Raw genomic sequence first — 57,671 nt, 5'->3', positions numbered from 1 at the left:
GTATGACGGCCAGGGCAACCCGATGCCGCTGATGGCACGAAGCTTCTCGTCGCCGGGCGTCGCCAGACAGCTTGCCTGGAAAATGTCGATGCTGGCACGGGAGGGAACCGTCCGTATGCCGACCGTGTACGGCGTGATGACCCACGAGGAACATCCCGGCCCGGACGTACTGCTGATTGAGCGTTTACGCGGTGTGCCGGTTGAAGCGCCCGCGCGTACGCCGGAACGCTGGGAACAGCTGAAAGACCAGATTGTTGAGGCGCTGCTGGCCTGGCACCGACAGGATAGCCGCGGGCTTGTTGGTCCGGTTGACAGCACCCAGGAAAACCTGTGGCCGCTGTGGTATCGCCAGCGGGTGGAAGTGCTGTGGGGGACGCTTAACCAGTTCAACAATACCGGTTTGACCATGCAGGACAAACGTATTCTGTTTCGCACCCGCGAGTGCTTACCGGCGCTGTTCGACGGCTTTAACGACAACTGCGTGCTGATCCACGGCAATTTTACTCTGCGCAGTATGCTCAAAGACTCCCGCAGCGATCAGCTCCTGGCGATGCTAGGGCCGGGGATCATGCTCTGGGCACCGCGGGAATATGAGCTGTTCAGGCTCAGCGACAGCGGGGCGGCGGAAGGTTTACTGTGGCACTACCTTCAACGCGCGCCCGTTGCAGAGGCGTTTCTCTGGCGCCGCTGGCTTTATCTGCTCTGGGATGAAGTGGCGCAGCTGGTCAACACCGGACGTTTCAATCGCGTCAACTTCGATCTGGCGGCTAAATCACTCTTGCCCTGGCTCGCCTGACGAGCCTTTCAGCCACTGCCAGAGACGTCCGAGTGTCTCGTAGCCGACACGATCGCTATGCATCAACCACATCGGTGAGGGGATCACCCGTTCCCATGGGTTGAGCGGCGCGCTGATGGCCATCTGGTTTGCCGGTGCGGGAAGCGGGTGCAAACCTTGCTTCTCGAAGAAAATCATCGCTCTTGGCAGGTGCGAGGCGGAGGTCACCAGTAAGAACGGAACATCCCCAATCGCCTGCTTCACCGCGGCAGCCTCTTCCTCGGTATCCTTTGGGCTGTCCAGCGTGATGATAGAGGAACGCGGTACGCCGAGCGATTCCGCGATTCTGGCCCCCGCTTCAGCCGTACTCACCGGGTTGGTTTTGGCCGCTGCGCCGGTGAAGATCATTTTTGATCCCGGATTCGCCAGCCACAGGCGAATACCTTCGTTTAGCCGTGGCAGGCTGTTGTTGATCAGGTTCGAACTGGGGGCCCAGTCAGGGTCCCAGGTATACCCGCCGCCCAGCACAACGATGTAATCAACTTTCTGGTTTCCCTGCCACGTAGGGTACCTGTTTTCGATGGGGCGCAGCAGTCCATCCGCCACTGGCTGCAGGCTCAGCAGCAGCAGGACCAGCCAGCCGAACGTAATAAGCGTTTTGCCACTCTTCTGAAAGCGACTAAACCACACCAGCGCCAGCCCCAGCGCGATGATGATAAGCAGCAGCGGAAGGGGAAGCATCATCCCTCCAACATATTTCTTAAGGGTAAAAAGCATCCTTTTTGGTTCCTTTTTTGACCATACAGCAGATGATTACCGGTGATATTACACCAGAGAGGTTCATTCTCCGCGCGGGTGTGACAAAATAGCGGTTTTGCAGTTAGCGAGTGGAACTCTCCCAATGCGGGATCGCAATTTTGATGACATCGCGGAAAAGTTTTCGCGCAACATTTATGGCACCACGAAAGGGCAGCTCCGTCAGACGATCCTCTGGCAGGATCTGGATACCATTCTGGCGGGCTTTGGCGGCCAAACGTTGCGCGTGCTGGACGCCGGAGGTGGTGAAGGGCAGACGGCCATAAAAATGGCTGAACGTGGTCATCACGTCACGCTTTGCGATCTTTCTGCTGAAATGGTCGCCCGCGCGACGCGTGCCGCAGAAGAGAAAGGTGTGAGCGACAACATGCATTTTATACAATGCGCCGCTCAGGACATCGCGCAGCATTTGGAAACCCAGGTTGATCTGATATTGTTTCATGCGGTGCTGGAGTGGGTTGCCGATCCGCAAAGCGTGTTACAAACCCTGTGGTCAATGTTACGTCCGGGCGGTACGCTGTCGCTGATGTTCTACAATGCTAACGGCTTCCTGATGCACAACATGGTGGCAGGGAACTTCGACTATGTTCAGGTCGGGATGCCGAAAAAGAAAAAACGCACGCTTTCCCCGGACTATCCGCGCGATCCGCAGCAGGTTTACGGCTGGCTGGAAGAGATTGGCTGGCAGATCGTCGGGAAGACGGGCGTCAGGGTGTTTCATGATTATCTGCGTGAAAAACACAAACAGCGTGACTGTTTTGACACCTTAACAGAATTAGAAACGCGGTATTGCCGCCAGGAGCCGTTCGTCAGCCTTGGCCGCTATATTCACGTCACCGCGCACAAGCCGCAGATGCAAGGATAACCTATGAGTGAATTTTCCCAGACAGTCCCCGAACTGGTTGCCTGGGCCAGGAAAAACGATTTCTCCATCTCGCTGCCGGTAGACAGACTCTCTTTCCTGCTGGCGGTTGCCACGCTGAACGGCGAACGGTTGGATGGTGAAATGAGCGAGGGTGAACTGGTGGATGCGTTCCGCCACGTCAGTGATGCGTTTGAGCAAACCAGCGAAACCATTAGCGTGCGTGCCAATAACGCAATCAACGATATGGTGCGTCAACGTCTGCTGAACCGCTTTACCAGCGAGCAGGTGGAAGGAAACGCCATCTATCGCCTGACGCCGCTGGGCATCGGCATCACCGATTACTACATTCGCCAGCGCGAATTTTCCACGCTGCGTCTCTCCATGCAGCTGTCGATCGTGGCGGGTGAGCTTAAACGTGCCGCCGACGCAGCCGATGAAAACGGTGACGAATTCCACTGGCATCGCAACGTTTACGCGCCGCTGAAATACTCGGTGGCCGAGATTTTCGACAGTATCGATCTCACTCAGCGTCTGATGGACGAGCAGCAGCAGCAGGTGAAAGACGATATCGCGCAGCTGCTGAACAAGGACTGGCGTGCGGCCATTTCCAGCTGTGAACTTTTGTTGTCAGAAACCTCCGGTACGCTGCGTGAGCTGCAGGATACGCTGGAGGCCGCAGGGGACAAGCTGCAGGCCAACCTGCTGCGCATCCAGGACGCGACCCTGGCGCACGACGATCTGCATTTTATCGACCGTCTGGTGTTTGATCTGCAGAGCAAACTTGACCGCATTATCAGCTGGGGCCAGCAGTCGATCGATCTGTGGATCGGCTATGACCGCCACGTGCATAAATTTATCCGTACCGCGATTGATATGGATAAAAACCGCGTCTTTGCTCAGCGTCTTCGTCAGTCGGTACAGACCTACTTTGATGCACCGTGGGCGCTGACCTATGCCAATGCCGATCGTCTGTTGGATATGCGCGACGAAGAGATGGCGCTGCGCGATGAAGAGGTCACCGGTGAACTGCCGCCGGATCTGGAGTACGAAGAATTCAACGAAATTCGTGAGCAACTTGCGGCGATGATCGAAGAACAGCTCGCCGTCTACAAAACCAGACAAGCGCCGCTGGATCTTGGGCTCGTGGTGCGCGACTATCTGGCGCAATATCCGCGCGCGCGCCACTTCGACGTTGCCCGCATTGTGGTAGACCAGGCGGTGCGCCTGGGTATCGCGCAAGCAGACTTTACCGGACTGCCGCCGAAGTGGCAGCCAATTAACGATTACGGAGCCAAGGTACAGGCGCATGTCATTGACAAATATTGAACAAGTGATGCCAGTTAAGCTGGCACAGGCGCTGGCGAATCCGTTATTTCCGGCGCTGGACAGCCAGCTGCGTGCCGGTCGTCACATTGGCCTGGACGAGCTGGATAATCACGCCTTTTTGATGGACTTCCAGGAGTACCTGGAAGAGTTTTACGCCCGCTATAACGTGGAGCTTATCCGCGCGCCAGAAGGCTTTTTCTATCTGCGCCCGCGTTCCACGACCCTGATCCCGCGCTCCGTGCTCTCCGAGCTGGACATGATGGTTGGCAAAATTCTTTGCTATCTCTACCTCAGCCCGGAACGCCTGGCAAATGAAGGCATCTTCACCCAGCAGGAGCTGTACGATGAACTGCTGACGCTGGCGGATGAGAGCAAGCTGCTTAAGCTGGTGAATAACCGTTCGACGGGGTCGGATCTTGACCGTCAGAAATTACAGGAAAAGGTTCGCTCTTCCCTGAACCGTCTGCGCCGTCTGGGGATGGTCTGGTTTATGGGCCACGACAGCAGCAAATTCCGCATCACGGAATCGGTCTTCCGCTTCGGCGCCGACGTTCGTGCGGGCGATGATGCGCGTGAAGCGCAGCTTCGCATGATCCGCGACGGTGAAGCGATGCCGGTGGAAAACCATTTGCAGCTCAATGATGAGCATGAAGAGAATCTGCCGGATAGCGGGGAGGAAGAGTAATGATTGAACGCGGTAAATTTCGCTCACTGACGCTGATTAACTGGAACGGCTTCTTTGCCCGAACCTTCGATCTGGATGAGCTGGTCACGACTCTCTCCGGTGGTAACGGGGCAGGTAAATCCACCACCATGGCGGCGTTTGTAACGGCGCTGATCCCCGACCTGACGCTGCTTCACTTCCGTAACACCACCGAAGCGGGCGCGACAAGCGGCTCCCGCGATAAAGGCCTGCACGGTAAGCTGAAAGCGGGCGTCTGTTATTCCGTGCTGGACGTCATCAACTCTCGTCACCAGCGCGTGGTGGTGGGCGTACGTCTGCAACAGGTTGCCGGCCGCGACCGTAAAGTGGATATCAAACCGTTCGCCATTCAGGGGCTGCCAACCTCCGTACAGCCGACCGCGCTGCTGACGGAAACGCTGAATGAACGCCAGGCGCGCGTCCTGACGCTGCAGGAGCTGAAGGACAAGCTTGAAGCCATCGAAGGGGTGCAGTTTAAGCAGTTCAACTCCATTACCGACTACCACTCCCTGATGTTCGATCTGGGCGTGGTAGCGCGCCGTCTGCGCACCGCTTCAGACCGTAGTAAATACTACCGTCTGATCGAAGCGTCCCTGTACGGCGGTATCTCCAGCGCCATTACCCGTTCCCTGCGTGACTATCTGCTGCCGGAAAACAGCGGCGTGCGTAAGGCCTTCCAGGACATGGAGGCGGCACTGCGTGAAAACCGCATGACGCTGGAAGCGATTCGCGTTACCCAGTCTGACCGCGACCTGTTTAAACACCTGATCAGTGAAGCGACCAACTACGTGGCGGCGGACTACATGCGCCACGCCAACGAGCGCCGCGTCCATCTCGCTCAGGCATTAGAATATCGCCGCGAGCTGTTTACCTCCCGTAAACAGCTGGTGGCCGAGCAGTACAAGCACGTCGAAATGGCGCGCGAGCTGGGTGAGCACAACGGTGCCGAAGGCGATCTGGAAGCCGACTACCAGGCCGCCAGCGATCACCTGAACCTGGTGCAGACCGCGCTGCGTCAGCAGGAAAAGATCGAACGCTACGAAGCGGACCTCGATGAGTTGCAAATTCGTCTCGAAGAGCAGAATGAAGTGGTGGCCGAAGCCGCCGAGATGCAGGAAGAGAACGAAGCCCGCGCCGAAGCCGCCGAGCTGGAAGTGGACGAGCTGAAAAGCCAGCTTGCGGACTACCAGCAGGCGCTGGACGTGCAGCAGACGCGTGCGATTCAGTACAACCAGGCGCTGCAGGCGCTACAGCGTGCGAAAGAGCTGTGTCATCTGCCGGATCTGACGCCGGACAGTGCCGACGAGTGGCTGGACACCTTCCAGGCCAAAGAGCAGGAAGCCACCGAGAAACTGCTCTCGCTTGAACAGAAAATGAGCGTCGCGCAAACGGCGCACAGCCAGTTTGAACAGGCTTATCAGCTGGTAGTTGCGATTAACGGCCCGCTGGCGCGTAGCGAAGCCTGGGACGTTGCCCGTGAATTGCTGCGCGACGGCGTCAACCAGCGCCATCTGGCCGAGCAGGTGCAGCCGCTGCGTATGCGCCTGAACGAGCTGGAACAGCGTCTGCGCGAGCAGCAGGAAGCCGAGCGTCTGCTGGCCGAGTTCTGCAAGCGTCAGGGTAAACATTACGATTTCGACGAGCTTGAGGCCCTGCATCAGGAGCTGGAAGCGCGTATTGCGGCCCTGTCCGATACCGTATCAAATGCCAGCGAACAGCGTATGACGCTGCGTCAGGAGCTGGAGCAGCTTCAGTCCCGTTCGAAGGCGCTCCTGCAGCGTGCGCCGGTCTGGCTGGCAGCGCAAAGCAGCCTGAACCAGCTCAGCGAACAGTGCGGCGAGCAGTTCGAATCCAGCCAGCAGGTGACCGAATACCTGCAACAGCTGCTGGAGCGCGAGCGCGAAGCCATTGTTGAACGTGACGAAGTGGGTGCCCGCAAGCGTGACGTCGATGAAGAAATCGAGCGCTTAAGCCAGCCGGGCGGGTCAGAAGATCCGCGTCTGAACACGTTAGCCGAGCGTTTTGGCGGCGTACTGCTGTCTGAGATTTACGATGACGTTGGCCTGGACGATGCGCCGTACTTCTCCGCGCTGTACGGTCCGTCCCGCAACGCAATTGTGGTGCCGGATCTGTCGTTGATTTCTGAGCAGCTCGCAGGGCTGGAAGATTGCCCGGAAGATCTCTACCTGATCGAAGGGGATCCGCAGTCGTTCGATGACAGCGTTTTCAGCGTTGACGAGCTGGAAAAAGCGGTGGTGGTGAAAATCGCCGATCGCCAGTGGCGTTACTCCCGCTTCCCGGAGCTGCCGCTGTTTGGCCGCGCCGCGCGCGAAAGCCGCATCGAAAGCCTGCACGCCGAGCGTGAAACGCTGTCTGAACGCTTTGCCACTCTGTCGTTTGACGTACAGAAAACCCAGCGTCTGCACCAGGCGTTCAGCCGCTTTATCGGCAGCCATCTGGGCGTGGCGTTTGAAGCCGACCCGGAAGCGGAAATCCGCAAGCTCAACACCCGCCGTGGCGAGCTGGAGCGCGCGATTGCCAGTCATGAAAGTGACAACCAGCAGAGCCGCGTCCAGTTCGAACAGGCGAAAGAGGGCGTCGCTGCCCTTAACCGCATTCTGCCGCGCCTGAACCTGCTGGCTGATGACACGCTGGCCGACCGCGTGGATGAGATCCAGGAACGTCTGGATGAAGCCCAGGAAGCCGCGCGCTTCGTGCAGCAGCACGGCAACCAGCTGGCGAAGCTGGAGCCCGTCGTGTCTGTACTGCAGAGCGACCCGGAACAGTTCGAGCAGTTAAAAGAAGATTATGCCTGGTCGCAGCAGGTGCAGCGCGAAGCGCGTCAGCAGGCGTTTGCCCTGACGGAAGTGGTGCAGCGTCGTGCGCACTTCGGCTACTCCGATTCGGCTGAAATGCTGAGCGGTAACAGCGACCTGAATGAAAAACTGCGCCAGCGCCTTGAGCAGGCGGAAGCGGAACGTACCCGCGCTCGCGAAGCGATGCGCAGCCACTCCGCTCAGCTGAACCAGTACAACCAGGTGCTGGCCTCGCTGAAAAGCTCCTTCGACACCAAGAAAGAGCTGTTAAACGACCTGCAGAAAGAGCTGCAGGACATTGGCGTTCGTGCCGACAGCGGGGCGGAAGAGCGCGCGCGCATTCGTCGTGATGAGCTGCATAGCCAGCTCAGCAATAACCGCGCGCGTCGTAATCAGCTGGAAAAAGCGCTCACCTTCTGCGAAGCGGAAATGGATAACCTGACCCGCCGCCTGCGCAAGCTGGAGCGCGACTATCATGAAATGCGCGAGCAGGTCGTGACGGCGAAAGCGGGCTGGTGCGCTGTGATGCGGATGGTGAAAGACAACAACGTTGAACGTCGCCTGCACCGTCGCGAGCTGGCATACCTTTCTGCCGATGAGCTGCGTTCGATGTCGGATAAGGCGCTGGGTGCGCTGCGTCTGGCGGTGGCGGATAACGAACACCTGCGCGATGTGCTGCGCATGTCAGAGGATCCGAAACGTCCTGAACGTAAAATTCAGTTCTTCGTTGCGGTTTATCAGCACCTGCGCGAGCGTATTCGTCAGGACATTATCCGTACCGACGATCCGGTCGAAGCCATCGAACAGATGGAAATTGAGCTGGGCCGCCTGACGGAAGAGCTGACCTCCCGCGAGCAGAAGCTGGCGATCAGCTCCCGCAGCGTGGCGAATATCATTCGCAAAACCATTCAGCGCGAGCAGAACCGTATCCGCCAGCTGAACCAGGGGCTGCAGAGCGTCTCGTTTGGTCAGGTCAACAGCGTGCGTCTTAACGTCAACGTGCGTGAAGCCCACGCGACGCTGCTGGACGTGCTCTCTGAGCAGCACGAGCAGCATCAGGATCTGTTCAACAGCAACCGTCTGACCTTCTCCGAAGCGCTGGCGAAGCTGTATCAGCGCCTGAATCCGCAGATTGATATGGGCCAGCGTACGCCGCAAACCATCGGTGAAGAGCTGCTGGACTATCGTAACTACCTGGAAATGGAAGTTGAGGTAAACCGTGGTTCAGACGGCTGGCTGCGTGCGGAATCCGGAGCGCTGTCGACCGGTGAAGCGATTGGTACCGGGATGTCGATTCTGGTGATGGTGGTGCAGAGCTGGGAAGATGAAGCGCGCCGCCTGCGCGGGAAAGACATCTCCCCATGCCGACTGCTGTTCCTCGATGAAGCGGCGCGTCTTGATGCCCGCTCGATTGCCACGCTGTTTGAGCTTTGCGAACGTCTCGATATGCAGCTCATCATTGCGGCACCGGAAAACATCAGCCCTGAAAAAGGCACCACCTATAAGCTGGTGCGTAAAGTGTTCCAGAACAGCGAACACGTGCACGTTGTCGGGCTGCGTGGCTTTGCGCCGCAGCCGCCGGAATCATTGCCGGAAACCACGGCGGACGCTTCCTGAGGCGTTTTGTTACAAAGAGCGGCGCAGAAGCGCCGCTTTTTTTATTCTCTTAACTTGTGTTCAGGGGTGCGTTATCTTTAAACTTCTTTACATAAGGTAAGGCAACAGAGTTGTCGTCTACCTATAATAAAAGAAAGCCCCACCGTGATGGGCATGTCGTGAAAACAGGGGGCAAGGGATGTTGCTAAAGAAAGAATGTGGTCGTCAGCTGTCAGCGCTGAGTTTATGTCTGGCAGTGATGTTTGCTCCACTGTTAACCGCCCAGGCCGACGAGCCTGAAATTGTGCCGACTGACAGCACCGCAACGACAGGCGCGCAGCCGACGTCATTGTCTCAGCCGCTGGAACAGTCTACGGCTACGGCCATCATGGCCGGGATTAAGCCGCTGCCGGAAGGCATCGACGTTGAATCGCTCAGCCAGCAGCTCCAGACAGGCCTGCCTGCAGGCTACACGCCTGCCTATATCAATCAGCTCACGCTGCTTTATGCTGCCCGCGATATGAAACCCATGTGGGAAAATCGTGATGCCGTGCGCGCCTTCCAGCAACAGCTGGCGGAAGTGGCGATTGCGGGATTCCAGCCGCAGTTTACGAAGTGGGTTGAGCTGTTAACCGATCCTGCCGTCACCGGTCAGGCGCGGGACGTGGTCCTTTCCGATGCCATGATGGGTTACCTGCAGTTTGTGGCGGGTATTCCGGTCAATGGCAACCGCTGGCTGTACAGCGATAGGCCTTATAAGCTGGCGACGCCAGCCCTGTCGGTGATTAACCAGTGGCAATTAGCGCTTGATAACGGCGACCTGCCTCGCTTCATTGCCAGCCTCGCGCCGGCGCATCCACAGTATGCCACGATGCACCAGTCGCTCCTCGCGCTGGTGGGGGACTCGCGTCCATGGCCGCAAATGCGGGGGACCGCAACGCTGCGTCCGGGTCAGTGGAGCAGCGATGTGCCAGCCCTGCGCGAGATCCTTAAACGCTCCGGTATTCTTGATGGCGGGCCGAACATTGCCCTGCCGGGCGACGATCCGCAAAGCGCGGTGGTCAGCCCGTCAGCGCCCGTAAAAGAGAACAAGGCCACTACCCTGAGCAATAAGCCCGAGGCTTACGATCGCGAGCTGGTTGCCGCGGTTAAACAGTTCCAGGCCGCTCAGGGGCTGGGAGCCGATGGCGTCATTGGACCCTCAACGCGTGACTGGCTTAACGTATCGCCTGCGCAGCGGGCCGGGGTGCTGGCGCTTAATATTCAGCGTTTGCGTTTGCTGCCGGGCACGCTGTCTACCGGCATTATGGTCAATATCCCGGCCTATTCACTGGTTTATTATCAGGATGGTAGCGAGAAGCTGGCCTCGCGCGTGATTGTCGGGCGTCCGGATCGCAAAACGCCGATGATGAGCAGCGCGTTAAATAACGTGGTGGTTAACCCGCCGTGGAACGTGCCGCCGACGCTGGCGCGTAAGGACATTCTGCCTAAGGTCTGGAACGATCCGGGTTATCTGGAACGTCACGGCTATACGGTCATGCGTGGCTGGAACAGTAAAGAGGCGATCGATCCTTACATGGTCGACTGGTCGACGATCACGGCCTCCAACCTACCGTTCCGCTTCCAGCAGGCTCCCGGAGCGCATAACTCGCTGGGGCGCTACAAATTCAACATGCCAAGTTCAGATGCTATCTATCTGCACGATACGCCGAACCACAATCTGTTCCAGAAAGATACCCGGGCACTGAGTTCAGGCTGCGTGCGCGTAAATAAAGCCTCGGAGTTGGCCAACATGCTGCTGCAGGATGCGGGCTGGAACGATACGCGTATTTCTGACGCCCTGAAGCAGGGTGATACGCGCTACGTGAATATTCGCTACAACATTCCGGTTAATCTTTATTATCTGACAGCGTTTGTGGGTGAAGACGGTCGCACTCAGTACCGTACAGATATTTACAATTATGATCTCACCGCGCGATCCGGCGCACAAATTTTGCCAAAAGCGGAACAATTAATCAGGTAAATGAAGTAGTTCGGGAAAAATGATTGTCGTAAGTTATGGTGAATCGGGGCCAATATCGCTGTAAGCCGCGTATTCACTGGGGTTGGGCGCCTTGACGTACCCTGTTTTGCCAGTTAAGGTGCCCTTCGTGCGCTAAGCATATTACGATTTCCTTGACCTGTAGACCTGATTATCATGGACAAATTTGACGCTAATCGCCGCAAGCTGCTGGCGTTAGGTGGTGTTGCGCTTGGCGCAGCGGCCATCTTACCGACGCCAGCATTTGCCACCCTCTCGACACCTCGTCCGCGCGTTTTAACGCTCAGCAATCTTCACACCGGTGAGTCGCTAAAAGCGGAGTTTTTCGATGGCAGAGGCTATATTCAGGATGAATTAGCAAGACTCAACCATTTTTTCCGTGATTTCCGCGCGAATAAAGTAAAAGCCATCGACCCAGGACTGTTTGATCAGCTTTTCCGCCTTCAGGGCCTGCTGGGCACCAGCAAGCCGGTGCAGCTTATTTCTGGTTATCGCTCAATTGATACCAACAATGAACTGCGCGCCCATAGCCGTGGGGTAGCGAAAAAAAGCTACCACACGAAGGGACAGGCAATGGATTTCCACATTGAAGGCGTTTCGTTAGCCAATATTCGCAAAGCCGCGTTATCTATGCGCGCGGGTGGTGTAGGATATTACCCCAGCAGCAACTTTGTGCATATTGATACCGGGCCGGTTCGGCACTGGTAATAACGAAACACAGGAGCAGTATGAACTATCGTATTATTCCGGTTACCGCGTTCTCCCAGAACTGTTCATTAATCTGGTGCGAGCAAACCAAACTGGCCGCGCTTGTCGATCCCGGCGGTGACGCTGAGAAAATCAAGCAGGACGTTGCCGACAGCGGCGTGACGCTGATGCAGATTTTACTGACGCATGGTCACCTCGACCACGTAGGCGCAGCGGCTGAACTGGCTAAACACTACGGTGTGCCGATTATTGGCCCGGAAAAAGAAGATGAGTTCTGGCTGCAGGGGTTACCCGCCCAAAGCCGCATGTTTGGCCTTGATGAGTGTCTGCCATTGACGCCCGATCGCTGGCTGAATGAAGGAGAGCGCGTTAACGTAGGGAATGTGACTTTACAGGTGTTGCATTGTCCTGGGCATACGCCAGGCCATATCGTCTTCTTTGACGACCAGTCCCGTCTGCTGATTTCCGGCGATGTGATTTTCAAAGGGGGCGTAGGACGCAGCGATTTTCCGCGCGGCGATCACGGGCAGCTGATTCAGTCGATCAAACAGAAGTTATTGCCGCTGGGTGATGACGTAACGTTTATCCCTGGACACGGTCCGATATCGACGCTGGGCTATGAACGGCTCCATAACCCGTTCCTTCAGGATGAAATGCCTGTCTGGTAACCAGCATAAAAAAAGCCTGCTTAACGCAGGCTTTTTTGTGGGCGCAAATTACAGGACGGCGACAATCGCTTCGCACAGTGGCGCCATGTTGTCAGGGGTCATGCCTGCAACGTTTACGCGGCCAGAGGCTACGGCGTATACGCCAAACTCTTCGCGCAGACGCAGAACCTGCTCTTTGGTCAGGCCGCTGAACGAGAACATACCGTTCTGTTTGATGATGAAGCTGAAGTCGCGGTCAGCGCCTTTCTCAGCCAGGGTGTTCACAAACAGCAGGCGCATGCGCTGGATACGCTGACGCATATCGTTCAGCTCTTGTTCCCAAATCGCGCGCAGCGCATCGTTGCTCAGAATGGTCGCAACAACAGACGCACCGTGTGCCGGCGGGTTAGAGTAGTTAGCGCGGATAACGGACTTCATCTGGCTAAACGCGCGATCGACGGTCTCATCGTTAGCCGCAACCAGCGTACAGGCGCCTACGCGCTCATTGTACAGACCAAAGTTTTTGGAGTAGGAACTGGCAACGATCAGCTCCTGATGCACGGCGGCGAACGCGCGCAGGCCTTCGGCATCTTCTTCCAGGCCGCGGGCGAAGCCCTGGTAAGCAAAGTCAAACAGCGGCAGCCAGCCTTTTTCTACGGACAGCTTCGCCAGGTGTTCCCACTGCTCAAGCGTTGGATCGATACCGGTTGGGTTGTGGCAGCAGCCGTGGAACAGCACCACGTCACCCACCTGCGCTTCGCTCAGGCTTGAGAGCAGGCCGTCAAAGTCGAGAGCGTGGTTTGCCGCATCGTAGTAAGCATATTCGCGCACTTCCAGGCCCGCAGAGTTAAAGACGCTCTTGTGGTTCGGCCAGCTTGGATTGCTCACCCATACGCGCTTAACAGAGGTGTTTTTCGCAAGGAAATCCGCCGCCACGCGCAGCGCGCCGGTACCGCCAGGGGTCTGTGCTGTGCGGGCACGTTTGTCACTCACAATTGCGCTGCCTTTACCGAACAGCAGCTCCTGGGTGCAGCGACCAAATTCAGGGATACCATCAATACCGAGGTAGTTTTTGGTGGTTTCATTTTCCAGCAGATACTGCTCAGCTTTCTTAACGCTGGTCAGTACCGGAGTTTTGCCGGTTTCATCTTTATATACACCAATACCCAGGTTGATTTTGCCAGGGCGGTCGTCGGCACGAAACAGATCGGCCAGGCCCAGAATAGGGTCGGCAGGAGCGGCGGTAATGTTCTCAAACATGACGAAGTTCCATTGTGATTACAGAAGTGAAATCCGCTATCAGGTTAACGGTAGATTTACAAAATGCCAACCGTTTGCGACGAAAAGCGTGCGGCTTTTCAAAAGTCGCCATTATTTTCTGTCAGGCATAAAAAAACAGGGCCGAAGCCCTGTTCATTATGCATATAACAAAGTGGTGTTCTGATTAGAACTGGTAGGTTACACCCACAGCAGCCATATCGTCGTTGCCGTTCAGACCGCCAACAGCTTTCGCGTAGTCGGTGTCTTTATCCAGCAGGTTGATGTAGTAGTCAGCCCACACGTTGAAGTTTTTGTTGAAGTAGTAAGTGGTACCAACCTGGATGAATTTAGCCAGGTCTGCATCGCCACCGCTGAAGCCGCCGACGGCAGCCAGGTCTTTACCTTTGGTCTGCACGTAGGAGATTGCTGGACGCAGGCCGAAGTCGAACTGGTACTGAGCAACCACTTCGAAGTTCTGAGTTTTGTTAGCAAAACCTGCATCACCGCTAGAACCGGTACGGGTGGTGTTACGGGTTTCTGCATAGGTAGTTGCCAGGTAGAGGTTGTTAGCGTCGTATTTCAGACCCACGCCCCATGCTTCAGCTTTATCACCCTGGCCATCAGCTTTCTGGTTCAGAGTACGGTTAGCGTTGCTGTAAGATGCGATTGCACCGAAGCCTTCGCCGAAGTCGTAACCCAGGGAGTAACCTACGCCGTCACCGTTAGAGGTTTTAACGTCAGCACGGTCGTTTTTACCCTGGTACTGAACGCCCAGGCTCAGGCCGTCAACCAGACCGAAGAAATCGCTGTTACGGTAGGTCAGCAGGCCGGTGCTGCGGCTGGTCATGAAGTTATCAACGTAGTTACCGCCCCAGGTCATCCCGGAGAAGGACGGTGCCATATCGGTGTAAGATTCTACGTCGTAAACGATACCGTAGTTACGACCGTAGTCGATGCTGCCAGCGTCGCCCGCTTTCAGGCCCGCAAAGGCCAGACGGTTTTTGTTAGCCTGAGCGGTGTTCTCAGCCTGGTTAGCCATGAAGCGGTATTCCCACTGGCCGTAACCGGTCAGCTGGTCGTTGATCTGAGTTTCGCCTTTGAAACCGATCTGCGCGTAGGTAGCGTCGTTGTTGTTAGTGTCATCGCCAGAGGTCACGAAATCGTGCTCGGCGTTAACTTTCCCGTAGAAGTCCAGTTTGTTGCCGTTCTTGTTATAGATTTCTGCAGCGTTAGCTGCACCGGCTACCAGCAGGGCAGGGATTACCACTGCCAGAATATTGCGCTTCATCATTATTTATTACCCTCATTGGTTTTTTTATGACACTCGCCACTGCCGTCAATAAATTCTGTCAATAAATATTTCCGGAACTATTGATGAGAGTTAGGTGTCTTTATGTATCTGACAGGCATCTTTCCATTCACCGAAGCGTTTCGCTAGCCTGAAAGTGCTACAATTCTCAAGATTAAGTTACAGAAAGAAAATATGTGTAACTAAATGTGTATTTTTGGGAACTTTGTGAACCATCTCAAATTTCAGAACCCCCTGGCGAATTAAGCATCGGTTTGTTTCCTATATATATGAATTCCTTATGTTTAATTTGGATAAAGGCAATTCCTATAAACGAATGTTAAACGACTCGTTTTTTCTTATGACCCAATAAAGACTTCTGGATGGCTGAAAAATTGGTTGAAATTTGTGCTATTACTTCAGAATGTAATAATCGCAATAAGAATGAGGTTAATTTTTTGTGGCTGGATATTTCGCGGAAACAAAACGTAACAGGTAGCGGTTGTGACGGGGTAGTGGTTTAAAAACGCTGACTTTACGCTGACAAAAACTGACAGGGCAGAATAAAATAATGGCCAGCAAATGCTGGCCATTGTCCGTTGCGTTGCTTAGAAGCTGGCGTTGCGTGGTGTACGCGGGAACGGAATTACGTCACGCACGTTCTGAACACCAGTAACGTAGGCGATCAGACGCTCGAAGCCCAGACCGAACCCAGCGTGCGGAACGGTGCCATAACGGCGCAGATCGCGATACCAGCTATAGTCCGCAGGGTTGAGCCCCATCTCTGCCATGCGCGCGTCAAGCACGTCCAGACGTTCTTCACGCTGAGAACCACCAATGATTTCACCGATGCCCGGCGCCAGTACGTCCATCGCTGCCACGGTTTTCCCGTCTTCGTTAAGGCGCATATAGAAGGCCTTAATGTCTTTCGGGTAGTTTTTAACGACAACCGGCGCTTTGAAATGTTTCTCGGCGAGATAGCGTTCGTGCTCAGACGCCAGGTCTACGCCCCAGTAAACCGGGTTCTCAAACTTCTCACCGCATTTCTCGAGGATTGCTACCGCGTCGGTATAGTCCACCTGCGCAAAGTCGGCAGAGACGAAACGCTCCAGACGCGCTACAGCATCGCTGTCTACGCGTTCGGCGAAGAACTTCATGTCGTCAGGACGCTCTTCCAGCACCGCTTTGAAGACGTACTTCAGCATCGCTTCTGCGAGACCTGCAACGTCATTCAGATCGGCAAACGCCACTTCCGGCTCCAGCATCCAGAACTCCGCCAGGTGGCGGCTGGTGTTGGAGTTTTCGGCGCGGAAGGTTGGGCCGAAGGTATAGATCTTAGACAGCGCACAGGCGTAGGTTTCGCCGTTGAGCTGGCCGGATACCGTCAGGAAGGCTTCTTTACCAAAGAAGTCTTTGTCGTAGTCGACTTTACCTTCCGGCGTGCGCGGCAGGTTTTCCATGTCCAGCGTCGAGACGCGGAACATTTCGCCTGCGCCTTCCGTATCGGACGCGGTGATCAGCGGGGTAGACACCCAGAAATACCCCTGCTCATCGAAGAAGCGATGCAGCGCCTGGGCCAGCGTATGACGCACGCGAGCCACCGCACCAATCAGGTTGGTACGCGGACGCAGGTGTGCGACTTCACGCAGGTATTCAATGCTGTGACGTTTTGCCGCCATCGGGTAGGTGTCCGGATCTTCAACCCAGCCGGTCACTTCAATGGCAGAGGCCTGGATCTCGAAACTCTGGCCCTGGCCCGGGGATGCCACAACCACACCGGTGACGATAACGGAACAACCCGTCGTCAGGCGCAGAACGTCATCATTGTAATTGGGCAGAGAATTATTAATGACGGCCTGTACAGGATCAAAGCAGGAACCGTCATAGACGGCAAGGAAGGAGATGCCAGCTTTAGAATCTCGGCGAGTACGCACCCATCCGCGCACGGTGACCTCCTGGTCAACGGCGACACGGCCCTGGAGTACGTCGGCTACAGGCACAACGCTCATAATATTCTCTCTGTTAATAGTCGGAAAAAATAAACACTTGTCCACCCCAAGACGGGGGGATATCTATGTTACCTGCCAACCGCTATCAGACAAGTAAATTTCGCAGTCAAAAGAGAAGAATTGAGAAATAAATAAGAGAAGGGAGCCCTGAAGGCTCCCGTAAGCGCTTAACTGGCTTTTTTGATCTGAGGGAGATCGAACGCTTTGCGCAATGCGCGAACAAACGCTTTGTCATGGCAGATGGTTTTACCCGGGCTGTCGGAGAGCTTTGCCACTGGCTTGCCGTTACATTCCACCAGCTTTATCACAATATTCAGAGGTTTTACCTGAGGAATGTCGCAGGTCAACCGGGTACCGATCCCGAAGCCCAGATTAATTCTGGCATTGAAATGACGATACAGTTCGACGGCTTTTGCCAGGTCGAGATTATCGGAGAAGACCAGTACCTTGCTCATCGGGTCAATGCCGAGTTTTTGGTAATGAGCAATCGCCTTTTCGCCCCATTCAACCGGATCCCCTGAGTCGTGGCGTAACCCCTGGTAACGCTCAGCGAACTCGGGACCAAAGTCGCGCAGGAAGGCATCCATCGTAATACAGTCGGTCAGGGCGATCCCGAGTTGATTCGGGTACTCTTCAAGCCACGCAGCCAGCGCCGCACGCTGGCTGTTAGCCAGGTCCGGGCTAATTTGCTGATGCGCCTGGAACCACTCGTGCGCCTGGGTGCCCATTGGCGTCAGGTTGAGGCGACGCGCCAAATCGTAGTTGCTGGTACCCACGAACCACGGCTCCTGCTGCAGACGTTCAACGATAGCTTGCTGAACCTCGCGAGAGAAGCGGCGACGGGTACCGAAATCCATCAGGCGGAAGCGGGACATATCCAGCCCTTCGGTCAGCGTAGAGAATGCCTCAAGTTTGTTCTCCAGCGAGGCGACCGCCTGTTCGACGCCCGTTTCAGGCGAACGGTAGCGGTGAGCCAGCTCGCTGATGACGGCCAAAAGCGGCACTTCCCACATGATCACTTCCCGCCACGGACCTTCAAGACGAATATCCAGCTTGCCGTTCTCGTTGGTCACGGTGACCTGTTCAGGCTTATAGCGGAAGTCGCGCAGCCAGTTCAGATAGTCCGCTTTAAAGAAAGGCAGGCCAGAAAGCCACTGATATTCGTCATCGGTGAGCGCCAGATGCTGCATCGCATCGACCTGTTCACGAATGGAATCTGCGTAGATACCGAGCAAGTCGTCACCACGGCAGCGGAATTCCGCCGCGACGTGAACGTCATAGTAATGGTGGAAAACGGCTTGCTGCATATGCAGTTTATACGCGTCGGTATCCAGCAACGTATGCAGAACCGGAGAAGCGAATTGAGTCATAGGTGCGCTGTAGCATCCTCTCACGGGAGCGTTTAGTACAATAAACAACTCCGGAGTATACCTTGTTTAGTGATTTATTGAACCCCGATCACAACATAAGCACACTTTATGGTCGAGAGCATTTCGTGCCCCGTGTTATACAAATGTAGCGAAAAAGGTGTTTAAGCCTGAAAAGATGAACATTCTGCATAGCGCGTTTTACGCAACAGGAATATATTGAAACGTTACTCGACAAACGATGCATAAGGTTTTCTATGACACAACAGCCACAAGCCAAATACCGCCACGACTACCGTGCGCCGGAATACCTGATTAGCGATATCGACCTGACTTTTGACCTGGATGCCACAAAAACCGTTGTGACGGCGGTAAGCCAGGTGACGCGCCACAGCGCGACTGCCGTACCGCTGCGTCTGGATGGCGAAGACCTGACGCTGGTCTCCCTGCACATTAACGATGAAGCCTGGTCAGATTATAAAGAAGAAGGCAACCAGCTGGTCATCGACAACCTGCCGGAACGCTTTACGCTGCGCATCGTGAATGAAATCAGCCCTGCCGCCAACACGGCGCTGGAAGGGCTCTACCAGTCAGGCGTGGCCCTGTGTACCCAGTGTGAAGCCGAAGGTTTCCGCCACATTACCTGGTACCTGGACCGCCCGGACGTGCTGGCGCGTTTTACCACCAAAATCATTGCCGATAAAACCCTCTATCCGTTCCTGCTCTCCAACGGTAACCGCGTGGGTGAGGGCGAGCTGGAAAATGGCCGTCACTGGGTGCAGTGGCAGGATCCGTTCCCGAAACCGTGCTACCTGTTTGCGCTGGTGGCGGGTGATTTCGACGTGCTGCGCGATACCTTCAAAACCCGCTCTGGCCGCGAAGTGGCGCTGGAGCTGTTCGTTGACCGCGGCAACCTTGACCGCGCGCCGTGGGCGATGACTTCACTCATTAACTCCATGAAGTGGGATGAAGAGCGTTTCGGCCTCGAATACGATCTCGACATCTATATGATCGTCGCCGTCGACTTCTTCAACATGGGCGCGATGGAGAATAAAGGCCTTAACATCTTTAACTCCAAGTACGTGCTGGCGCGTACCGATACCGCCACCGATAAAGACTACCTCGATATCGAACGCGTTATCGGCCACGAGTATTTCCATAACTGGACCGGTAACCGCGTCACCTGCCGCGACTGGTTCCAGCTGAGCCTGAAAGAGGGGCTAACCGTCTTCCGCGATCAGGAGTTCAGCTCCGATCTGGGCTCGCGGGCGGTCAACCGCATCAACAACGTGCGCACCATGCGCGGCCTGCAGTTTGCGGAAGATGCCAGCCCAATGGCGCACCCGATCCGTCCGGATAAAGTCATTGAGATGAATAACTTTTACACCCTGACGGTGTACGAGAAGGGCGCTGAAATTATCCGCATGATCCACACCCTGCTGGGTGAAGAGAATTTCCAGAAAGGGATGCAGCTTTACTTCGAACGTCACGACGGCAGCGCGGCTACCTGCGACGACTTCGTGCAGGCGATGGAAGACGCGTCCAACGTTGATCTTTCTCACTTCCGCCGCTGGTACAGCCAGGCCGGAACCCCGATTGTCACCGTTAAGGACGACTACAACCCGGAAACCGAGCAGTACACTCTGACCATCAGCCAGCGCACGCCGCCAACTGCCGAGCAGGAAGAAAAATATCCGCTGCACATTCCGTTCAGCATTGAGCTGTACGACAACGAAGGCAACGTCATCCCGCTACAGAAGGGCGGCCACCCGGTGCACCACGTGCTGAACGTGACCCAGGCAGAGCAGACCTTTATCTTCGATAACGTCTACTTCCAGCCGGTGCCTGCGCTGCTGTGCGAGTTCTCCGCGCCGGTGAAGCTGGAGTACAAGTGGAGCGACCAGCAGCTGACGTTCCTGATGCGTCACGCCCGCAACGATTTCTCCCGCTGGGACGCGGCGCAGAGCCTGCTGGCAACCTACATCAAGCTTAACGTGAACCGCTACCAGCAGGGCCAGCCGCTGACGCTGCCGGTGCATGTGGCAGACGCGTTCCGCGCCATCCTGCTGGATGAGAAGATTGACCCGGCGCTGGCGGCTGAAATTTTGACGCTGCCGTCCGCGACTGAAATTGCGGAGCTGTTCGACATCATCGACCCGATTGCCATCGTGGCGGTGCGCGAAGCGCTGACCCGCACGCTGGCGACCGAACTGGCGGATGAATTCCTGGCGCTATACAACGCTAACAAGCTTGACGCGTATCGCGTGGAGCATGCGGATATCGGCAAGCGTACCCTGCGCAATACCTGCCTGCGCTATCTTGCGTTTGGTGAGGCCGAACTGGCGAACGCGCTGGTGAGCAAGCAGTATCACGAAGCGGATAACATGACTGATGCGCTCGCGGCCCTGGCGGCAAGCGTTGCCGCTGAACTGCCGTGCCGCGATGCGCTGATGCAGGAGTATGACGACAAGTGGCACCAGGATGGTCTGGTGATGGACAAGTGGTTTATTCTGCAGGCGACCAGCCCGGCGGCCGATGCGCTTAGCAAGGTTCGCAGCCTGCTTAAGCACCGTTCGTTCACCATGAGCAACCCGAACCGCGTTCGCTCGCTGATTGGCGCATTTGCCAGCAGTAACCCGGCCGCGTTCCACGCCGAAGACGGCAGCGGATACCAGTTTATGGTGGAAATGCTGACCGAGCTGAACAGCCGTAACCCGCAGGTTGCATCACGTCTGATTGAGCCGCTGATCCGCCTGAAACGCTATGATGCGCAGCGCCAGGCGAAGATGCGCGCCGCGCTTGAGCAACTGAAAGGGCTGGAAAATCTGTCTGGCGATCTGTACGAGAAGATTGCTAAGGCGCTGGCCTGATGTAAAAAAGCCCGGTGGCGCTACGCTTACCGGGCCTACGTGGGCGCGCGGGGCATCGGTTTTCTCCCTCTCCCTGTGGGAGAGGGCCGGGGTGAGGGCATCAGGCATTGGCCTTTATCCGCTGAATCTCCGCTTCCCCACGTTTCATCACCCGATCCAGCACTTCGGCTTCCAGCTCCGCCAGTCTCGCCGAGCCCACGCGACGAGGGCGCGGGATGTCCACCGTCAGATCCAAACCGATTTTCCCGTTTTCTATAAGCAATACCCGGTCCGCCATCGCCACGGCTTCGCTCACGTCATGCGTCACCAGCAGTACCGTAAAGCCGTGCGCCTGCCAGAGGGATTCAATCAGATCCTGCATTTCTATCCGCGTCAGGGCATCAAGAGCGCCGAGCGGCTCATCAAGCAGCAGCAGGCCGGGACGGTGAATCAACGCTCGCGCCAGCGCCACGCGCTGCTTCTGGCCGCCCGACAGCGCCGCAGGCCATTCACCTGCACGGTTTTCCAGCCCGACGGCGGCCAGCGCCTGACGGGCTTCATCCCGCCAGTTGCCTTTGAGCCCCAGCCCGACGTTATCAATCACCGTTTTCCACGGCAGCAGGCGCGCATCCTGAAACATCATGCGCGTATCGTCCTGAATATTGGCCAGCGGCGTGGTTCCTGCCAGAATCTCTCCTCCGTTGGGGGCCTCCAGCCCGGCTAAAAGACGCAGGAGTGTGCTTTTTCCGCCGCCGCTGCGCCCGACTACAGCCACAAACTGGCCGGCGGGAATGTGCAGATCCAGCCCGTTAAGAATGGTGTTTTCGCCGTAGCGTTTGGTTACGCCGTTGAGCAGCAGCGGCGTGCCCTGATTTAGTCGTGCGGTATTCATGCTTTCGCCTCCTGAAGGGTATAGGCCGGGTTCCAGCGCAGCCAGCTGCGCTCCAGCCACTGTGCGCTGACGTCGGCGAGTTTGCCGAGCAGTGCATACAGAATGATGGCGACCACCACCACGTCCGTTTGCAGGAATTCGCGGGCGTTCATCGCCAGGTAGCCAATACCGGAGTTGGCTGAGATGGTTTCCGCCACAATCAGCGTCAGCCACATCAGACCGAGCGCAAAGCGCACCCCGACCATAATGGAGGGCAGGGCGCCCGGCAGAATCACGTGAGCAAAGAGGGAAAAACCCGATAAGCCGTAGCTGCGCGCCATCTCCACCAGACCGCGATCGATATTGCGGATGCCGTGCCAGGTGTTGATGTATATCGGGAACAGCGTGCCCAGCGCCACGAGGAAGATTTTGGCGCTCTCATCGATCCCAAACCACAAAATGACTAGCGGGATCAGCGCCAGATGCGGCACGTTGCGCAGCATCTGGATGGAGGTATCCAGCAGCCTTTCCCCCCAGCGTGAAAGGCCGCTGATCAGACCCAGCACCAGACCGATGCTGCCGCCGATGGAAAACCCAATCACCGCGCGCCAGGAGCTGATCGCCAGATGTTGCCACAGCTCTCCGCTGACGCTCAGCGACCAGAACGCTTCGATAACGCCCTCCGGAGAGGGCAAAATGCGGCTCGACAGCCAGCCGGTGGTCGACGCGAGCTGCCAGAGCGCCACGATGCCGACGGGCAAAAACCACGGGGCGGCGCGCAGCAGCCATTTTTGTGAGGTGGCAGACATGGTCACTCCTTAGCTCTGTGCGGCTTTGCGCGGAATAAACTCGTTTGCCACGGCTTCGCCCTGCAGCTGGAGCCGCTGCGGCTGCGGAATTTCCGGAACGGCGACATCCAGATGCGGGAATAACAGCTCGCCCACCCTGTAGGCCTCTTCCAGGTGCGGATAGCCGGAGAGAATAAAGCTGTCGATGCCCAGGTCAGCGTATTCATTAATACGTGCAGCCACGGTTGGCCCGTCGCCGACCAGCGCCGTGCCCGCGCCGCCGCGTACCAGACCCACGCCCGCCCACAGGTTCGGGCTGATTTCCAGGTTCTCGCGCTTGCCGTTGTGCAGAGAGGCCATGCGGTGCTGCCCGACGGAGTCGGTTTTGGCAAACGCAGCCTGCGCCTTCGCAATGGTCTCATCGTCCAGATGGGAGATCAGACGGTCTGCCGCCTGCCAGGCTTCTTCATTGGTTTCGCGCACAATCACGTGCAGGCGAATCCCGAAGCGCACTTTGCGGCCATGGGCGGCGGCTTTGGCGCGGACCTGGGCAATTTTCTCTTTCACCAGCTCGGGCGGCTCGCCCCAGGTCAGATAGAGATCGACCTGCTCGGCGGCCAGATCCTGGGCCACATCCGACGATCCGCCAAAATAGAGCGGAGGGCGCGGCTGCTGCACCGGCGGGAAGTAGAGCTTCGCGTCGCGAACGTGAATATGCTTACCTTCAAAGGTGACGGTTTCGCCTTCCAGCAGGCGTCGCCAGACGCGGGTAAATTCGGCGGAGGCTTCATAGCGCTCGGTATGGTCGAGGAACACGCCGTCACCCGCCAGCTCCTGCGGATCGCTGCCCGTCACCAGGTTAAACAGAGCGCGGCCGTTGGAGAGCCTGTCCAGCGTTGCTGCCTGACGCGCCGCCACGGTGGGTGAAACGACGCTCGGGCGCAATGCAACAAGGAATTTAAGGCGCTGGGTGACCGGGATCATCGACGCGGCCACCAGCCAGGCATCCTCGCACGAGCGTCCGGTCGGGATCAGCACGCCGGTAAAACCGATTCGGTCCGCCGCCTGGGCAATCTGCTGAAGATAGCCATGGTCAACCGGGCGCGAGCCCTCTTCTGTACCAAGATAGTGTCCATCACCGTGGGTGGGTAAAAACCAGAAAAGATTCAGACTCATGATTTAGCTCCTTCTTTGCCAGCGGGCTGCCAGATGCGTTCGCGAATATCGACCTGTTTTGGTACCAGGCGGTTTTGATAGAAGAGGTCAGCAGTCTGTTGCTGAAGCGCGGCGACGTGCGCGTCGACAGGCGCAATGGTGGTGGGCGGACGGTGACTGAGGTAGCTCGCGATCACCGGCTCAGGTAAGCCCATGGTTTTTGCCAGCAGGGTGATGCTCGCCTGACGCTGGCTCTGGGTCAGGGCATCTGCCTGCGTAAAGGTATCCAGTACGCCCTGAATAAACGCGCCGTTTTTTTCGGCGTAAGGGCGTGAGGCGAGGTAGAACGAACCGGTTTGCTTCAGCGTGGTACCGTCTTTCAGCACCCGTACGCCACCCTGCAGTAATGCCGCGGAGTAGTAAGGATCCCAGATAGCCCAGGCATCAACATTCTTCTGCTGGAACGCGGCGCGCGCGTCGGCGGGCGTCAGGTAAACGGGCTGAATGTCGGTGAACTTGAGCCCAGCTTCCTGTAAGGCGCGCAGCAGCAGGTTGTGCGAGCTGGAACCTTTCTGGAAAGCGACCTTACGCCCTTTAAGGTCGGAGACGCTTTTAATGTCACTGTTTTCAGGTACCAGGATGACTTCGGCTTTCGGCTTAGCGGGTTCTACACCGACGTATACCAGGTCTGCCCCGGCAGCCTGAGCGAAAATAGGCGGGATGTCGCCCGTACTGCCCAGATCGATACTGCCGACGTTCAGGGCTTCAAGCATCTGCGGCCCTGCCGGGAACTCCACCCATGAGAATTTGGTGTCCGGGAAGCGTTTTTCCAGCAGCTGGTGGCTTTTTGCCAGCACCATACTGACGCTGCCTTTTTGGTATCCAATCCGTAAACTGTCCGGTGCGGTTTCTGCGGCATGTGCCAGCGCGGTAAACGCCATCAGGCCAGCCAGTCCGAGGCGGGTTAAGGTTTTAAACATGTGCGACTCCCTGCGGCGGATTAAAAGAAGGAACCTGGATATCCCGGCGATGCAGCGCGTGCCAGAAAGTTTCCAGCGAGGCATCAAGGCGCGTTTGCAGATTCGGCGTGAAGTGCGGCTTATGCTGGTAGTCAATGACCTGCGAATCATCCGCGAAAACGCCGTGAAGGATCTCCTGCGCCTTCAGGGCGTTCAGCACCGGCTTCAGGGCGTAATCCACCGCCAGTAAATGTGCCACCGTGCCGCCCGTTGCCAGCGGCAGAACCACTTTGCCGTCCAGTGCGCGCTCGGGGAGAAGATCGAGCAGCGTTTTCAGCGCGCCCGAAAAAGAGGCTTTATAAATCGGGGTCGCAACGATGAGGCCGTCCGCTTCCTTGAGCTGCTCAGTGAGGGTTTTCAGCGCGGGGCTGTCGAAGCGGGCATACAGCAAATCTTCAGGTTCGAAGTTATGCAGATTCCAGTGGCACACTTCCACGTCCAGGGCATTGAGCTTGTCGCGGGCATATTCCAGCAGGGCGCTGGAACGCGAAGGGAATCGTGGACTTCCGGCCAGGGTAATGACGCGCATACTTCCTCCTTATAACTAATTGTTTGCTTTTGTCTAACATTCATAACAATTTTCAGGAGTGTGACACCGCGCGGTTATTCCACTAAATGATTTATCCGCAATTAAACTGCGAAAAACTGCATAAGAAAGAGAGGGGGAGGTAAACGATTGCGTTTTACGCCGATTTTTTTGCCGCAGGTCAATTCCCTTTCGTGACGGGATCGCCCATAATCCCCTCCCGGTTTGCACACCGGGAATCCAGGAGAGTTCATGTACTACCCCTTCGTTCGTAAAGCCCTTTTCCAGCTCGACCCCGAGCGCGCTCATGAATTTACATTCCAGCAATTACGTCGTATTACAGGAACGCCTCTGGCGGCCCTGGTGCGTCAAAACGTGCCGGAAAAGCCTGTGCAGTGCATGGGGCTGACCTTTAAAAATCCGCTGGGTCTGGCGGCCGGTCTGGACAAAAATGGCGAGTGCATTGATGCCCTGGGCGCGATGGGCTTTGGCTCCATCGAAATTGGTACCGTCACGCCGCGCCCGCAGCCGGGAAATGACAAGCCGCGCCTGTTCCGCCTGGTCGAAGCCGAAGGGTTGATCAACCGCATGGGCTTTAATAACCTCGGCGTTGATCATCTGGTAGAGAACGTGAAGAAAGCCCATTTTGATGGGGTGTTAGGCATCAATATTGGCAAGAATAAAGATACGCCGGTTGAGCAGGGTAAAGATGACTACCTGATTTGTATGGAAAAAGTCTACGCCTATGCCGGGTATATCGCGGTGAATATTTCCTCGCCCAATACCCCGGGGCTGCGCTCCTTACAATATGGCGAAGCGCTGGACGATCTTCTGAGTGCCATTAAAAATAAACAAAATGAACTCCAGGCGATCCACCATAAATATGTTCCGGTCGCGGTGAAGATCGCGCCGGATCTTTCTGTCGAAGAATTGATCCAGGTTGCCGACAGTTTGGTTCGCCATAATATTGACGGGGTGATTGCAACGAATACCACGCTCGATCGTTCGCTCGTTCAGGGAATGAAAAACTGTGACGAAGCGGGTGGGTTAAGTGGCCGTCCGGTACAATTAAAAAGCACCGAAATTATTCGCGCGCTGTCTGCGGAATTAAAAGGCCGTTTACCGATTATTGGCGTCGGCGGTATCGACTCGGTGATTGCTGCGCGCGAGAAGATGGCGGCCGGTGCGTCACTGGTGCAAATCTATTCCGGCTTTATTTTTAAAGGCCCGCCTTTGATTAAAGAAATCGTTACGCATATCTAATCTTTTTTCTTAATCAGACAACCAGGGCTTTATTTCCAGCCCTGGTTGTTTTATATTCCGTCACTGTTGCTTATTTAGACATTATCGTCTTTTATTACTAGTGTTATAAACGAAGCGGCGAACAGGACATTTTTAGTACAGGACGTTTGGGGACGGGAGAGACACATGCGAATTAAACCTGACGATAACTGGCGCTGGTATTTTTGCGACGAGCATGACCGTATGATGCTCGATTTAGCCAATGGCATGTTGTTTCGTTCTCGTTTTGCCCGCCGAATGTTAACCCCGGACGCGTTTTCTCCATCGGGCTTTTGCGTTGACGATGCGGCGCTTTATTTCTCCTTTGAAGAAAAATGCCGCGACCTGATGCTCTCTAAAGAGCAGCGTGCCGAACTGGTATTAAATGCGCTGGTGGCCATCCGTTTCCTGAAACCGCAAATGCCGAAAAGCTGGCATTTCCTGCCTCACGGCATGGACTGGACGCCAGCAACGGGCGATGCGGCCAGCGTTAACCTGAGCGATACCGCCGAAGAGGTGAGTTTGTTAGTGGTTGAGCCGGGCGAAAATGCCGCACTCTGTCTGCTGGCGCAGCCCGGCGTGACGATTGCCGGGCGCGTAATGCAGTTAGGTGATGCGATCAAAGTCATGAATGACAGGCTGAAGCCACAGCTGCGCGTCGATGCCTTCAGCCTCGAACAAGCGGTTTAAGCTTCCAGTTGTACCGACGTTTTCGGTACGCAGCTACAGCACAGGATTGTGCCGTCATTTCCAATTGCAGATTTTTTCAGCGCACTCACTTCTCCCTCCAGCAGCTTGATGCGGCAGCATCCGCAAATTCCCGCGCGGCAGGAATACGGTACGCGAATACCGGCTTGCTCCAGCTGCTCCAGTAAAACCTGCTGATTGTTGCCACGAATAACCTTGCCCTGCCAGTGAATATCCACTGCAGTGGCGACATTCGTCTCAACCTCGACCATTTCTTCTTCCTGGCCTGAGCCGTACACTCGCGCCGGCCCGCGGGCGAGAATTTCAACTTCATCACCTACGCGAATCGCGCCGCTGGATCGCGGGATCAGGTTCTGGCCGAAATCGACATCGCCGATGTCCTTCGCGGTACGGAACGATTGCAGCGTTTTCAGCGGCTCGCCGGAAGGATGCTTTTGGCCTTTCTCAGGGCTTACCGTGGTGAAAATGCAGCGACTGCAGGGTTTGACGACATCAAAGATGACGCTGCCGATGCGGATGACTTTCCAGGTATCTTCATCCCAGGCGTCCGCTCCGGTCACGACCAGATTTGGGCGGAACTGTTCCATCTGTACGCTGGCTTTACAGCGATTCTGTAAATCACGCAGAGACGCTTCGTTGGTGAGCAGGAACGGGAAGCCATCCGCGAAGGAGAGGGGAACGGCATCGTGGCGCTTTACGCGACGCGTCAGTTCCGGCCCAACCCACCGCAGCTGCACGTCGCGGGAGAAGAAGCCGCTCAGCCAGCGGTTAATTTCATCCGGGGCGATGCGCGCGGTGAAATGGTTGCCCCATACTTCCGTTGGCGCGTCGACAGCCGCAAAATCCGCAAAGCGAATCACCGCGCTGGAACCGTCCGGCGCGGTCAGATGCAAACCGTCATGAAGTGGGGAAGGGGTAAAACGAACCATCTGAGGGAACTGGCGTGCGGTGATAAACGTACCGTCAGGCTCGGTGACCATAAAAATACGATCGAAGGCGAACCCGCTCATGTCTGCCAGCGCGTGAGTGACGCCGATGCCGCGCATGGATTTCACCGGATGAATAAAAAGCCTGGATAACGTCGCCACTGCACACTCCCTCGAATGAAAATAAGCCTTCAACTTTATGACATACACGCCATATTAGCTATAATGCGCGACAATTTTCTAAGAGTAAAAGTGACGATATGAATTCTCTGTTTGCCAGTACGGCCCGTGGGCTGGAAGAGCTGTTAAAAACTGAACTGGAAGCCCTGGGCGCGCAAGAGTGCCAGGTGGTTCAGGGTGGTGTCCATTTTGAGGGCGACACGCGGCTTATTTACCAGAGCCTGATGTGGAGCCGCCTGGCGTCGCGCATCATGCTGCCGATGAAGGAATGCAAGGTCTATAGCGACCTGGATCTCTACACCGGCGTACAGATGATCGACTGGACAGAGATCTTCACGCCTAACGCCACCTTCGCGGTGCATTTCAACGGCGTGAACGACGAGATCCGCAACAGCCAGTACGGCGCCCTGCGCGTAAAAGACGCCATTGTGGACTGCTTCACGCGTAAAAATAAGGAACGTCCGAACGTCGATCGCGAAAACCCGGACCTGCGTATCAACGTCTGGCTGAACGGCGACACGGCGAGCATCTCCCTCGATCTGAGCGGCGCGGGTCTGCACCTGCGCGGCTACCGCAATCGCACCGGTATGGCACCAATCAAAGAAACCCTGGCCGCCGCCATCGTGATGCGCTCCGGCTGGCAGCCGGGCACGCCGCTGCTTGACCCAATGTGTGGCTCCGGTACGCTGCTGATTGAGGCCGCAATGCTGGCAACCGACCGTGCGCCAGGGCTGCACCGCGGCCACTGGGGCTTCAAAGGCTGGGCGCAGCACGACGAAGCGCTCTGGAAAGAGGTTAAAGACGACGCGCAGACCCGCGCGCGTAAGGGGCTGGCGGAGTATACCTCTCACTTCTACGGTTCGGATAGCGACCCGCGCGTAATAGAACGCGCGCGCAGCAACGCCCGTCGCGCCGGTATCGGCGAGCTGGTCACCTTCGAGGTGAAAGACGTGGCGAACCTGACCAACCCGCTGCCGAAAGGCCCGTACGGGACCGTAATCAGCAACCCGCCATACGGCGAGCGTCTCGACAGCGAACCGGCGCTGATTGCCCTGCACAGCCTGCTGGGCCGCAATATGAAGGACTACTTCGGCGGCTGGAATCTGTCTCTGTTCAGCGCCTCGCCGGAGCTGCTGAGCTGCCTGCAGCTGCGTGCCGACCGCCAGTTTAAGGCGAAAAACGGCCCGCTGGACTGCGTGCAGAAAAACTACCATCTGGCAGAGAAAGCGGCGGACAGCAAGCCAACCGGCGTGGCAGAGGATTACGCCAACCGCCTGCGCAAAAACCTGAAGAAATTTGAAAAATGGGCGAAGCAGGAAGGGATCGAGTGCTATCGCCTGTACGACGCCGACCTGCCGGAGTACAACGTGGCGGTTGACCGCTATGCGGACTGGGTGGTGATTCAGGAATATGCTCCGCCGAAAACCATCGATGCGCAAAAAGCGCGCCAGCGCATGCTGGACGTCATTGCGGCCACCATTGCCGTGCTGGGGATTGCGCCCAACAAGCTGGTGCTGAAAACCCGCGAGCGTCAGAAGGGTAAAAACCAGTACCAGAAGATGGGCGAAAAGGGCGACTTTATCGAAGTGGGCGAATATAACGCTCGCCTGTGGGTGAACCTGACCGACTATCTTGATACCGGCCTGTTCCTCGACCACCGCATTGCCCGCCGCATGCTCGGCCAGATGAGCAAGGGCAAAGATTTCCTCAACCTGTTCTCCTACACCGGCAGCGCCAGCGTGCATGCCGGTCTCGGCGGCGCGCGCAGCACTACCACGGTGGATATGTCCCGCACTTATCTCGAGTGGGCCGAGCGTAACCTGCGTCTGAACGGCTTAACCGGACGTCAGCATCGCCTGATGCAGGCCGACGTGCTGGGCTGGCTGCGCGATACCGACGAGCAGTTCGACCTGATCTTTATCGATCCGCCGACCTTCTCTAACTCCAAGCGCATGGAGGATAGCTTTGACGTTCAACGCGATCACCTGCGCCTGATGACCGACCTGAAGCGCCTGCTGCGTAAAGGCGGCACCATTATGTTCTCGAACAACAAACGCGGCTTCCGTATGGATCATGACGGCCTGGCAGCCCTGGGACTGAAAGCACAAGAAATCAGTCAAAAAACGCTGTCCCAGGACTTCGCCCGTAACCGTCAAATTCATAACTGCTGGTTGATTACCGCGGTCTGAAAGGAAAAATAAATGTCATTAATTAGTATGCACGGCGCGTGGCTCTCTTTCAGCGACTCACCGCTTCTCGATAATGCAGAGCTGCATATCGAAGATAACGAGCGCGTCTGTCTGGTGGGCCGTAACGGCGCGGGTAAATCCACGCTGATGAAAATCCTCAACCGCGAGCAGGGGCTGGATGACGGCCGCATCGTATACGAGCAGGATCTGATCGTCTCCCGCCTCCAGCAGGATCCGCCGCGTCATGTGACCGGCAGCGTGTACGATTTCGTGGCGGAAGGCATCTCCGAGCAGGCGGAGTACCTGAAGCGCTATCACGAGATTTCGCATCTGGTGATGACCGACCCGAGCGACAAGAATCTCAACGAACTGGCGAAAGTGCAGGAGATGCTCGATCACCACGGTTTGTGGCAGCTGGAAAACCGCATTAACGAGGTGCTGGCGCAGCTCGGGCTGGAACCCGACATGGAGCTGTCGGCGCTCTCCGGCGGCTGGCTGCGTAAAGCGGCGCTGGGGCGCGCGCTGGTCAGCGGCCCTAAGGTACTGCTGCTGGACGAACCAACCAACCACCTGGACATCGAAGCGATTGACTGGCTGGAAGGTTTCCTGAAAACCTTCAGCGGCACCATCATCTTCATCTCGCACGACCGTTCGTTTATTCGCAATATGGCGACGCGCATTGTCGACCTCGACCGCGGCAAGCTGGTCACCTATCCCGGCGATTACGACACCTATCTGCTGGAGAAAGAAGAAAACCTGCGCGTGGAAGAGCTGCAGAACGCCGAGTTCGACCGCAAGCTGGCGCAGGAGGAAGTCTGGATCCGCCAGGGCATCAAAGCCCGCCGTACCCGTAACGAAGGCCGCGTGCGTGCCCTGAAGGCGATGCGTCGCGAGCGCAGCGAGCGCCGCGAAGTCATGGGCAGCGCCAAAATGCAGGTGGAAGAGGCGTCCCGCTCCGGCAAGATTGTCTTCGAAATGGAAAACGTTAACTACCAGGTTGACGGCAAGGTGCTGGTGAAAGATTTCTCTGCGCAGGTTCAGCGCGGGGACAAAATTGCGCTCATCGGCCCGAACGGCTGCGGCAAAACCACGCTGCTGAAGCTGATGCTGGGCCAGCTGCAGGCCGACAGCGGCCGCATTCACTGTGGCACCAAGCTGGAAGTGGCCTACTTCGACCAGCACCGCGCGGAGCTGGATCCGGACCGCACGGTGATGGACAACCTCGCCGAAGGTAAACAGGAAGTGATGGTAAACGGCAAGCCGCGTCACGTTCTGGGCTACCTGCAGGACTTCCTGTTCCACCCGAAACGCGCCATGACACCGGTGCGCGCGCTGTCCGGCGGGGAGCGTAACCGTCTTCTGCTGGCCCGTCTGTTCCTGAAGCCAAGTAATCTGTTGATCCTCGATGAACCGACGAACGATTTGGATGTCGAAACGCTGGAATTACTCGAAGAGCTGATCGATGGGTATCAGGGAACCGTGATGCTGGTTAGCCACGATCGTCAGTTCGTGGATAACACCGTGACCGAGTGCTGGATCTTCGAAGGTGAAGGGCGAATTGGCCAGTACGTGGGCGGTTATCACGACGCAAAAGGGCAGCAGTCGCAGTCTCTGGCGCAGAAACAGTCGAAGTCCAGAACAAGTTCTGAACCTGCTGTAACAAAAGCAGAAACTGTCAAGAAAACCTCGGCTAAACTAAGCTATAACCTGCAGCGCGAACTGGAGGGGCTACCTCAGCGTCTTGAAGAGCTGGAGGCCGCGCTTGAGGAGCTGCAAGCGCAGGTTGCTGATGCGTCCTTCTTTACCCAATCGCATGACTATACTCAGAAAGTACTGGCTGAAATGTCCGCGGCTGAAAAAGCCCTGGAAGAAGCATTTGAGCGCTGGGAGTACCTTGAGTCTCTGAAAAACGGCGCATAACAGGGATTAAATATGTGTGACCAGCACCATGCCGACAGGCATATATTATGCTCGCAATGCGATATGCTCGTGGCGTTGCCAGAGCTTGGTCACGGACATAAAGCCCAGTGTCCACGCTGTGGCGCGACGTTGACAACCGAGTGGGACGCGCCGCGGCAGCGTCCCACCGCTTACGCGCTGGCAGCACTGTTCATGCTGCTGCTCTCCAATCTCTTCCCCTTTGTCTATATGAAGGTGGGCGGGATGACAAGCCAGGTGGATCTGCTTGAAATCCCGGGCGTGATGTTCTCGGAAGATTACGCCAGCCTCGGCACCTTTTTTCTGCTATTCGTCCAGATAGTCCCGGCGTTTTGCCTGGTCATCATCCTGCTGCTGGTTAACCGCGTCAGGATGCCGTCACCGCTGAAAATCCGGCTCGCGCGCATCCTTTTTCAGCTCAAAAGCTGGGGGATGGCCGAGATCTTTCTCGCAGGGATACTGGTCAGTTTCGTGAAGCTGATGGCGTACGGCGACGTGGGGATAGGCAGCAGCTTTATTCCCTGGTGTCTGTACTGTGTCCTGCAGCTGCGTGCTTTCCAGTGCGTGGACAGGCGCTGGGCCTGGGACGATATCGCCCCGGCACCGACGCTCGCGCAGACGGTGAAGGTCGGCGTGCCGGGTATCCGCCAGGGGCTGCGTTCTTGTCCGTGCTGTACCGCCGTGCTGCCCGCCGATCTTGAGGTTTGTCCGCGCTGCGAAACGAAGGGCCATGTTCGCCGTAAAAATAGCCTGCAGTGGACGATGGCACTGCTGGTCACGTCCGTCATGCTGTATCTGCCCGCTAATATTCTGCCGATTATGATCACCGATTTGCTCGGCGATAAAATGCCCTCGACGATCCTCGCCGGGGTCATACTGCTGTGGAGCGAAGGATCCTATCCTGTCGCCGGCGTGATTTTCATCGCCAGTATCATGGTGCCCACTTTAAAAATGATCGCCATTGCCTGGCTCTGTTGGGATGCAAAAGGCCACGGAAAACGCGACAGCGAACGCATGCATCTGATTTACGAAGTGGTCGAATTTGTCGGTCGTTGGTCAATGATCGACGTGTTTGTGATTGCCGTTCTCTCTGCGCTGGTGCGGATGGGCGGTTTGATGAGTATTTATCCCGCGATGGGGGCTTTAATGTTTGCACTGGTGGTGATTATGACCATGTTTGCGGCCATGACCTTCGACCCTCGTTTATCGTGGGATCGTGAGCCTGAATCAAGCCATGAGGAAGAGTAAGAGCATGGAAAATAAGAGTGGAGAGGCGAAAGTGCAGAAGGTCAAAAACTGGTCGCCGGTGTGGATTTTCCCCATCGTGACCGCGCTGATCGGTGCATGGATCCTGTTTTATCACTACAGCCATCAGGGACCGGAAGTGACGCTGATTACCACCAATGCCGAAGGAATTGAGGGCGGTAAAACGACCATCAAAAGCCGCAGCGTGGATGTGGGCGTGGTGGAAAGCGCAACCCTGACCGACGATTTAACCCATGTGGAGATTAAGGCGCGTCTTAATGCCGGCATGGAAAAACTCCTGCACGGCGATTCTGTTTTCTGGGTGGTTAAACCGCAGGTGGGACGTGAAGGGATCAGCGGCTTAGGAACGCTGCTCTCAGGTGCCTACATCGAACTGCAGCCGGGTGCAAAAGGCAGCCAGCCGGCGCAGTACCAGCTTCTGGATTCACCGCCGTTAGCACCGCCTGATGCAAAAGGTATCCGCGTGATCCTCGACAGTAAAAAAGCGGGCCAGCTCACGGCGGGCGACCCGGTACTTTTCCGCGGCTATCGCGTGGGTTCGGTGGAGAAGAGCACCTTCGATCCTCAGAAAAGATCCATCAGCTATCAGTTGTTCATCAATGCGCCTAACGATCGTCTGGTTACCAGCAACGTCCGTTTCTGGAAAGACAGCGGCATCGCGGTGGATCTGACCTCGGCGGGCATGCGAGTAGAAATGGGCTCGCTGACAACACTGTTTGGCGGCGGCGTGAGTTTTGACGTACCCGAAGGTCTGGACCTGGGGCAGCCGGTTGCGGAGAACACCGCTTTCCGCCTGTTCGACGATCAAAAAAGCATTCAGGATGCACTCTATACCGATCACATCGACTACCTGATGTTCTTTAAGGATTCTGTTCGCGGCCTGCAGCCTGGGGCGCCCGTTGAGTTCCGCGGTATTCGTCTGGGGACGGTGGGACAAGTGCCTTACTTTGTTCCAGGCCTTAAGCAGATGCTTGATGATGATTACCGTATTCCGGTGCTGATCCGCATTGAGCCTGAGCGCCTGATCAACCAGATTGGTGAGAATCAGGATATCGGCGAGCACATCACCGACCTGATGAATCGCGGTCTGCGCGGCTCGCTGAAAACCGGTAACCTGGTGACCGGCGCACTGTATGTCGATATGGACTTCTATCCAAAAGCGCCGCCGATTACCGGTATGCGTGAATTTGGTGGTTACAAGATCATCCCAACGGTAAGCAGCGGTCTGGCCCAGATCCAGCAGCGTCTCATGGAAACGCTGGATAAAATTAACAATCTGCCTCTGAACCCAATGATTGAGGCGGCGACAGGTTCGTTACATCAAAGCCAGGCGACAATGCAGCGCCTGCAGACCACGCTGGATAACATCAACAAGATTACTGCAAACCAGAGTATGCAACAGCTGCCGCAGGATATGCAGAAAACGCTGCGCGAGCTGAACCGCAGTATGCAGGGCTTCCAGCCTGGCTCGGCGGCTTACAACAAGATGGTGGCAGATATGCAGCGTCTCGATCAGGTCTTGCGTGAACTGCAGCCGGTTCTGAAAACGCTCAACGAGAAGAGCAACGCGCTGGTGTTCGAAGCGAAAGATAAAAAGGATCCTGAGCCGAAGAGGGCGAAACAATGAAAAAATGGCTAGCGATTGCAGGAGCGATGGTACTCACGGCCTGTAGCTCCGGGAGCGAAACGAAAAGCTACTACCAGCTGCCTCTGGTGACGCAGGCGGTTACGCAAAGTTCCGCCTCACAGGGTAACCGTCTGCTGTGGGTTGAGCAGGTCGCCGTTCCGGATTACCTGGCCGGCAACGGGGTGGTCTATCAGACCAGCGATGTACAGTACGTTATCGCCAACAACAACCTGTGGGCCAGCCCGCTGGACCAGCAGTTACGCAATACGTTGGTGGCGAATCTGGGCAGCCAGCTTCCGGGCTGGGTTGTTGCCTCCCAGCCTTTGGGAAGCGATCAGGACACGCTGAACGTCACGGTAACGGGCTTCCACGGCCGTTATGACGGTGCCGTTGTCATCAGCGGCGAGTGGCTGTTGAATCATCAGGGACAGCTGATTAAGCGTCCTTTCCATCTGGAGCTGAAGCAGCAGAAGGATGGCTATGATGAAATGGTGAAAGTGCTGGCTCAGGGTTGGGCGCAGGAGTCAGCCAGTATCGCCAGGGAAATTTCCCGACTGCCATAAGTAAAATTCATCGTCAAAAACCGCAATCGGCCTGGTGCTGATTGCGGTTTTTTTTTCGTTTTTGCGTCAGGTTGTTACTTGTGCCGGGTCACATTTTTTGTACAAATGATCTTCTGGCTAGCTCACAAATATGACACCCGTATGAATTTTGAACATTGACGCTGGGACTAATTCGGGGTATTCGTTATCTGTGCCTGCGCATCTGGCGCGGACACTGTTTTCTTTCCACCAGACAAAAGAATGAGGGAAACGAGGCATGAAGAGACAGAAACGAGATCGCCTGGAACGGGCTCATCAACGTGGTTATCAGGCCGGCATCGCTGGACGTTCGAAAGAAATGTGTCCTTATCAGACGATAAATCAAAGGTCACAATGGCTTGGAGGCTGGCGAGAAGCCATCGGCGACAGGGCACTTATAGCCTGATAACGTCTCTTTAAAAAAAGAAACCTCCGCACTGCGGAGGTTTCGCCTTTCCGGAGTCGCTTAAAGCGATATCAGAACGCGGAAGTGTCCTGGAACAGACCCACTTTCAGATCGTTCGCGGTATAGATCAGACGACCGTCTACCAGCACTTCGCCATCCGCCAGGCCCATAATCAGGCGACGGTTAACGATGCGCTTGAAGTGAATACGATAGGTGACTTTCTTCGCCGTAGGCAGAACCTGGCCAGTGAATTTCACTTCGCCCACGCCCAGCGCGCGGCCTTTACCTTCACCACCCAGCCAGCCCAGATAGAAGCCAACCAGCTGCCACATGGCATCCAGGCCCAGGCAGCCAGGCATTACCGGATCGCCAATAAAGTGGCAACCGAAGAACCACAGGTCCGGGTTGATATCGAGTTCTGCTTCTACGTAACCCTTATCGAAGTTGCCGCCGGTTTCGGTCATTTTCACGACACGGTCCATCATCAGCATGTTCGGGGCCGGTAACTGTGGGCCTTTCGCGCCAAACAGTTCTCCGCGACCAGAGGCAAGAAGATCTTCTTTTGTATAGGATTCGCGTTTATCTACCATGTTCTCAGTAAGCCTTATTTTAGTGAAGGACGCAGGATAGCTAACACGTGTACGCTGAACAAGTCCGATCAGTTCGAACTGAACCAGCCCAGCCAGCGTAACGGCCATGGATAACGATGGCGAGCATCCTGCTGCGTCGCCTGAGCAATGCGCTCCTGGATAGTCTGCATCAAAGTTGTCTGACCTTCGCCATCCCAAACCAGGTTTGTCAGTAAGGGTAGTGCATCCTCAATCCCTTCGATGGCCCAGATGGCGAATTGATCCTGTTCAACCGCGTCCAGAATATCCTGGCACAGGCTGAGATGGCGTACGTTAGGCGCCGGAATAATCACGCCCTGTTTGCCGTTTAAACCGCGCTGCTGACAGACAGAGAAGAAGCCTTCAATTTTTTCGTTCAGACCGCCAACGGGCTGAGCACGACCAAATTGATCGACCGAACCGGTAATAGCAATGTTCTGGTTGATCGGCACGTCCGCCAGGGCGCTGATTAAGGCGCACAGCTCCGCCATTGAGGCACTATCGCCATCCACTTCGCTGTAGGACTGCTCAAACGTCAGCGAGGCGGAGAAGGGGATTTGCTGCTCAAGCTGCAGCTCAGACATCAAAAATGCCTGCATGATCATCATGCCTTTGGCGTGAATGTTGCCGCCCAGTTCGGCCTTGCGTTCAATATCGGTAAACTCGCCGTCGCCAATATGCACAACGCAGCTGATTCGCGAGGGTTCACCGAACGCGCGCGGATGGCCAGGAAACTCGATCACCGAGAGGGCGTTGATCTGCCCAACGCGTTCGCCTTCTGTCTCGACCAGAATTTGTTCCAGCAGAATTTCATCCTGCATGCGGTCAGCAAGATAGCCTTCGCGCCACTCTCGCTGCGCCAGCATCTGCGTGAGCTGTTCGCCAGTAAACGCACCGTTACCGCTGATCGTACCGACTTCACGCAGCTGCTTGCCGATCCAGAGCGGGCAGAGCGGCAAGGTTTCCTGGTCACCGGTATAGCGAACGGCTTCGCGGATTAAACCCGGCCACGCATCGGCGGCAGGCGCTGGCAATGCAAAACGTTCCGCCACGGCCATCACCCACTGACACCACTGCGCCATGTCGTCCGCATCGGCAATCTGAATGTTGTCTTCGTATTCGCTGTAAACTGCCTGTTCGGCCAGTTCCGGCTCCATCTCCTGGAAGTCCGCCAGCGATTCGCGGTCACCCATCAGCACGACGGTCAGCGACAGCGGCATTGACGGCACGGAGACAGGAAGAGGACGAGACTCGTCGTAACCGACCCAGTCAAAGCGCTGTTGGGTCACAATGGTTTTCAGACGCATCCACAGCAGCGGCTGCGAGAGCAAAGTGCGCAGAGAGATGATGAGCACGCCGCCGTTTGCACGATGCACCAGCCCCGGCTGCAGGGAAAGCTCGCCGTTAAACTGGCGCAGACAGCCAAATAGCTGTTCAGCCTCGACCCAATTAGCGGTAATTACCTCGCCGTTAGCAGCAAAACGACCGTCGGCCTGGTCCGCCGGTCCGAAGGTAATATTATGCCCCGCGATACGATACTGGCCGCCAAATACCGCGGTGGTGTCCGGCCGCAGCTGGCGCGTGGCATCACTAAGCAGCGTCAGATATTCCGCTTCTTCCGGGGCTTTCAGCAGCATGAAGGGCGATGTCGCCCACGGGCTTAACGTCTGCTCCAGCGCATAATGTAAGCGTGGTTGCGTATCGCTAAGGATGAATTCGTGTTCTTTTGCGAGATCGGGCTGTGCAAACAGTTCCTGATAGCTCTCGGCATCCGGAACAAGGTCACGCCATGCTAGTTTCGTAATGGTCAAAGTTGATGTTTTTTAGTCAGATGTAAAAGCGTGGAGTATACCGTAAGCGGGGGGCTCTACCCAAGCAGGATTGGTGTTTCAGCAGGCGGATTGGCTGCAGTCACTCACAGGATATGATTTCTTTTCAGCAGATTGCTAAAAAACTGATATTCTGAACAGAGTTACGTGGTAACACTGAGATCGCAATGAAATATCAACAACTGGAAAATCTCGAAAGCGGCTGGAAATGGAAGTACCTGGTCAAAAAGCACCGTGAAGGGGAGCTGATCACCTGCTACATCGAAGCCAGCGCTGCGCAAGAAGCCGTGGATATTTTGCTGACCCTCGAAAATGAACCGGTACAGGTCAATGGCTGGATTGAGAAGCACATTAATCCTGCGTTGTTAAACCGGATGAAGCAAACTATCCGCGCGCGACGTAAACGGCATTTTAATGCTGAGCATCAGCATACCCGGAAAAAATCCATCGACCTGGAGTTCGTGGTCTGGCAGCGTCTGGCCGGGCTGGCACAACGGCGTGGTAAGACCCTGTCGGAAACCATCGTGCAGCTGATTGAGGATGCCGAACATAAAGAGAAGTACGCCAACCAGATGTCGTCGCTGAAAAACGACCTTCAGGCGTTGTTGGGCAAAAAATAGATTTTAGTTTTCTTCAGACAATAAAAAACCCCGCATGGCGGGGTTTTTTTATAAGACGATAACTTATGCCGCTGGCTGAGTTACAACGTCTTTAACGCCTTTAACTTCGATCTCTACGCGACGATCTGGTGCCAGGCAGTCGATCAGTGCAGCGCGAGCTTTAACGTTGTCACAGGTGTTGCCAGTAACTGGGTTAGATTCGCCCATACCACGTGGGGAGATCTTGTTAGCTGGGATACCTTTAGAGATCAGGTAATCAACAACAGACTGAGCACGTTTCTCAGACAGTTTCTGGTTGTAAGCGTCAGAACCGATGCGGTCGGTGAAGCCCAGAACCACTACAGAACCGTCTTTAGGATCCAGGTTGCTCAGCTGGGTGTACAGCTGATCCAGTGCCTGCTGACCTTCTGGTTTCAGGGTCGCTTTGTTGAAGTTGAACAGAACGTCAGACTTCAGAGTGAAGTGCTTGGTCTGTACTTCTGGAGCTGGAGCCGGCGCTGGAGCAACAACTGGTGCTGCATCTTCCTGCTGGCCGAAACGGTAGGAAACACCTACGCTCAGCATGCCGTTGTCTGGACGAACGCCAACGGTAGCACCGTCACCGATGTTGTTAACCCACTGGTATTCCAGACGGGTAGCGATGTCACGGGTCATAGCCCACTCAACGCCACCAGCGAATACTGGGGAAACGCCAGTGTCATGGTCGTCGCCAGCGATGTTGTTGCTGGAGTCTGCACGCCATACCATGCCGCCCAGACGGGTGTACACGTCCAGATCGTCAGTTACTGGGTAACCCAGTTTAGCGGTCAGCTGAACGCCCTGAGCTTTGAAAGCGCCATTGATGGTGTCGCCTTTGTATGGCATACGACCTAACCAGTCGTAACCCATTTCAAAGCCAACATACGGGTTAACCTGATAGCCACCGAACGCACCTGCACCAAGCTGGCTCTCGTGAGTAGGACCATCGTTGTTCAGGCTGCTGTTGTACCAGCCAGTGTCATGGAACTGAGACCAGCCCAGTTTACCACCTGCATACCAGGTATTATCTTTCGGAGCGGCCTGCGCTACGGTAGCGAAGCCAGCCAGTGCCACTGCAATCGCGATAGCTGTCTTTTTCATTTTTTGCGCCTCGTTATCATCCAAAATTCGCCATGAAGGTCTCAAGAGAGAATCACGGTTAAATCCTTCACCGGGGGGCGTGGTCAAATATAAATCTACCGATATCTTCGGCTTAGGCCGAGCACCCCTGGCGATGTAAAGTCTACAACGTAGCTGAAAACTTACAAGTGTGAAGTCTGTCAGGCATATGAAAAAAAAAGTTCCGTATACCTATTATTTAACATTTTTAGAACGAATTTTGTGCAATAAAATTAAGGAGAACCGCACCAGACAAGCCTTGCCGCAATTTTGAGGCCGGGAACTAAAACCGCATCCTGCGGTCAAAAAAAATTCCAGGAAAAATCTTAATTTCATTCAATGATACAAATTTGAGTGAATTTTTAGCCCAGAAAGTTGTCCTCTGCGATAAGAATCTGGACGAACCGGGCGCATGATAAACCCGATCGCATTCCCTTCTTCAGCCGCTTCGGTCAGACGAAAATGTTCCTCTTCCGTCAATTCTTCCGGTAACCACCCGATCACCACGCTGTAATTTCCGGTGCGTAACGCGCGAATCATCGATTCGACGGTATCGCAGGGAGAAAGCTGGTTGATCTGCATAACCTTTGCCAGCGGCAGGCCCGCAGACTGCACCCATTGGCGGCTCAGTTTTTGCTGCGGCGTCAGCCAGAGCTGCCAGCGTGATTGCTGACCAAGCTGCTGTAATAACGGAAGCAGCAGGAGTTGGGTCAACAGAGGCTGGTCTTCACGGTAAACCACTTCACTAATAAGCCCCGTCGAAGCACCCCCAACGGTGTTCTGCGCGACAGTGCCCGCGGTAGAGGAGAGAGAAGTTGAGCGATTTGCATAGCCTGAAGTGTACATATTCATTCCAGCCCTGTAGTTACTGTATGGATATACAGTAACCCCTGTATGCATAAAGATCAACCTCATTTTCGGAAAGCGACTCGCAAAATTCATTCAATGTTGATGCCCTTCGAAAAATCATCTTGCTCAACGACGCTAAGTTGCCTATTTTCCTGCTAACGGATCCGCTAGTAAGAAATTTCGTTGTTACTTTATGATTTTGAAGGGAAATATCATGAAAAAGATATCTTATGAACGGATTTATAAATCCCAGGAATACCTGTCACCACTGGGTGAAATTCATCATCGCGCGCTGTTCGGCGGCTATACCCTGGCAGTGGATGATGCGGTTTTTGCCATGGTGTCAGAAGGTGAGCTCTACCTCCGTGCCTGTGAAGAAAGTGCGAAATACTGTGTGAAAAATGCCGCGTCTTTTTTGACCCTGATGAAGCGGGGCCGTCCGGTGCTTCTCAACTATTACCGGGTGGATGACGGGCTATGGCAGGACAGGGAGCGTCTGCTTCAGCTCTCCACTTTCGCACTTAATGCGGCAAGAAAAGAGCGTTACCAGCGGCATCAGCGCAATCGACTTAAGGATCTGCCAAACCTGACCTTTCAGCTGGAAGTGTTGCTCTTTGAAGCGGGCATCACCAACGAAGAAACGCTGCGGGCGCTTGGCGCAAGGGAGAGCTGGCTGAAGATGCGGGCGAAAAATAAAGCGCTGAGTATCAAAGTGCTATTCGCGCTGGAAGGGGCGATCGAGGGGCTGCATGAGGCGGCACTCCCGGCCGGCATTCGCCGGGAGTTGACGGAGTGGTTTAATGCGCTGCCTGAGCCACAGGAGAATCACTCCTCCAGATAGCGATTTGCTGTTGCAGCCGGCAAATTTCTGGCAGCAGGGCGATGAGCAGGCCAATCTGCTGTAACACCAGAGGCGCTTTGCTGTCGTTTCCAGGCTCAAGATGCGCAATACGTTGGGTAAGTTCATCCAGCGCCTGTCTCACGCGCGGTTCATCGGCTGGCCGGTGATGCAGTGCATCATCGACATAACAGACCGCGTCATCCAGCAGGTTGAGGATGCCCGGGTTGGTGAGTTTTTCGCGGTGGGCGCCCAGCGTGGAAATATAGCTGGTGAAGGTATGGTTCAGGCAGAGCAGCCGGAAAGCCGTCTCACGAATCTCGGCCGTGGCGCGAGGCTCCGTTGACATGTTAGAGACCACCGAGGCCAGTTCCGCATCGCTGTTGTGCGCATCGCGGCGCGCTATCCGGTAAGCCAGGCGGTTATCGCGGCCCTGATGATACTGCTCAAGGATGGCATCCAGGTATCGGCAGTTGGCGTTCATAGCCCTGTCTAACACGCGCGGTAGATTACGGAAACGCCAGTCCGGCCAGATAAAGCTGACGGCGGCCCAGGCGATAGCGCAGCCAATCAGGGTATCGAGTACGCGGGGCAGGGCGACCTCGAACCCTTCACCCAGCAGGTTAAAGCAGAGCAGAACCAGCAGCGTGATGAACATTGTGGCATGGGCGTACTGCACGTTGCGAAACGCGAAGAACAGCACGCCGGTGATCACGATCAGGATCAGCTGTCCTTCAATGGACGGCACGAAATAAAGCACCGGAAGGCCGATCGCGACGCCGACCAGGGTGCCGATAATACGCAATGCCAGGCGGTGTCGGGTGGCGTTATAGTTCGGCTGACAGACAAACAGGCTGGTCAGCAGGATCCAGTAGCCGTGGTGCAAACCGGTTATCTGGATAAAAGCATACCCCACGCATAAGACCAGGGACATTCGCACCGCGTGACGAAACAGCGCCGACTCCGGCGTGAAGTTGCGGCTCAGCCTTAGCCACATATCGCTCACGCTGTGCACGCTGTCATCTGCAAGCTGGTTATCCACCTCGCTGCCCGGCAGTGCCATCGCCTGCTCGGACTCAATCGTCGCCAACTGAGCATCAATCGCCCGCAGGTTGTTGAGCAGAAAACCCAGCGCTTTGATCTGTTCCGGTGACGTTCCGCTGGCCTGCACGCGGTCGAGCGCCGCATCAAGATGGCTAAACACGCGTTCGAAGCGGGAGTCGTGCTGATAGGGCGTGCGCAAAAGAATGGAGCGCGCGAGCTGCTGGCATGCCTGTGACTGCATGGACAGCAGGCGCTGAAAGCGGAACATGACGTCGCTGTAGCGGAACTTCTCGCGCAGGGCGGCATACTGAACGTGTGAGGAGCTGGCGCGCTCATGAATGTCCTGAGCGGCAAAATAGTAGTGCAAGGTTCTGCGCGTGCCGCGCTGGCCGCGATCCCCGCGCAGACGGGTAAGCAGCGAGGCTTTCGTCTGGTTAAGGGTGGCGACCAGCTGGCCGTTTGCCAGCGCCAGATCGTAAAGCGGCGCCTGGCTTTCTTCCTCGATATCCGGGTCGAACAGCCGGGATTTCAGTTCCAGATAATGGGCTAGCTGCTCATAGCTGCGGGCAAGGTTATCCTGCAGAGGACGAACCGGGAAGATTAGGTGGCCGGTTAACGTCAGCAGGTTATACCAGATGGCGCCCAACAGCAGCAGCACAGGCTGCTGATACCACTGGTCGTACAGGGAAACGCCCAGCATGGTGTAGATAGCGATCAGCAGGGCCCCAAAGGCGATAGTGGCATAGCGCTGCCCCAGACCGCCCAGCAAAATAAACCCGCTGGTGGAGAGTGTAAGGCCAAGGGCAAACAGCCACGGCCAGGGGAAAAGTAACTCAACGGACGCGGAGGCGATAAAAAAACAGACGAGCGTAATGACCAGATTCCGCAAACGCCCGGCCAGGCGATCGTCCAGATCCGCCAGCGCTCCGGCCACCACCCCCAGCGTGAGGGGGATGGTGAGCTTGACATCATTCAGCCACCACGGCAGGGCAGCCGTGCCGCAAAGCGCGATAAATATCCTGACGTTGTAGAGCCAGGCGCTGTTCCAGGTATAACGGCGAAGCAGTGGACTTAGCATAAACGCGGCCAGTCCTTATTTACTGAAAACGACGACGTGCGTTCGCTTCACGCGCCGCCTGGGCCACTTCGACCGGAACCACCCTGCGCCCGACGGGCCAAAGGGCGATGGCGGCGATCTTAAAGTTCGCGAGCCCGACCGGAATACCAATTATTGAGATGCACTGCGCAATACCGGCAAAAATATGCATGATGCACAGCCACCAGCCGAAGAAAATCAACCACAGAATGTTCAGCAACGTTCCCCCCGTATTCATCAGGGCGCTCTTGCTCTCCGGGTTCAGCTCGTTAACGTGGATAGCTTCGTTACCGTAGGGGATGAACGAGAGTTTCGTGATTTCCCAGCAGGAACGGGTCAGGGGAAGCGTGAAAATCAGGACGATGCTCACCAGCGTGGCAAAAAGCCAGGAAAGGGTGGTGGCAAAACCGCCCAGCACAAAATTCAACACATTCAGAACGGTACGCATAAACCCTCACTTCCTTTCGATAAAATTAACGCCCAATGATTGTAACGTTTTTTTAGGCTGGAGCACCTTAAAACTGGCAGTTAAACTGTCAGGTAAATTATCTCTTCGTGGATTTGGCGGGACATGGAACTGAAAGCAACTTCTTTAGGCAAACGCCTGGCGCAACACCCCTATGACAGAGTTGTTCTGCTCAACGCCGGGGTTAAAGTCTCCGGAGAACGCCACGAATACCTTATTCCGTTTAATCAGCTTCTGGCTATTCACTGCAAGCGCGGGCTGGTGTGGGGCGAGCTCGAGTTCGTTCTGCCTGACGACAAAGTCGTGCGCCTTCACGGTACCGAGTGGGCGGAAACCCAGCGTTTCCACCATCACCTGAACGCGCTCTGGCAGCAGTGGAGCCACGACATGAGCGTGATTGCCGCTCAGGTGCTGCAGCAGGTGCTGGACGATATCGCGCAAAGCAACGCGCAGCAAACGTGGCTGACGCGCCAGCAGACCGCCGGTCTGCAGCAAAAGATTCGACAGGCACTTTCGGCGCTGCCGCTCTCCGTGACGCGTCTTGATGAGTTCGACAATTGTCGCGATGCCTGGCGTCAGTGCCAGGCCTGGCTGAACGATATGGATAAAAGCCGGCTGGCGCATAACCAGGCCTGGACGGACGCCATGCTCACCCAATACGCCGACTTTTTCAGTACGGTGGAGTCTTCACCGCTCAACCCTGCTCAGGCGCGCGCGGTGGTGAACGGCGAGCAGTCGCTGCTGGTGCTGGCGGGGGCCGGAAGCGGTAAAACGTCGGTGCTGGTGGCGCGTGCGGGCTGGCTTCTCACCACCGGGGAGGCCGTTGCCGATCAGATCCTGCTTCTGGCTTTTGGCCGTAAGGCGGCACAGGAGATGGACGAACGCATCCAGGAACGGCTGCACACCCGGGATATTACCGCCAGAACCTTCCATGCCCTCGCGCTGCATATCATTCAGCAGGGCAGTAAAAAAGTGCCTGCCATCAGTAAACTGGAAAACGACGCGCAGGCGCGACAGGCGTTGTTTATTAAAACGTGGCGTCAGCAGTGCAGTGAGAAAAAGGCGCAGGCGAAAGGGTGGCGTCAATGGCTGGAAGAGGAACTCAACTGGGAGGTGCCGGAGGGCAGCTTCTGGCAGGATGAAAAACTGGCGCGTCGGCTCGGCTCGCGTCTTGACCGCTGGGTCAGCCTGATGCGGATGCACGGCGGCTCGCAGGCAGAGATGATTGAAAGCGCGCCGGAGGCGATCCGCGATCTGTTTTCAAAACGGGTCAAGCTGATGGCTCCGCTATTGAAAGCCTGGAAAACCGCGCTGAAAGAGGAAAATGCCGTTGATTTCTCCGGTCTTATCCATCAGGCGATCGTCATTCTGGAGAAGGGGCGCTTTGTCAGCCCGTGGAAGCATATTCTGGTGGATGAGTTCCAGGATATCTCACCCCAGCGTGCGGCACTGCTCTCGGCGCTGCGGGCGCAAAATAAACATACCTCGCTGTTCGCAGTGGGGGACGACTGGCAGGCCATCTACCGCTTCAGCGGGGCGCAGCTTTCACTGACGACCGCCTTCCACCACTATTTTGGCGAAGGCGACCGCAGCGATCTGGACACGACATACCGCTTCAATTCACGGATTGGTGAAATCGCCAACCGCTTTATACAGCAGAATCCGTATCAGCTGGCCAAGCCGCTAAACAGCCTACGGGCAGGGGATAAAAAAGCGGTCACCCTGCTGGCGGATGACCAGCTGGAGCCGCTGCTGGACAAGCTCAGCGGCTATGCGAAACCCGATGAACGTATCCTGGTGCTGGCGCGTTATCATCACCTTAAGCCTGCTGCGCTGGAAAAAGCCGCTACCCGCTGGCCGAAACTGCAGCTTGAATTTATGACCATTCACGCCAGCAAAGGGCAGCAGGCCGATTATGTGATTGTGGTGGGGCTGAAGGAAGGCAGCGACGGATTCCCGGCTCCGGCCCGCGAGTCGGTCATGGAAGAGGCCCTGCTGCCGGTGCCGGAAGACTTCCCGGATGCCGAAGAACGGCGTTTGCTGTACGTGGCCATCACCCGCGCGCGTCACCGCGTGTGGCTGCTGTTCAATAAAGAGGAGCCATCCGTGTTTGTCGATATATTGAAGAGTATTAACGTGCCGGTGGCGCGGAAGCCATAACGGCGTCAGGCAAGATTTCCAGGCCGGGTAGACGTAGCCGCCACCCGGCAAAAAAAGCTACTTCAGTCTCTCGGAAAGATAGCGCTGATAGTCCGGAATAAGGATCTCAACCGGCGAGTTAAACTGCGGTGATTCAATGATAAAATCCGCCGTTGACAGGTTCGTCGCCACCGGAATATTCCACACCGTTGCCAGACGCAGCAGCGCTTTGACATCCGGATCGTGCGGAACCGCATTCAGCGGATCCCAGAAGAAGATCAGCACATCAATTTTCCCTTCGGAAATCTGCGCCCCGACCTGCTGATCGCCGCCCATCGGGCCGCTCAGCATCGCATTCACCTCCAGACCCGTTTCGCGCTGGATCAGGTTACCGGTAGTGCCGGTCGCCGAGAGGGCATGCTTTTCCAGCAGCGGCTGATGGCGGCGAACCCAGTTAAGCAGCATTTGTTTACAGTGATCGTGCGCCACCAGCGCAATGTGTTTGCGTTCAGGCAGCGTGCGTGTTGTCAGTTCCATAATCATATCCATCAGGTTAACTGACTACACGATGACGGGAACCGTCTGACACTGCAAGAGAAAGGCGTAAAAAATGTGGCTTAAGATGAAGGTTGTTGCTTTGCCCACTGTAAAAACCGGGCCCGCGTGTCGGGATCGGCCTGCTGGAACCAGAATTTAAGGCGCTGTTCCGTCAGGGTCTGGGACTGCGGCGGAATGACGTCCAGTTCCGAGACGCCGGATAGCAGCGTACTGTCGTCCGCCATCATGGTGGCAAACTGCGGAAGGGAGGCGCGTTTGCCGGCTTTGTTATAGACCTGCGTTGCGGCCTCGTAGTCCGGGCTTTTTGTGGCGCTGGTCAACGCCAGAATATCCAGCTTGACCGGGATCGGCATTGCATTCCCGTCCAGCAGCTCAACGCGCGGCGAGGCGTCGAAGGCCGCTGATTCCTTCTCCGTTTCAAGGCGAGGCAGGGTAATGTTCACCTGGCTGATTTGCCGGGTATTAAAGCTGGCAATCAGCGGCGGAGAGATGTACATCCGTTGCTCATGGTTAGTCAGGCCGATCGCTTTTTCGACCCGGAACACCAGCTGATGTGGCCCGTTATCTAACTCAATGCTGTCAGCCCCGCGCAATAACGAGCTGGAAACCTTTTTCCCGTCCAGAACCAGAAGATCAATGTCGCCAGAAAGCCGAAGCGTGGTGGCGAAAACGCAAACCGGCATCGCTAACGCAATCAGAGCAGTGGCAAAACCGGTTTTCATAGAAGGCTCCCGTCAGAGATACTGTCGCCGCATTAATGTATCTAAATCTTTCGATAATCACGTTTACTAACATATAGACATATTTTGCCGTTTTGCCCTCATACATCTGTATGGGATGGATGGTTGAGATGTGCGCTTTGGCGTACACTTTTAAAAAAGCTAGGAGAAAAACCATGAAAGAGAACGATATTGCCGAGATTCTGACCTCCACGCGTACCATTGCGCTGGTGGGCGCGAGCGATAAACCCGACCGTCCCAGCTATCGGGTGATGAAATACCTTCTCGATCAGGGCTATCACGTCATCCCCGTCTCACCAAAAGTGGCGGGGAAAACCTTACTGGGCCAGCAGGGTTATGCCACGCTCGCTGACGTGCCGGAAAAAATTGATATGGTCGATGTCTTCCGTAATTCCGAGGCGGCGTGGGAAGTGGCACAGGACGCGATTGCCGTCGGGGCGAAAACATTGTGGATGCAGCTGGGCGTGATTAACGAGCAGGCTGCCGTGCTGGCGCGGGATGCGGGATTGAAGGTGGTTATGGATCGCTGTCCGGCGATCGATATCCCCCGTCTGGGGCTGGCGAAGTAATAAAAAAAAGCCCGTTCATCGGGCTTTTTTTACACGCTTAGTTCCGCAGGCGCGGAGCCTGTAACTGTTTGCGGATAGTCTGAGCAAGTTCATCCATCGTGGGTTGTTCCGGATGCTCTTCCTGCAGCTCGCTACTTAGCTGCGCTTCGGCAAGGTAGGTATGTACGGGTTGTCCGTCGTCACCTTCCATCACCACATGGTACCAGGGTGCAGCGCGAAGCTCTGCGTTCACCGCCAGTTCGTCCGCTGACGGTTCATCAAGGGAATACTCCGGGTCGATATCCACGACCACACCCAAATACCCAAGCAAAGTGTGGCGGACCTGCTGGCCGATACCGAATTTGCTGGCAATCATAGTCACCTCCCGGGAAATACGACTTACACATTAAGTGCGGGCAATATTTCTCTTTTCAAGTTACATGACGCGACAGGCAAACCCTTTCAGATACAGTCCTTCCGGGTAGGTAGCAATCACGGGGTGATCGGCTGCCTGACGGAACTGCTCTATAAATTGTACATCACGACCAGCATCTATTGCGGCATCGGCGATGATTTTTTGGAATAAATCGGTGGTCATCAGCCCGGAGCAGGAGAAGGTGAGCAGCACCCCGCCCGGGTTCAGCAGCTGGATGGCCAGCATGTTGATATCCTTATACCCACGGCAGGCGCCCATCAGCTGGCTTTTGTTTTCCACAAACTTTGGCGGATCCATCACGATGACGTCGAACTTCTCGCCCTGATCGCGATATTTACGCAGCAGCTTGAAGACGTCGTCGCGTATAAATTCGGCTTTGCTCAAGTCCAGTTTGTTCAGCTCGACGTTCTGTTTTGCCACGTCCAGCGCTTCCTGCGAGGTATCCACGCTGACCACCTGGGCACAACCGCCCATCAGCGCCGAAACGGCAAAACCGCCGGTGTAGGAGAAGCAGTTCAGCACGCGTTTGTCGGCAACGTACTGACGCGTAGCCAGGCGGCTGTCGCGCTGGTCAAGGTAGTAACCCGTTTTGTGCCCGCCCTGAATATCCACCAGCAGCTTCATACCGTGCTCTTCAATTGGCAGCAGGGCAGGCGGCAGCTCACCCGTGACCGGGCCCTGCGTCAGCTCCATACCCTCTTTTTTGCGCACCGCCACGTCGCTGCGGTCGTAAATAGCGCATTCCGGGAACAGGGTTTGCAGGGCGCTAATCAGCGCGGCACGCTGGTATTCCGCCCCTGCGCTGAGGAGCTGCAGCACCAGGAAGTTGCCGAAGCGATCGATGGTCACGCCCGGCAGGCCGTCGGACTCACCGGCAATCAGGCGATAGCTGTCCAGCCCGTCGCGCTTTGCCAGCCACTCGCGCCACTGCTGCGCCTGCTGCAGGCGGCGGACGAAGAAGTCAATGTCGATGGTTTCGTCTTTATCGAAGGTCCAGACGCGTGCGCGGATCTGGGAGGCTGGCGAGTAAGCGCCTCGCGCTAACCATTTCCCCTGATGGTCAACAATATCAATGGTTTCACCGAGGCTGGCTTTGCCTTCCATACGGGCAACCGCGCCGGAAAAGACCCAGGGATGACGGCGCAGTAATGACTTCTCGCGCCCTTTGGCTAACACTAAACGTACACTCATAATTTGCTGTTCTGTCGATTTCAGGGAAATGGCGCGTAGAGTAGCACATTCAGCCAGGCGCAATCATCTGCGGATGTCGTTGAGCGTTTCGGCAGATCGTGGAGGAGGTGAGAATGGCCGTGGCGCTGTCACAGTTACAGTCGACTCGCTTACCGATCGGTGAAATCGCATTACAATGTGGGTATCTTTCCAGCTCTCGTTTCACCGCCCGTTTCCGGCAGCACTATGGCTGTTTACCGAAAACGCTACGTTAAGGAGAAGAAAAATGTCAAAAGTCTGCACCATTGCCTGGGTCCACGGCGTTGTTCAGGGCGTCGGGTTCCGCTACAGCACCCAGCGCGAAGCGATGACGCTTGGGCTAACGGGATACGCGCGAAATATGGACGACGGCAGCGTTGAGGTGGTCGCCTGCGGCGACGCGGAGCAGGTTGAAAAACTGATGGCGTGGCTGAAAGCAGGCGGGCCGCGCAGCGCCCGGGTTGATAAGGTCTTAACGGAACCGCATCAACCCGGCAGGGAATATGTGAACTTCGGTATTCGGTATTAAATACACTTCACCGGTTTAGGAAGGCCGGCAATTTTGGTGGCCTGTTTTGCCGGGCCCTTCGGGAACAGGCGATACAGATAGCGGCTGTTGCCTTTTTCTTCGCCAAATTTGTTGGCCATCGCCTTGACCAGCATGCGGATGGCCGGAGAGGTGTTGAACTCGAGATAAAACTCGCGCACAAAACGGACCACCTCCCAGTGTTCGGGGGAGAGGTCGATACCTTCGTTTTCGGCGATTTTCTCCGCCAGCGGCTCGCTCCATAGCGTGGTGTCTTTCAGATAGCCTTCGCTATCGGTCTCAATTTCCTGGCCTGCAAAAATGAACATAGTGCTCTGTCGATAAAGTAAAAACCGCCCCTAGTCTAGCAAATAAGGGGCGGCGTGAGAAACCTCGACCTACAGAAGAAGCTGGAGCAGATTGTTGGCATTAAGCTTTTTCAGCGCGTTGCATTTATACGTCGACACCTGTTTCTCACTCATCTGCGTCATATGCGCGACATGCCGTACCGATTGTCCGTTCACCAGCCTGTCGAGCACGTTGAACTCCATGCCTGTCAGGCAACAATTCAGGGTGCGCACCCGGCGGGGCTCTCTGGCAAGCAGATACGCCGCATCCGCAACGGCAATCCGGTCATCAATGATATATAAGGTCAGCGTGGCAAACCGCTTTCGCAGATGGGTAGCCAGTGCCCAGCCTTTTTCATTGCATACCAAATACACCGTTCCTTCCCAGCGCCTGGCTTCCAGCTCCAGAAGAATGTCGACCAGCGCCAGATGCGTCCCCGCGACGGAAAAGCGGCAGCGAACAACGAGGGTGTCGCGGGCCAGCAGCGAACGGCACCACTTTACCGTACCGCTCTCAACCTGCGTCTGAGCGTTACGGCGCAGAAGGGCGTAGCGCAACCCTTCGGCATAAAAACGATTGTTGTCGAGGATGGCGTAACTCACAATGGCCTCTTTATAAGGTACTGGGCGTATAGATAACGCGTAGGGTGCCGGTGTAATCCCCGGCATTTTTGCTGCTGGCGGCAAACGACGGCGTGGTCAGAATGATAGGTGCGGGGACGCACTGTACTGTTTCACGCCCGCCGGGCAGGATCACTTGCCGAAGATATTTAGGGTCATTCACCCCCTGCCAGACGACGGTAGTGCCGTTTGTCACCGTTTCCGTGGCGCCCGTGACAGGATGGGTCACCGAAACCCGGTAATCGAGACGGTCTCTCGGTTCCGTCTGGCTTCCGCCGCGCCTGCGGATGGAGAATGCCCCAGCTGCGCGATCTGCTGCTTCCAGCCCGTCGTCTTCAAAGCGCAGGAAGAGGCGACGACTGGTGCTGTTGTTACCATCGTAAAGACACATATCGAGCCCGGTTTCACCGCTGATCTCACTTACTCCTGGTCTGCCAGGAAAGTTTGTCAGGTTTAGATTGACGACAGGGGTTGAATGCGGGAAGGCTGGCAGATAAATTTGCTGATTGCCTGTATCGACAACTTCAAGCTTAATTTCTGCAGACCATTTAGCGAGTGTGGCGTCACAAGCCAAATTAATCGGAAGTCCCCCACAACTCCCAGAATTCCATAATTTAACGTTCTGTATTAACGTTTGGGTCCAGATACCTGAGAGATTCAGCTTGCTCAATTCACTGCCGACAATGTAAAAATCAAAATAGGGCTCGCGGTCCCAGTCTGCTGGGCTGTACGACCCATCGGAAACGTAGCTCGCAAGGGTGATTGCGCTTTTGCGTAGAAACATATGTTTCTCGCCATATACCTTTAGTTCTACTTTTTTGTTTGTCACCAGATGGGTAAATTGCACGCTAATTGCATATGGCGGAGAGGGGTTATCTGTAACCCAGTATGGATATGTACGACAGCCTCCTTGCGGGTTCGTAGATGATAAGCAGGTGAGGGTATTCATTCCCCATTTATATGGATATGAAGGATCATAACCAGCTGACTCCTGTTTCCATATGTAAAAGCGGTTGGGTGGCGCTGTACGGTCAAAGCTCAGACTGACCGTGGTGTTTTTGTCTGCGGGGGGCGCTGCTGGCGATTTCACTGCCCAGAGGCAGGCAAGCAACGAAAGTAAAATGTGTTTGTTCATCATTTTCCTTTTAAATCGTTATCAGTATTCATTACCGTGGCGTCAACCGCCTTCCCGTGTCTGGTCAGCATTAACTGCGCCTGCTGTTGAACCGTTTCCGGCAGAGCGGAAAATGTTATTCCCCGGCAAGTTATGGTGCCGACATAGCGCACCACATCACGCATGCTCTTGACGTTAAGCGCGCATTGATAAAACTGCTGCTGGCTAACCATATAAAGTTGGTGGAGAAGGACATCGCTTTGTGCGCTAAAACCTCCTTGCCCCAGATCGTTCCAGCCATTGACATTCAGAGGTACGCCCCCCGTCAGAGGAGCATGGCGTTCATCTGTCAACCGCCCAACCCAGGTGTAGCTTGCTGAAGTGTGCACTTCTCGATGAAGCAATTTCCCGGGCACCATAAACACCGTTCTGCTCCCTGATCCCTGTGTGATTTCACTGCTGGCGCCGTGAGATAGATTCAGAGATTCGTTAATGGTCAGCGTCGTTTGTCGATAGCCCGGAACGGTGAACAACCCCTGGCTGTTAGCTGGGATATCCGCACTGCCGCCGTTATCCAGCGAGACGGCAACACGGGAAGTCTCGCTTTCTTCCGGTGTAGAGACGTTAATCGCAACGGCTGATGCTGGACGTCCATCACTCCAGCGGCCAAGCCACAACCCGGAGCGCGACAGCGCGAATGTTGAACTGTAATTTCCGCTTCCGCTCGGAGTGTGGCTGCGCGCGTTTCTATTCCAGAAGTCGCTAAACATCAGGCTGACATTGCCGAAACGCCCTCCCTGTCGGGTGTATGCCGATGTGTTAAGCGAATTACTGTTGAATCCGGATGCGCTGAGACCGTATTCATTCTCTCCACGTGCATCTACGTACCAGTTATGCGCTACGCTATAGCTGAGCTGGTTTTTTTCGTTTTGCTGCTCCTGCCAGGTAGCCCCCAGAGAGGTATAACTTGATGCCTCCCTTTGAGCGTTATTTGCCAGAGACAGGTTTAAGCTCAAGTAACCGCCTTTATCGCTGCCACTGCGTGAGTCGTCGTTGCGCTTAAACACATTGGCGCTGCCGTAAATATTCAGGCCGCGGATATTAAAACTGTTGCTCAGCCCCGCCTGCCATGCACGAGAGTGAGAACGTGTCATATAAACTTGCTCCCAGGGGAGCCCCTTGTCGTAATGATCGTCATAATGAGCAAGCTCGCGGCGGTAGACGTAACGTCCTTCGCTGTGGTTATCGGAATAGCCCAGGCTGGCATACCACGATCCGAGAGGTACGGAAAACAGTGCCGACAGTGTACGGTAACAACCGTTAATAGCGTCGAATCCCTGGTTTCTGTTATCGCATCTATCTGCTGATAATGCGTTACGATAAAAACTCAGGGAAAAACCATCGTTATAGCTGACCTGTTGGATATCTCCTCGTTCTCCATTGCTGCCGTACAGATAACTAAAACGTGTGCTCAGTACCCCATCAATAGGCCCTGAATTAAAACCCTGGCTCCAGTCAACGGCATTTTCCAGAAAACGGCGCTCACGTGTTGCAGTGACGCCACTGGACAGCGCCAGTGTCGGTGTGAGAGGAAGGCGAATCCCTGCTTGTGCCACGGCAGAACGTGATTCATCTGGCCCATCATTATTAGTCTCACCACCCTGCATAAACCATTCGATGCGATCAAACGGGGTTATACCGGTACGAGTAAAGAGAACTTGTTCAGTGCGTGTTAGAAGGTTATTTTCATAGATTGCCAGAGTGACGGTGTAGCTGCCCTCCGGGAACGAACGGGTATCCAGTGTTTGCGCCCCGGCGTTCAGGTAAAAGCTGGCCAGCAACTGATCTCCCCGACGTGCGTCAATGCGCGCGTCATGGGACAAAAGAACGGTGAGTGGCGTGCCGTGCGAAAGCTGAACCGGATTGACCCATGCCCGGGTCGAACCCGCGCGTAGCCCACGTATTTTCCCCAAAGGAAGCTGACTGAGAGAAATATTTCCCCCGGTGTTGCTGAACAAATCGCGGGTGTCCATCTCCCCCAGTTGAATATAGTGTTCACGACTTACGTCCTGACGATACCAGGCATTGTTGACGGTGACATTCTGCTGTTGCTGATGGCGGGATCGTTGCCCAAGCCAGACCCAGTCGAGATTGAAATAACCGTCTTCTGTAACCGCCAGCGCCCCGCTACCTTGAACGGTGGCCGACTGATAGTCTCTGTCCGCAACAAAGTTAATATTTTGCTGATGAATAAGCGCGTTTTCGCTGCCGTGCGTCGGCTGATACCATTGACTTCCCGCTGTGCGCCTTGGCAAATACTGCTTATCAAAAAAAAGATTTATGCGTGCGTTATTTTCGTCATAGATAATTGCCGCACGGCGGGTATCGATATAATCACATCCTGGTGCTGAACCGTTGCTACTGCAGGCGAGGTTGCCGTTGCGAGGCAGCGGTGCAGTGAGCGTATTGCTTACGGAGGCAAGCAGCGCCGGATCGTCATTAAATTGACGTTTAACGGCGGCGATAAGCGCCTGCGGCCTGATAAAGGTGACAGTATCAAGATTAATATCTATTTCAAAAAGACCCAGCGATTCTCCATACAGGCTGACTTCCGTCCACAGACGCTGAGTTTTTGCCAGATCCTCAAACCCAGATGGGATTGCCATTTCTGCACAGGCAAGTTGAATCGATGCGGGTAATAGAGTAACAAAAAGGAGAGTACTTCTGTGAAAAGCCATAAGTGAGCCTCAACATCATCCTGACATCAGAGGGAAAGCTCCCTCTGATGTTATTTCCTTTGTGTAACAGTGAATTATGCTGTAGTTGCCTGCGTTAACATCAGGCTCACAACGCCGCTATACTGGCCGCTTTTTAAAATACCTTTCGTCGTTTGAGAAATAGTTAGTGGTAATACGGCTGAACCGTTTTCAGCAGTGCCCGGGAAAAGCTCCGTACCGGTAAACACCGTGTCAGTCGTATTGAGCGTTTTATCGCCAAGAATAACGGTCATCGGAATGTTCTGGTTACCATCGGTATTGGTCAGTTTGGCTGCGCTGACAAGACGAACCTTGACGTTGCTGGTGGCGGAGTTAGACCAGATTTTGGTATTTAAACGGTAACTTACCAACCCGCTGCCAGGCAGATACTGCATATCGATACTGGACGGAAGTGGTGTGTTGTCGGCCTGAGTCATATCCAGCTGCGAATCTACGCTGGCATTGATAGTAATATCTTTCTGAATGGCCATTGCGTTCAGAGATGCTGTCATCGAGGCAACGATCATCAGAGGTTTAATAAACTTATGCATTGATATCTCCATATTTACAAGTGAGCGCCATAGCGCTTTAAAAAAACACATTAGGACTACAGATGTCGTGTTATTCCACGACGGGTAACTCAGCTTCTTCAGTGGTTTTGTTTATCCAGTTGAAGTAGCGGAATTTGTACTTAATGCCCTGTAATTGCGAAAAGGTTTTTAATTTTCGTTCCCTCTCCGGATAAATTGTTGCCTCTTCTTTAAGCCACCGGCATTTGTATTTTTCATCACATATACCGATTTCTTTTAGCGGTACGCGCAGGGTGCCCTTATTTATTAAGGCGCCGTGAGTTTTATCCAGTGTCAATGAGATGTTGTTTTCCGTGGGCGCGATGTGCACCAACGCACCCCAGATAACATTAACCCCTATTTTCGCTAAGGCAGCAGATTGTCCTTGTTCTGTGAAGGCAATGCTGTCTGGCTGGTTTACCCCTTCGAAATAGATGCGCCAGGTACTCTCTTTTGAGGGGGGAACCAGAGACACCAGGCGAACCACGCGCATGCCGCCCGCCGAAAGGGCAAACTTTTCAGGGGTGACGATAATGCCGCCTTCTTGCCATGGAGGAACATCGATCTCTTTTTCCAATGATGTTCCGGGATTAAGAATTTTCTTTTGCTTCACCCGAATGAACTGAATATCATCGCTCTTCGACGCCACTGTTATTTGCGCTGTTCCGGAGCTATCCACATTGAGTTCCATCGGGTATACACTCATATTAGCCACTGAAATTTCTGAGAAAAATGACAGTGAAAGTACGACTGCGTAAAAAGCATAGGGCCTTTTCTTTACAAATTTTAATTTCAACATCTGTCTGCTCTGGTTACTGAGTGGTTTATTGCCAGTGGCCGTCTGCTTGTGAATCGCTTCAGGGCAGAGAAACTTTAACCAGAACAACATCTTGAGAAAATTTGTATTAGTTAACTCGATATATACAGTTTTTTATCCTGATTTTCTGGTCTAAAGGATGTATAGTTAATATTAAATGCCGCTATCGTGGATAATGGAAAAAAAACGCACCTGCTCAAAAATTAATCAAATCAGGGCTGTTTTTATGTCTGTTGTACTTTCGAGTGGAACAAAGACCTGTCTCTTATACACATCT

Annotated in this window: 49 protein-coding genes and 1 pseudogene (1 of these 50 running past the window's edge); 23 read left to right on the top strand and 27 right to left on the bottom strand. The window is 55.4% G+C overall.

The window, feature by feature from the left end; translation table 11 throughout:
- A protein-coding gene (locus HBA26_RS04065) for a YcbJ family phosphotransferase (RefSeq protein WP_126345199.1) crosses the window boundary here: on the top strand, positions 1 to 796 show its 3' portion. It extends 98 nt beyond the left edge of the window; the window shows 796 of its 894 coding nt (coding positions 99-894); its start codon lies off the left edge, out of view; its stop codon occupies positions 794 to 796.
- Here HBA26_RS04065 and elyC read toward each other — a convergent pair.
- Positions 773 to 1,552, bottom strand: a complete 780-nt coding sequence (gene elyC, locus HBA26_RS04060; protein ID WP_028012575.1) for an envelope biogenesis factor ElyC — start codon at positions 1,550 to 1,552, stop codon at positions 773 to 775. The genes HBA26_RS04065 and elyC overlap by 24 nt on opposite strands.
- 124 nt (positions 1,553 to 1,676) lie before the next feature.
- Between elyC and cmoM the strand changes: the two genes are divergently transcribed.
- The 7 genes from cmoM (at position 1,677) to HBA26_RS04025 (ending at position 12,314) form a co-directional block, all read left to right on the top strand.
- Entirely contained in the window at positions 1,677 to 2,456 is a 780-nt protein-coding gene (cmoM, locus tag HBA26_RS04055; RefSeq protein ID WP_047368216.1) for a tRNA uridine 5-oxyacetic acid(34) methyltransferase CmoM, read from the top strand.
- A 3-nt stretch (positions 2,457 to 2,459) separates the two neighbouring features.
- Positions 2,460 to 3,782: a chromosome partition protein MukF gene (gene mukF, locus HBA26_RS04050; protein ID WP_126345200.1), complete on the top strand. Its 1,323-nt coding sequence runs from the start codon at positions 2,460 to 2,462 to the stop codon at positions 3,780 to 3,782.
- Positions 3,763 to 4,467 (top strand): chromosome partition protein MukE, encoded by a 705-nt coding sequence (mukE, locus tag HBA26_RS04045; protein WP_008499954.1) that lies wholly within the window; start codon positions 3,763 to 3,765, stop codon positions 4,465 to 4,467. Before mukF ends, mukE begins: the two co-directional genes overlap by 20 nt.
- The gene (gene mukB / locus HBA26_RS04040; protein WP_126345201.1) at positions 4,467 to 8,918 is read left to right on the top strand and encodes a chromosome partition protein MukB; all 4,452 of its coding nucleotides are present in this window, start codon (positions 4,467 to 4,469) and stop codon (positions 8,916 to 8,918) included. Before mukE ends, mukB begins: the two co-directional genes overlap by 1 nt.
- Positions 8,919 to 9,096: 178 nt before the next feature.
- Positions 9,097 to 10,920: a L,D-transpeptidase gene (gene ldtD / locus HBA26_RS04035; protein ID WP_126345202.1), complete on the top strand. Its 1,824-nt coding sequence runs from the start codon at positions 9,097 to 9,099 to the stop codon at positions 10,918 to 10,920.
- A 174-nt stretch (positions 10,921 to 11,094) separates the two neighbouring features.
- Positions 11,095 to 11,646 (top strand): YcbK family protein, encoded by a 552-nt coding sequence (locus HBA26_RS04030; RefSeq protein WP_048999377.1) that lies wholly within the window; start codon positions 11,095 to 11,097, stop codon positions 11,644 to 11,646.
- Positions 11,647 to 11,666: 20 nt separating this feature from the next.
- Complete coding sequence (locus HBA26_RS04025; protein ID WP_049136519.1) at positions 11,667 to 12,314, top strand: MBL fold metallo-hydrolase; 648 nt, start codon at positions 11,667 to 11,669, stop codon at positions 12,312 to 12,314.
- A 48-nt stretch (positions 12,315 to 12,362) separates the two neighbouring features.
- On the opposite strand, the gene HBA26_RS04020 is transcribed toward HBA26_RS04025, so the two are convergent.
- The 4 genes from HBA26_RS04020 to pncB all read right to left on the bottom strand — a co-directional run bounded on the left by HBA26_RS04020 (position 12,363) and on the right by pncB (position 18,220).
- Positions 12,363 to 13,553 (bottom strand): amino acid aminotransferase, encoded by a 1,191-nt coding sequence (locus HBA26_RS04020; protein WP_126345203.1) that lies wholly within the window; start codon positions 13,551 to 13,553, stop codon positions 12,363 to 12,365.
- Between the two features lie 184 nt (positions 13,554 to 13,737).
- Positions 13,738 to 14,844, bottom strand: coding sequence for a porin (locus HBA26_RS04015; protein WP_028012583.1), 1,107 nt, complete (start codon positions 14,842 to 14,844; stop codon positions 13,738 to 13,740).
- Between the two features lie 605 nt (positions 14,845 to 15,449).
- Positions 15,450 to 16,850 carry an asparagine--tRNA ligase gene (asnS, locus tag HBA26_RS04010; protein ID WP_028012584.1) on the bottom strand — a complete coding sequence of 467 codons (1,401 nt, stop codon included), beginning with the start codon at positions 16,848 to 16,850 and terminating at the stop codon, positions 15,450 to 15,452.
- 167 nt (positions 16,851 to 17,017) lie between these two features.
- On the bottom strand, positions 17,018 to 18,220 hold the full coding sequence (gene pncB, locus HBA26_RS04005) for a nicotinate phosphoribosyltransferase (RefSeq protein WP_045630030.1): 1,203 nt from the start codon (positions 18,218 to 18,220) through the stop codon (positions 17,018 to 17,020).
- A 254-nt stretch (positions 18,221 to 18,474) separates the two neighbouring features.
- Here pncB and pepN point away from each other — a divergent pair, with 254 nt between their 5' ends.
- Positions 18,475 to 21,087 carry an aminopeptidase N gene (gene pepN, locus HBA26_RS04000; protein ID WP_048960456.1) on the top strand — a complete coding sequence of 871 codons (2,613 nt, stop codon included), beginning with the start codon at positions 18,475 to 18,477 and terminating at the stop codon, positions 21,085 to 21,087.
- 100 nt (positions 21,088 to 21,187) lie between these two features.
- On the opposite strand, the gene ssuB is transcribed toward pepN, so the two are convergent.
- From ssuB to ssuE, 5 genes are read right to left on the bottom strand one after another with little or no spacing between them, the layout of a single operon-like run.
- Complete coding sequence (gene ssuB / locus HBA26_RS03995) at positions 21,188 to 21,958, bottom strand: aliphatic sulfonates ABC transporter ATP-binding protein (protein ID WP_041910612.1); 771 nt, start codon at positions 21,956 to 21,958, stop codon at positions 21,188 to 21,190.
- Positions 21,955 to 22,746 carry an aliphatic sulfonate ABC transporter permease SsuC gene (ssuC, locus tag HBA26_RS03990; protein WP_028012588.1) on the bottom strand — a complete coding sequence of 264 codons (792 nt, stop codon included), beginning with the start codon at positions 22,744 to 22,746 and terminating at the stop codon, positions 21,955 to 21,957. The genes ssuB and ssuC overlap by 4 nt, the downstream gene beginning before the upstream one ends.
- Before the next feature lie 9 nt (positions 22,747 to 22,755).
- The gene (gene ssuD, locus HBA26_RS03985; RefSeq protein ID WP_028012589.1) at positions 22,756 to 23,901 is read right to left on the bottom strand and encodes an FMNH2-dependent alkanesulfonate monooxygenase; all 1,146 of its coding nucleotides are present in this window, start codon (positions 23,899 to 23,901) and stop codon (positions 22,756 to 22,758) included.
- Positions 23,898 to 24,860, bottom strand: coding sequence for a sulfonate ABC transporter substrate-binding protein (locus tag HBA26_RS03980; protein ID WP_045630032.1), 963 nt, complete (start codon positions 24,858 to 24,860; stop codon positions 23,898 to 23,900). The genes ssuD and HBA26_RS03980 overlap by 4 nt, the downstream gene beginning before the upstream one ends.
- Positions 24,853 to 25,428 (bottom strand): NADPH-dependent FMN reductase, encoded by a 576-nt coding sequence (ssuE, locus tag HBA26_RS03975; protein ID WP_028012591.1) that lies wholly within the window; start codon positions 25,426 to 25,428, stop codon positions 24,853 to 24,855. The genes HBA26_RS03980 and ssuE overlap by 8 nt, the downstream gene beginning before the upstream one ends.
- A 249-nt stretch (positions 25,429 to 25,677) precedes the next feature.
- Here ssuE and pyrD point away from each other — a divergent pair, with 249 nt between their 5' ends.
- Together pyrD and zapC are read left to right on the top strand one after the other, a co-directional pair.
- Positions 25,678 to 26,688 (top strand): quinone-dependent dihydroorotate dehydrogenase, encoded by a 1,011-nt coding sequence (gene pyrD, locus HBA26_RS03970; protein WP_045261711.1) that lies wholly within the window; start codon positions 25,678 to 25,680, stop codon positions 26,686 to 26,688.
- 165 nt (positions 26,689 to 26,853) lie between these two features.
- The gene (zapC, locus tag HBA26_RS03965) at positions 26,854 to 27,396 is read left to right on the top strand and encodes a cell division protein ZapC (RefSeq protein WP_028012593.1); all 543 of its coding nucleotides are present in this window, start codon (positions 26,854 to 26,856) and stop codon (positions 27,394 to 27,396) included.
- Here the strand turns inward: zapC and HBA26_RS03960 are convergent.
- On the bottom strand, positions 27,393 to 28,502 hold the full coding sequence (locus HBA26_RS03960; protein WP_063154545.1) for a YcbX family protein: 1,110 nt from the start codon (positions 28,500 to 28,502) through the stop codon (positions 27,393 to 27,395). The two genes, zapC and HBA26_RS03960, sit on opposite strands and share 4 nt — an antisense overlap.
- A gap of 98 nt (positions 28,503 to 28,600) precedes the next feature.
- Here HBA26_RS03960 and rlmKL point away from each other — a divergent pair, with 98 nt between their 5' ends.
- The 6 genes from rlmKL to rmf all read left to right on the top strand — a co-directional run bounded on the left by rlmKL (position 28,601) and on the right by rmf (position 36,527).
- Entirely contained in the window at positions 28,601 to 30,709 is a 2,109-nt protein-coding gene (gene rlmKL / locus HBA26_RS03955) for a bifunctional 23S rRNA (guanine(2069)-N(7))-methyltransferase RlmK/23S rRNA (guanine(2445)-N(2))-methyltransferase RlmL (protein ID WP_126345204.1), read from the top strand.
- A 12-nt stretch (positions 30,710 to 30,721) separates the two neighbouring features.
- On the top strand, positions 30,722 to 32,629 hold the full coding sequence (locus HBA26_RS03950; RefSeq protein ID WP_028012596.1) for an ABC transporter ATP-binding protein: 1,908 nt from the start codon (positions 30,722 to 30,724) through the stop codon (positions 32,627 to 32,629).
- Positions 32,630 to 32,641: 12 nt separating this feature from the next.
- On the top strand, positions 32,642 to 33,895 hold the full coding sequence (pqiA, locus tag HBA26_RS03945; RefSeq protein ID WP_045261707.1) for a membrane integrity-associated transporter subunit PqiA: 1,254 nt from the start codon (positions 32,642 to 32,644) through the stop codon (positions 33,893 to 33,895).
- Between the two features lie 4 nt (positions 33,896 to 33,899).
- Positions 33,900 to 35,540 carry an intermembrane transport protein PqiB gene (pqiB, locus tag HBA26_RS03940; RefSeq protein WP_028012598.1) on the top strand — a complete coding sequence of 547 codons (1,641 nt, stop codon included), beginning with the start codon at positions 33,900 to 33,902 and terminating at the stop codon, positions 35,538 to 35,540.
- On the top strand, positions 35,537 to 36,103 hold the full coding sequence (gene pqiC, locus HBA26_RS03935) for a membrane integrity-associated transporter subunit PqiC (RefSeq protein ID WP_028012599.1): 567 nt from the start codon (positions 35,537 to 35,539) through the stop codon (positions 36,101 to 36,103). Before pqiB ends, pqiC begins: the two co-directional genes overlap by 4 nt.
- 256 nt (positions 36,104 to 36,359) lie before the next feature.
- Positions 36,360 to 36,527, top strand: a complete 168-nt coding sequence (rmf, locus tag HBA26_RS03930) for a ribosome modulation factor (protein ID WP_013097261.1) — start codon at positions 36,360 to 36,362, stop codon at positions 36,525 to 36,527.
- A 71-nt stretch (positions 36,528 to 36,598) separates the two neighbouring features.
- Here the strand turns inward: rmf and fabA are convergent, their stop codons facing one another.
- The gene (fabA, locus tag HBA26_RS03925) at positions 36,599 to 37,117 is read right to left on the bottom strand and encodes a bifunctional 3-hydroxydecanoyl-ACP dehydratase/trans-2-decenoyl-ACP isomerase (RefSeq protein ID WP_000227926.1); all 519 of its coding nucleotides are present in this window, start codon (positions 37,115 to 37,117) and stop codon (positions 36,599 to 36,601) included.
- Positions 37,118 to 37,185: 68 nt separating this feature from the next.
- Entirely contained in the window at positions 37,186 to 38,946 is a 1,761-nt protein-coding gene (locus HBA26_RS03920; protein ID WP_166720810.1) for a Lon protease family protein, read from the bottom strand.
- Positions 38,947 to 39,131: 185 nt separating this feature from the next.
- Here HBA26_RS03920 and matP point away from each other — a divergent pair, with 185 nt between their 5' ends.
- The gene (gene matP / locus HBA26_RS03915) at positions 39,132 to 39,584 is read left to right on the top strand and encodes a macrodomain Ter protein MatP (RefSeq protein WP_023332611.1); all 453 of its coding nucleotides are present in this window, start codon (positions 39,132 to 39,134) and stop codon (positions 39,582 to 39,584) included.
- Between the two features lie 63 nt (positions 39,585 to 39,647).
- Here matP and ompA read toward each other — a convergent pair whose 3' ends face one another.
- Both ompA and sulA read right to left on the bottom strand, forming a co-directional pair.
- On the bottom strand, positions 39,648 to 40,703 hold the full coding sequence (gene ompA, locus HBA26_RS03910) for a porin OmpA (RefSeq protein ID WP_108780329.1): 1,056 nt from the start codon (positions 40,701 to 40,703) through the stop codon (positions 39,648 to 39,650).
- 354 nt (positions 40,704 to 41,057) lie between these two features.
- The gene (sulA, locus tag HBA26_RS03905; RefSeq protein ID WP_041910604.1) at positions 41,058 to 41,567 is read right to left on the bottom strand and encodes an SOS-induced cell division inhibitor SulA; all 510 of its coding nucleotides are present in this window, start codon (positions 41,565 to 41,567) and stop codon (positions 41,058 to 41,060) included.
- A 217-nt stretch (positions 41,568 to 41,784) separates the two neighbouring features.
- Between sulA and HBA26_RS03900 the strand changes: the two genes are divergently transcribed.
- Positions 41,785 to 42,411: a TfoX/Sxy family DNA transformation protein gene (locus HBA26_RS03900; protein WP_126345206.1), complete on the top strand. Its 627-nt coding sequence runs from the start codon at positions 41,785 to 41,787 to the stop codon at positions 42,409 to 42,411.
- Here HBA26_RS03900 and yccS read toward each other — a convergent pair.
- Together yccS and HBA26_RS03890 are read right to left on the bottom strand one after the other, a co-directional pair.
- Positions 42,368 to 44,530 (bottom strand): YccS family putative transporter, encoded by a 2,163-nt coding sequence (gene yccS / locus HBA26_RS03895; protein ID WP_126345207.1) that lies wholly within the window; start codon positions 44,528 to 44,530, stop codon positions 42,368 to 42,370. The genes HBA26_RS03900 and yccS overlap by 44 nt on opposite strands.
- Before the next feature lie 19 nt (positions 44,531 to 44,549).
- Positions 44,550 to 44,996, bottom strand: coding sequence for a YccF domain-containing protein (locus HBA26_RS03890; RefSeq protein ID WP_041910601.1), 447 nt, complete (start codon positions 44,994 to 44,996; stop codon positions 44,550 to 44,552).
- A gap of 123 nt (positions 44,997 to 45,119) precedes the next feature.
- Between HBA26_RS03890 and helD the strand changes: the two genes are divergently transcribed.
- Entirely contained in the window at positions 45,120 to 47,174 is a 2,055-nt protein-coding gene (gene helD / locus HBA26_RS03885; protein ID WP_126345208.1) for a DNA helicase IV, read from the top strand.
- 57 nt (positions 47,175 to 47,231) lie between these two features.
- Here helD and mgsA read toward each other — a convergent pair whose 3' ends face one another.
- Both mgsA and HBA26_RS03875 read right to left on the bottom strand, forming a co-directional pair.
- Positions 47,232 to 47,690 (bottom strand): methylglyoxal synthase, encoded by a 459-nt coding sequence (gene mgsA / locus HBA26_RS03880; protein ID WP_041912035.1) that lies wholly within the window; start codon positions 47,688 to 47,690, stop codon positions 47,232 to 47,234.
- Positions 47,691 to 47,770: 80 nt separating this feature from the next.
- The gene (locus HBA26_RS03875) at positions 47,771 to 48,433 is read right to left on the bottom strand and encodes a DUF2057 family protein (protein WP_126345209.1); all 663 of its coding nucleotides are present in this window, start codon (positions 48,431 to 48,433) and stop codon (positions 47,771 to 47,773) included.
- Positions 48,434 to 48,606: 173 nt separating this feature from the next.
- On the opposite strand from HBA26_RS03875, the gene HBA26_RS03870 reads away from it, so the two are divergent.
- Entirely contained in the window at positions 48,607 to 49,020 is a 414-nt protein-coding gene (locus HBA26_RS03870; RefSeq protein ID WP_028012609.1) for a CoA-binding protein, read from the top strand.
- A 37-nt stretch (positions 49,021 to 49,057) separates the two neighbouring features.
- On the opposite strand, the gene hspQ is transcribed toward HBA26_RS03870, so the two are convergent.
- Positions 49,058 to 49,375 carry a heat shock protein HspQ gene (hspQ, locus tag HBA26_RS03865; RefSeq protein WP_008499919.1) on the bottom strand — a complete coding sequence of 106 codons (318 nt, stop codon included), beginning with the start codon at positions 49,373 to 49,375 and terminating at the stop codon, positions 49,058 to 49,060.
- Positions 49,376 to 49,435: 60 nt separating this feature from the next.
- A complete protein-coding gene (rlmI, locus tag HBA26_RS03860; RefSeq protein WP_045261702.1) occupies positions 49,436 to 50,626 on the bottom strand; it encodes a 23S rRNA (cytosine(1962)-C(5))-methyltransferase RlmI in 1,191 nt (396 codons plus the stop codon).
- Positions 50,627 to 50,648: 22 nt separating this feature from the next.
- On the opposite strand from rlmI, the pseudogene HBA26_RS23085 reads away from it, so the two are divergent.
- Both HBA26_RS23085 and yccX read left to right on the top strand, forming a co-directional pair.
- Positions 50,649 to 50,880 (top strand): annotated as a pseudogene (locus HBA26_RS23085) (helix-turn-helix transcriptional regulator); the annotation flags it as partial.
- An 11-nt stretch (positions 50,881 to 50,891) separates the two neighbouring features.
- Positions 50,892 to 51,173: an acylphosphatase gene (yccX, locus tag HBA26_RS03850; RefSeq protein WP_028012610.1), complete on the top strand. Its 282-nt coding sequence runs from the start codon at positions 50,892 to 50,894 to the stop codon at positions 51,171 to 51,173.
- On the opposite strand, the gene tusE is transcribed toward yccX, so the two are convergent.
- The 6 genes from tusE to HBA26_RS03820 form a co-directional block, all read right to left on the bottom strand.
- Positions 51,170 to 51,499: a sulfurtransferase TusE gene (gene tusE / locus HBA26_RS03845; RefSeq protein ID WP_038639458.1), complete on the bottom strand. Its 330-nt coding sequence runs from the start codon at positions 51,497 to 51,499 to the stop codon at positions 51,170 to 51,172. The two genes, yccX and tusE, sit on opposite strands and share 4 nt — an antisense overlap.
- Before the next feature lie 69 nt (positions 51,500 to 51,568).
- Positions 51,569 to 52,120 (bottom strand): LuxR C-terminal-related transcriptional regulator, encoded by a 552-nt coding sequence (locus HBA26_RS03840; protein ID WP_126345210.1) that lies wholly within the window; start codon positions 52,118 to 52,120, stop codon positions 51,569 to 51,571.
- Between the two features lie 10 nt (positions 52,121 to 52,130).
- Positions 52,131 to 53,276, bottom strand: coding sequence for a CfaE/CblD family pilus tip adhesin (locus tag HBA26_RS03835; RefSeq protein WP_241235447.1), 1,146 nt, complete (start codon positions 53,274 to 53,276; stop codon positions 52,131 to 52,133).
- Entirely contained in the window at positions 53,273 to 55,990 is a 2,718-nt protein-coding gene (locus HBA26_RS03830) for a TcfC E-set like domain-containing protein (RefSeq protein ID WP_126345211.1), read from the bottom strand. Before HBA26_RS03830 ends, HBA26_RS03835 begins: the two co-directional genes overlap by 4 nt.
- A gap of 74 nt (positions 55,991 to 56,064) precedes the next feature.
- Complete coding sequence (locus HBA26_RS03825) at positions 56,065 to 56,559, bottom strand: CS1 type fimbrial major subunit (protein WP_063431260.1); 495 nt, start codon at positions 56,557 to 56,559, stop codon at positions 56,065 to 56,067.
- A 70-nt stretch (positions 56,560 to 56,629) separates the two neighbouring features.
- Positions 56,630 to 57,376, bottom strand: coding sequence for a fimbrial protein (locus HBA26_RS03820; RefSeq protein WP_166720809.1), 747 nt, complete (start codon positions 57,374 to 57,376; stop codon positions 56,630 to 56,632).
- Positions 57,377 to 57,671 lie beyond the last annotated feature (295 nt).

It is taken from the genome of Enterobacter sp. 725m/11 (assembly GCF_011683705.1).
GTDB classification, from domain to species: Bacteria; Pseudomonadota; Gammaproteobacteria; order Enterobacterales; family Enterobacteriaceae; genus Enterobacter; species Enterobacter bugandensis.
This window is presented reverse-complemented; position numbering and strand designations above follow the sequence as displayed.

Coding starts and splice junctions, on each gene's coding strand:
- ldtD (WP_126345202.1), top strand. CDS start 9,097: ATGTTGCTAAAGAAAGAATGTGGTCGTCAGCTGTCAGCGCTGAGTTTA.
- HBA26_RS03820 (WP_166720809.1), bottom strand. CDS start 57,376: ATGTTGAAATTAAAATTTGTAAAGAAAAGGCCCTATGCTTTTTACGCA.
- rmf (WP_013097261.1), top strand. CDS start 36,360: ATGAAGAGACAGAAACGAGATCGCCTGGAACGGGCTCATCAACGTGGT.
- ssuC (WP_028012588.1), bottom strand. CDS start 22,746: ATGTCTGCCACCTCACAAAAATGGCTGCTGCGCGCCGCCCCGTGGTTT.
- fabA (WP_000227926.1), bottom strand. CDS start 37,117: ATGGTAGATAAACGCGAATCCTATACAAAAGAAGATCTTCTTGCCTCT.
- HBA26_RS04015 (WP_028012583.1), bottom strand. CDS start 14,844: ATGATGAAGCGCAATATTCTGGCAGTGGTAATCCCTGCCCTGCTGGTA.
- asnS (WP_028012584.1), bottom strand. CDS start 16,850: ATGAGCGTTGTGCCTGTAGCCGACGTACTCCAGGGCCGTGTCGCCGTT.
- cmoM (WP_047368216.1), top strand. CDS start 1,677: ATGCGGGATCGCAATTTTGATGACATCGCGGAAAAGTTTTCGCGCAAC.
- HBA26_RS03950 (WP_028012596.1), top strand. CDS start 30,722: ATGTCATTAATTAGTATGCACGGCGCGTGGCTCTCTTTCAGCGACTCA.
- pepN (WP_048960456.1), top strand. CDS start 18,475: ATGACACAACAGCCACAAGCCAAATACCGCCACGACTACCGTGCGCCG.
- mgsA (WP_041912035.1), bottom strand. CDS start 47,690: ATGGAACTGACAACACGCACGCTGCCTGAACGCAAACACATTGCGCTG.
- ssuD (WP_028012589.1), bottom strand. CDS start 23,901: ATGAGTCTGAATCTTTTCTGGTTTTTACCCACCCACGGTGATGGACAC.
- HBA26_RS03890 (WP_041910601.1), bottom strand. CDS start 44,996: ATGCGTACCGTTCTGAATGTGTTGAATTTTGTGCTGGGCGGTTTTGCC.
- rlmKL (WP_126345204.1), top strand. CDS start 28,601: ATGAATTCTCTGTTTGCCAGTACGGCCCGTGGGCTGGAAGAGCTGTTA.
- yccS (WP_126345207.1), bottom strand. CDS start 44,530: ATGCTAAGTCCACTGCTTCGCCGTTATACCTGGAACAGCGCCTGGCTC.
- pqiB (WP_028012598.1), top strand. CDS start 33,900: ATGGAAAATAAGAGTGGAGAGGCGAAAGTGCAGAAGGTCAAAAACTGG.
- elyC (WP_028012575.1), bottom strand. CDS start 1,552: ATGCTTTTTACCCTTAAGAAATATGTTGGAGGGATGATGCTTCCCCTT.
- pqiC (WP_028012599.1), top strand. CDS start 35,537: ATGAAAAAATGGCTAGCGATTGCAGGAGCGATGGTACTCACGGCCTGT.
- HBA26_RS03875 (WP_126345209.1), bottom strand. CDS start 48,433: ATGAAAACCGGTTTTGCCACTGCTCTGATTGCGTTAGCGATGCCGGTT.
- HBA26_RS03825 (WP_063431260.1), bottom strand. CDS start 56,559: ATGCATAAGTTTATTAAACCTCTGATGATCGTTGCCTCGATGACAGCA.
- pyrD (WP_045261711.1), top strand. CDS start 25,678: ATGTACTACCCCTTCGTTCGTAAAGCCCTTTTCCAGCTCGACCCCGAG.
- HBA26_RS03870 (WP_028012609.1), top strand. CDS start 48,607: ATGAAAGAGAACGATATTGCCGAGATTCTGACCTCCACGCGTACCATT.
- tusE (WP_038639458.1), bottom strand. CDS start 51,499: ATGTTCATTTTTGCAGGCCAGGAAATTGAGACCGATAGCGAAGGCTAT.
- HBA26_RS03835 (WP_241235447.1), bottom strand. CDS start 53,276: ATGATGAACAAACACATTTTACTTTCGTTGCTTGCCTGCCTCTGGGCA.
- HBA26_RS04025 (WP_049136519.1), top strand. CDS start 11,667: ATGAACTATCGTATTATTCCGGTTACCGCGTTCTCCCAGAACTGTTCA.
- rlmI (WP_045261702.1), bottom strand. CDS start 50,626: ATGAGTGTACGTTTAGTGTTAGCCAAAGGGCGCGAGAAGTCATTACTG.
- HBA26_RS04030 (WP_048999377.1), top strand. CDS start 11,095: ATGGACAAATTTGACGCTAATCGCCGCAAGCTGCTGGCGTTAGGTGGT.
- mukF (WP_126345200.1), top strand. CDS start 2,460: ATGAGTGAATTTTCCCAGACAGTCCCCGAACTGGTTGCCTGGGCCAGG.
- HBA26_RS03900 (WP_126345206.1), top strand. CDS start 41,785: ATGAAAAAGATATCTTATGAACGGATTTATAAATCCCAGGAATACCTG.
- pqiA (WP_045261707.1), top strand. CDS start 32,642: ATGTGTGACCAGCACCATGCCGACAGGCATATATTATGCTCGCAATGC.
- mukE (WP_008499954.1), top strand. CDS start 3,763: ATGTCATTGACAAATATTGAACAAGTGATGCCAGTTAAGCTGGCACAG.
- zapC (WP_028012593.1), top strand. CDS start 26,854: ATGCGAATTAAACCTGACGATAACTGGCGCTGGTATTTTTGCGACGAG.
- HBA26_RS03830 (WP_126345211.1), bottom strand. CDS start 55,990: ATGGCTTTTCACAGAAGTACTCTCCTTTTTGTTACTCTATTACCCGCA.
- ssuE (WP_028012591.1), bottom strand. CDS start 25,428: ATGCGCGTCATTACCCTGGCCGGAAGTCCACGATTCCCTTCGCGTTCC.
- HBA26_RS04020 (WP_126345203.1), bottom strand. CDS start 13,553: ATGTTTGAGAACATTACCGCCGCTCCTGCCGACCCTATTCTGGGCCTG.
- matP (WP_023332611.1), top strand. CDS start 39,132: ATGAAATATCAACAACTGGAAAATCTCGAAAGCGGCTGGAAATGGAAG.
- HBA26_RS03980 (WP_045630032.1), bottom strand. CDS start 24,860: ATGTTTAAAACCTTAACCCGCCTCGGACTGGCTGGCCTGATGGCGTTT.
- mukB (WP_126345201.1), top strand. CDS start 4,467: ATGATTGAACGCGGTAAATTTCGCTCACTGACGCTGATTAACTGGAAC.
- hspQ (WP_008499919.1), bottom strand. CDS start 49,375: ATGATTGCCAGCAAATTCGGTATCGGCCAGCAGGTCCGCCACACTTTG.
- helD (WP_126345208.1), top strand. CDS start 45,120: ATGGAACTGAAAGCAACTTCTTTAGGCAAACGCCTGGCGCAACACCCC.
- ompA (WP_108780329.1), bottom strand. CDS start 40,703: ATGAAAAAGACAGCTATCGCGATTGCAGTGGCACTGGCTGGCTTCGCT.
- sulA (WP_041910604.1), bottom strand. CDS start 41,567: ATGTACACTTCAGGCTATGCAAATCGCTCAACTTCTCTCTCCTCTACC.
- pncB (WP_045630030.1), bottom strand. CDS start 18,220: ATGACTCAATTCGCTTCTCCGGTTCTGCATACGTTGCTGGATACCGAC.
- ssuB (WP_041910612.1), bottom strand. CDS start 21,958: ATGAATACCGCACGACTAAATCAGGGCACGCCGCTGCTGCTCAACGGC.
- yccX (WP_028012610.1), top strand. CDS start 50,892: ATGTCAAAAGTCTGCACCATTGCCTGGGTCCACGGCGTTGTTCAGGGC.